At 61.3% G+C, this 42144-nt stretch carries 33 protein-coding genes and 1 riboswitch; of the genes, 22 read left to right on the top strand and 11 right to left on the bottom strand.

The features are described 5' to 3' along the window. Positions 1-149: 149 nt before the first annotated feature. Positions 150-1016 carry a DNA/RNA non-specific endonuclease gene (locus tag GOX01_RS09515; RefSeq protein WP_062268702.1) on the bottom strand — a complete coding sequence of 289 codons (867 nt, stop codon included), beginning with the start codon at positions 1014-1016 and terminating at the stop codon, positions 150-152. Between the two features lie 193 nt (positions 1017-1209). Between GOX01_RS09515 and GOX01_RS09510 the strand changes: the two genes are divergently transcribed. Further along, entirely contained in the window at positions 1210-2613 is a 1404-nt protein-coding gene (locus GOX01_RS09510) for a superinfection immunity protein (protein ID WP_165919967.1), read from the top strand. Between the two features lie 6 nt (positions 2614-2619). Here the strand turns inward: GOX01_RS09510 and GOX01_RS09505 are convergent, their stop codons facing one another. Beyond that, positions 2620-3960 carry a voltage-gated chloride channel family protein gene (locus tag GOX01_RS09505; RefSeq protein WP_011253658.1) on the bottom strand — a complete coding sequence of 447 codons (1341 nt, stop codon included), beginning with the start codon at positions 3958-3960 and terminating at the stop codon, positions 2620-2622. 35 nt (positions 3961-3995) lie between these two features. Beyond that, positions 3996-4074: riboswitch (Fluoride riboswitch) on the bottom strand. 156 nt (positions 4075-4230) lie between these two features. On the opposite strand from GOX01_RS09505, the gene GOX01_RS09500 reads away from it, so the two are divergent. The 4 genes from GOX01_RS09500 to GOX01_RS09485 all read left to right on the top strand — a co-directional run bounded on the left by GOX01_RS09500 (position 4231) and on the right by GOX01_RS09485 (position 12262). Continuing rightward, positions 4231-6867, top strand: a complete 2637-nt coding sequence (locus tag GOX01_RS09500; RefSeq protein ID WP_062269132.1) for a M1 family metallopeptidase — start codon at positions 4231-4233, stop codon at positions 6865-6867. Between the two features lie 108 nt (positions 6868-6975). After that, on the top strand, positions 6976-8616 hold the full coding sequence (locus GOX01_RS09495; RefSeq protein WP_011253656.1) for an ABC-F family ATP-binding cassette domain-containing protein: 1641 nt from the start codon (positions 6976-6978) through the stop codon (positions 8614-8616). 294 nt (positions 8617-8910) lie between these two features. Beyond that, positions 8911-10839: a hypothetical protein gene (locus GOX01_RS09490; protein ID WP_062269134.1), complete on the top strand. Its 1929-nt coding sequence runs from the start codon at positions 8911-8913 to the stop codon at positions 10837-10839. Positions 10840-10969: 130 nt separating this feature from the next. Further along, entirely contained in the window at positions 10970-12262 is a 1293-nt protein-coding gene (locus GOX01_RS09485; protein ID WP_024716957.1) for an MFS transporter, read from the top strand. Positions 12263-12323: 61 nt separating this feature from the next. Here the strand turns inward: GOX01_RS09485 and GOX01_RS09480 are convergent, their stop codons facing one another. Together GOX01_RS09480 and GOX01_RS09475 are read right to left on the bottom strand one after the other, a co-directional pair. After that, on the bottom strand, positions 12324-12935 hold the full coding sequence (locus GOX01_RS09480; protein WP_011253652.1) for a YceI family protein: 612 nt from the start codon (positions 12933-12935) through the stop codon (positions 12324-12326). Between the two features lie 33 nt (positions 12936-12968). Next, on the bottom strand, positions 12969-13784 hold the full coding sequence (locus GOX01_RS09475; RefSeq protein ID WP_062269136.1) for a DODA-type extradiol aromatic ring-opening family dioxygenase: 816 nt from the start codon (positions 13782-13784) through the stop codon (positions 12969-12971). Between the two features lie 105 nt (positions 13785-13889). Here GOX01_RS09475 and GOX01_RS09470 point away from each other — a divergent pair, with 105 nt between their 5' ends. Beyond that, positions 13890-14801 carry a LysR family transcriptional regulator gene (locus tag GOX01_RS09470; RefSeq protein ID WP_011253650.1) on the top strand — a complete coding sequence of 304 codons (912 nt, stop codon included), beginning with the start codon at positions 13890-13892 and terminating at the stop codon, positions 14799-14801. Between the two features lie 21 nt (positions 14802-14822). Here the strand turns inward: GOX01_RS09470 and GOX01_RS09465 are convergent, their stop codons facing one another. The 3 genes from GOX01_RS09465 to GOX01_RS09455 all read right to left on the bottom strand — a co-directional run bounded on the left by GOX01_RS09465 (position 14823) and on the right by GOX01_RS09455 (position 20287). Continuing rightward, a complete protein-coding gene (locus GOX01_RS09465) occupies positions 14823-16511 on the bottom strand; it encodes a M28 family metallopeptidase (RefSeq protein ID WP_011253649.1) in 1689 nt (562 codons plus the stop codon). A 15-nt stretch (positions 16512-16526) separates the two neighbouring features. After that, entirely contained in the window at positions 16527-18098 is a 1572-nt protein-coding gene (locus tag GOX01_RS13175; RefSeq protein WP_011253648.1) for a hypothetical protein, read from the bottom strand. 62 nt (positions 18099-18160) lie between these two features. Next, a complete protein-coding gene (locus tag GOX01_RS09455) occupies positions 18161-20287 on the bottom strand; it encodes a M3 family metallopeptidase (RefSeq protein WP_011253647.1) in 2127 nt (708 codons plus the stop codon). Positions 20288-20501: 214 nt separating this feature from the next. Between GOX01_RS09455 and GOX01_RS09450 the strand changes: the two genes are divergently transcribed. From GOX01_RS09450 to GOX01_RS09435, 4 genes are all read left to right on the top strand, one after another. After that, positions 20502-20837, top strand: a complete 336-nt coding sequence (locus GOX01_RS09450; protein WP_011253646.1) for a hypothetical protein — start codon at positions 20502-20504, stop codon at positions 20835-20837. Positions 20838-20950: 113 nt separating this feature from the next. Further along, positions 20951-21451: a hypothetical protein gene (locus GOX01_RS09445; protein WP_011253645.1), complete on the top strand. Its 501-nt coding sequence runs from the start codon at positions 20951-20953 to the stop codon at positions 21449-21451. 80 nt (positions 21452-21531) lie between these two features. After that, a complete protein-coding gene (locus GOX01_RS09440) occupies positions 21532-22281 on the top strand; it encodes a hypothetical protein (RefSeq protein ID WP_011253644.1) in 750 nt (249 codons plus the stop codon). Beyond that, positions 22278-22907 carry a hypothetical protein gene (locus tag GOX01_RS09435; protein WP_011253643.1) on the top strand — a complete coding sequence of 210 codons (630 nt, stop codon included), beginning with the start codon at positions 22278-22280 and terminating at the stop codon, positions 22905-22907. The genes GOX01_RS09440 and GOX01_RS09435 overlap by 4 nt, the downstream gene beginning before the upstream one ends. A gap of 20 nt (positions 22908-22927) precedes the next feature. On the opposite strand, the gene GOX01_RS09430 is transcribed toward GOX01_RS09435, so the two are convergent. After that, positions 22928-24112 (bottom strand): serine hydrolase domain-containing protein, encoded by a 1185-nt coding sequence (locus GOX01_RS09430; protein ID WP_062269189.1) that lies wholly within the window; start codon positions 24110-24112, stop codon positions 22928-22930. Between the two features lie 92 nt (positions 24113-24204). Beyond that, positions 24205-25131, bottom strand: a complete 927-nt coding sequence (locus GOX01_RS09425; protein ID WP_011253641.1) for a glycosyltransferase family 2 protein — start codon at positions 25129-25131, stop codon at positions 24205-24207. 301 nt (positions 25132-25432) lie between these two features. Between GOX01_RS09425 and GOX01_RS09420 the strand changes: the two genes are divergently transcribed. The 12 genes from GOX01_RS09420 (at position 25433) to GOX01_RS09365 (ending at position 39357) form a co-directional block, all read left to right on the top strand. Beyond that, positions 25433-26596 carry an MlaE family ABC transporter permease gene (locus GOX01_RS09420; protein WP_011253640.1) on the top strand — a complete coding sequence of 388 codons (1164 nt, stop codon included), beginning with the start codon at positions 25433-25435 and terminating at the stop codon, positions 26594-26596. 3 nt (positions 26597-26599) lie between these two features. After that, the gene (locus GOX01_RS09415; RefSeq protein ID WP_011253639.1) at positions 26600-27367 is read left to right on the top strand and encodes an ABC transporter ATP-binding protein; all 768 of its coding nucleotides are present in this window, start codon (positions 26600-26602) and stop codon (positions 27365-27367) included. Then, positions 27367-28326 (top strand): MlaD family protein, encoded by a 960-nt coding sequence (locus tag GOX01_RS09410; RefSeq protein ID WP_011253638.1) that lies wholly within the window; start codon positions 27367-27369, stop codon positions 28324-28326. Before GOX01_RS09415 ends, GOX01_RS09410 begins: the two co-directional genes overlap by 1 nt. 44 nt (positions 28327-28370) lie before the next feature. Then, positions 28371-28949 (top strand): PqiC family protein, encoded by a 579-nt coding sequence (locus tag GOX01_RS09405; protein WP_231139112.1) that lies wholly within the window; start codon positions 28371-28373, stop codon positions 28947-28949. 93 nt (positions 28950-29042) lie between these two features. Further along, positions 29043-30530 carry an ABC transporter substrate-binding protein gene (locus tag GOX01_RS09400; protein ID WP_231139114.1) on the top strand — a complete coding sequence of 496 codons (1488 nt, stop codon included), beginning with the start codon at positions 29043-29045 and terminating at the stop codon, positions 30528-30530. Positions 30531-30535: 5 nt separating this feature from the next. Further along, positions 30536-31480 (top strand): ABC transporter permease, encoded by a 945-nt coding sequence (locus tag GOX01_RS09395; protein WP_231901686.1) that lies wholly within the window; start codon positions 30536-30538, stop codon positions 31478-31480. Further along, positions 31477-32292, top strand: a complete 816-nt coding sequence (locus GOX01_RS09390) for an ABC transporter permease (protein WP_011253634.1) — start codon at positions 31477-31479, stop codon at positions 32290-32292. The genes GOX01_RS09395 and GOX01_RS09390 overlap by 4 nt, the downstream gene beginning before the upstream one ends. After that, complete coding sequence (locus GOX01_RS09385) at positions 32289-33107, top strand: ATP-binding cassette domain-containing protein (RefSeq protein ID WP_011253633.1); 819 nt, start codon at positions 32289-32291, stop codon at positions 33105-33107. Before GOX01_RS09390 ends, GOX01_RS09385 begins: the two co-directional genes overlap by 4 nt. Then, positions 33104-33868: an ABC transporter ATP-binding protein gene (locus tag GOX01_RS09380; protein WP_011253632.1), complete on the top strand. Its 765-nt coding sequence runs from the start codon at positions 33104-33106 to the stop codon at positions 33866-33868. The genes GOX01_RS09385 and GOX01_RS09380 overlap by 4 nt, the downstream gene beginning before the upstream one ends. Positions 33869-33881: 13 nt before the next feature. Then, on the top strand, positions 33882-34901 hold the full coding sequence (locus GOX01_RS09375) for a P1 family peptidase (RefSeq protein WP_011253631.1): 1020 nt from the start codon (positions 33882-33884) through the stop codon (positions 34899-34901). 83 nt (positions 34902-34984) lie between these two features. After that, complete coding sequence (gene putA / locus GOX01_RS09370) at positions 34985-38593, top strand: bifunctional proline dehydrogenase/L-glutamate gamma-semialdehyde dehydrogenase PutA (protein WP_131973880.1); 3609 nt, start codon at positions 34985-34987, stop codon at positions 38591-38593. Between the two features lie 71 nt (positions 38594-38664). Continuing rightward, positions 38665-39357: a GntR family transcriptional regulator gene (locus GOX01_RS09365; RefSeq protein WP_011253629.1), complete on the top strand. Its 693-nt coding sequence runs from the start codon at positions 38665-38667 to the stop codon at positions 39355-39357. 3 nt (positions 39358-39360) lie between these two features. Here the strand turns inward: GOX01_RS09365 and GOX01_RS09360 are convergent, their stop codons facing one another. Together GOX01_RS09360 and GOX01_RS09355 are read right to left on the bottom strand one after the other, a co-directional pair. Continuing rightward, the gene (locus GOX01_RS09360) at positions 39361-41532 is read right to left on the bottom strand and encodes an FUSC family protein (RefSeq protein ID WP_011253628.1); all 2172 of its coding nucleotides are present in this window, start codon (positions 41530-41532) and stop codon (positions 39361-39363) included. A gap of 15 nt (positions 41533-41547) precedes the next feature. After that, positions 41548-42030, bottom strand: a complete 483-nt coding sequence (locus tag GOX01_RS09355; protein WP_011253627.1) for a MarR family winged helix-turn-helix transcriptional regulator — start codon at positions 42028-42030, stop codon at positions 41548-41550. Positions 42031-42144: the final 114 nt, after the last annotated feature.

The following is a 42144-nucleotide window of genomic DNA, read 5'->3' as shown; positions in this document are numbered from 1 at the left end:
TCCATCAAACCCCGGGACCAAACACCTAGTCCATTTCAGGAATTTTTAGTTATGACGTTTTTGGTTTTCATAAAACATTCATACTCGTGACTTGAGAAACAAAAGTATACGAACATGCCGCGCCCTGTCTGCACTCCCGCACACAGCGTCTACTGCACGAGCGCTTTCAGAAGGGCCTTGAGAGCCTTCTGGGCCGCTTTCGATCCCCATTCCTGCAGCAGTTCCCGCGAGCGCGGCTGTCTCGAAAGGGCTTCCGGCGTTTCCCTGATCGGCGGCATGGCACTGACGTGATCCTTCAGCGATGCCGGAAGTGCGGGAAACGGATCGATCCCCACCAGCTCGGTCAGAAGCGCAACACTCGTAATCCGGCAGGTCGGACGGCGCGTGTTCAGACACACATACGCCCCCATCCCGTTAGCCGCCGGATCATAGATCGCTTTCCAGGTCACGGCAGGCACCGGAATACGCCCCGCCCCGATCGTCCGGGTCTGATCCGGATCGTAACCCGGTCCGGTCACGACAAAGATTTCCCCTTCCTGCCGGGCCCATCCCCGAACAGCGCTCTCCACCCCTTCCCATGGCCCCCGGTTCAGCTCCGCAGTCTGCGGGACGATGTTCGACAGCAGGAAGGACTGCTGCTGTGCCTGCACACCGGGCTCGTCTCCGCTGGGTGTCATGTGCCCGCGATCGAAACCCGAAGACGTGTAGTCCTCGAGGGCTGCCCGCATGCTTACAGGAAGACGCTCATCAGGGTAAAAACTCCCCTGCCGGCGCGTGCGGTCCGCGATTTCCAGATTTTCTTCCGTCAGATCCTCGGCCGACCATAGCGGTCCCTTCGTGCTTTCCGAAGCAAGCACCGCATAATCCGCATTACACAGCTGAACCGTCCCGATCCGGAGCGTTTCATTCAGCACCTGGGGTGCAACACCATCAGCGAACATATCCGGACAGGACGCAGCCTGCGCCGGAAGCACGACAAGAAGAGCACAGATCGGAAGATACGACAGGAAATTCAATAATACCTCGCATACCCGGTTCCGCAGTATCCATTCCGGGACTGCCCCGGTGTTAGTGGATCAGGGAACCCCGCACAACCGATTGATTTTCCAATTTCTTTCTTCAGAAGCCATCCCCCTTTCCGGGATGCTTCTCCTTACAGGAGATGAAAACTCCGCATCCTCCATTGGCGTTACAGAGGAAAGTCGGGATATGCCTGATGCTGCGGAGCACAGAGCCCGCATGACAGGAAAGCGGAGACAGACCATTCTCAAGATGAACGCCCTGATCGGCATCATGCTTCCGGCACTCCTTGCCACAGGCGTTCCGGCGCAGTCTGCCACACTCCATCCGCTCGCACCGATTGCCCAGGCGGAAATGGGAACCAGCACCCACGCCGCCCTGTCCGCACAGGGTGTTGTTGCCACTCTGGACGTCCGTCGGACCTCGCACTGTAACGTGCCCGTCGTCTGGGCCGACGCCGATACCAGCCCGGCTTCTCCGTGCAGCATGGCCTTCCTGACACTCAGCCAGCCCGGCAACACACACTCCCGCCCTGCCTCATTCCCCCTGACGCCTTACGGCACCGAGGATGACGGCATGGCGCAGCTGAAGATGTCTCTACGGCATCTGGACGCGTCATCGCCTTTCCCGCAGGTCATGGTCTCCGCCTATACAGGGGGCGCCCATTGCTGCTCGCTCACATCCATATTCGATCTGCGCCCCGATGGAAGCTCCGGCAGAAGCTGGCAGCATCTCGAACTTGGAGCGATGGACGGCGACGGGGAACCGGACGTCGTGGATATCGCCGGAAATGGGCAACAGGAAATCCTGACATCCGATCAGTCGTTCCTCTATGCCTTCGCATCGCATGCCGGGTCCGAAGCCCCTGTCGTCATCGCACGCTACCACGATGGCGTCCTTGAAAACGTCACGCGCGATCCGGCCTATCAGGACTATCTTGCGAAGGATCTGGCGGATAGGCGGCGCAACTGGATCAAGTCCGGACGTTTCGAGCCCAATGGATTCCTCGCCTATGAAGTCGCGACCATGGCCAATATGGGCCGGTTCGCGGAAGGCTGGCGCGACATGCTGGCCCATGCACAGTCCACGAAAGAGTCCGGCTTCGGCCTCTCGGCATGCGATCTCAAACCGCCCGCTGAAAAGCAGAACGGCCATGCCTGTTCCGCCAAAGAAAAAGAACTGCTCCCCTTCCCGCAGGCCCTGTCCCTTTTCCTCGTCCGCGCGGGATACATCACGCCCGAGCAGGTAGCCTCCGTGACGGACAGTCATGAGGCCGCTTCGGTGCCCCCGCCCGTTCCACCCGCGGCCACGCCGCACGAGGCCCCGAACCCGCCCTCATCCGCCGCAGCCCAACCACCCGAAAGGAACCAGGCCCTCTCCGCTTCGGCTGTTCCCGCAAAATCCAGGGGCATGTTCGCGGTTCTCGGCGCGCTGGGACTGGCGCTCTATCTTGTTCCGGTCCTGATCGCCTACCGCCGCAATACGATCCGTCAGCACCGGATCGCGATGATAACCGTACTTCTGGGCTGGACCATCATCGGGTGGGTTGCGGCGCTGATCATGGCGCTCAACGAACCCAGCCGGACACGGTAAGGTTCGTCAGTCCCTAGCAGGGATCTGCGGCATCCGCGCCTCGCGCAATGTCATGCCGCAGACCCGGTTCCAGGACGCGCTCTTGGGTGTCCCGATCCGCTGGGACAGATAAATGCCGGTATGGCCCGAACAGGCATAGGCCACGAAACATCCGGTCGCGAAATAGACGATATCCCCGGCCCCGAAGAGTTCGACACCCATCAGCGTACAAGCCAGCGGCGTGTTTGCCGCTCCGGCAAAGACCGACACGAACCCGACAGCCGCCAGAAGATCCACCGGAACATGCAGCAGGAAGGCGAGAATGTTCCCCGACGCGGCTCCCAGAAAGAAGAGTGGCGTGACTTCACCGCCTTTGAACCCGGTTGCCAGAACCGTGACCGTGAAAACCAGCTTCCAGAACCAGGACCACGGATAAATCGTCGGCCCGAAGAAACTGACGATCGACGCCCCACCCGGCTCAGCAGGCAGAACGCCCAGCCCCAGATAATCCCGGTTTCCGACGATCATCACCAGAAGAATGGTCAGAATGCCGCCGATCGCCGGACGCAGCCACGGTGTCTTGCAGAGCTTTTTCATGAACGCCGCCAGAAGGTGCACGCTCTCGGCGAACACCCGGCTCAGCAGCCCGAATGCCAGCGCGGCGATGGCAACGCGCACCACAAGCATGATGTCCACATGCGAGAGGGAGCCATCAGAATTCAGCGTCCCCTGAAACACCAGCGGATAGGACGCATGATGGATGCCCCAGGCGCGGCAGGCCCAGTCCGCAATGATCGATGACATCGCGGCGGGAAGAAGAAAACGGTAGTCCAGCCGCCCGAGCGTCAGGACTTCAAGGGCGAACACGGCGCCAGCGATGGGTGTCCCGAAAACGGCACCAAATCCCGCTGCAATGCCGCATGTCAGCAGAACACAGGTTTCCGGCGCCCGCAGCCTGAACAGTCTGGCCGTGGCACTCGCCAGACTTCCTCCGACCTGGATCGCGGTCCCTTCCCGTCCCACGGAAGCGCCGAACAGATGGCTCACTACCGTGGCAATCAGCACGAACGGCGCCATCCGCAGTTGAACGCCCGCGCCCGGTTCATGGATTTCATCCACGATCAGGTTCGCCCCGGCCTCAACGTCGCGGCCGAACCAGAAGTAACACAGACCGACCGCCACACCCGCCAACGGAAGCCCGAACAGCAGCACCGGATGCTCGATCCGCAGCGAAGTGGCGCGTTCCAGAAGCCACAGGAACAGGGCACAGGCACTCCCGATACAGACCGACAGCACAACAAGCACCGCGCTCAGACGCATAAGGCTGAAAATACCGGGAAAACGGGGCTGATTCTGAAGTTCACTCATAACGGACGCAGTTCTCCTGTCTTGTCCAAAGGGGACGAGGGACAGGAATCATCAGCTTCCGGATGAAGCGGTTCGACCGGGAACGGTCAGGCAGAATCCATTGCCTTCTGCCTCATGAAAAGCCGTGAAGGCCCCAACCTGTCAAGAGATGACAAGGTTTTTAGGGAGAGACACTTTTCCGCATGACCACGCTATGCCATCGTCTGCGTAACAAAAACGAACGGTCCGTTCCATTTCTCATCATTCAACCGTTTCAAGGAACTGCGTTTCATGCGCCGTCTTCTGGTTCTCACAACGCTGCTTGCAGGCCTGCCCCTTGCGCTCCCCGCCCATGCTGAAGGCACGTTTTCCTTCGCCACGACACCGGGTCAGCTTCCCAAGACCGTCGTGCCGACGGACTACATCATTGATCTGACGACCGACATGGAGCATCTGACGCTTCAGGGCGATGAAATCGTCCGCGTCGAGGTTAAGAGCCCGACCGCCGACGTCACGCTCAATCAGGCAGGCCTCAAACTGGCCAGCGCCCTTCTGGACAACTCGCAGAAAGCCGAGATCCGTCAGGATGATGCCGCCGAAACCGTCACCCTGCATTTTCCGGCACCCGTTCCGGCCGGCGTCCACACGCTGGCGATCAAGTATTCCGGCCCGATCCTGAAAACGCCGAACGGCATCTATATTGACGACTACACCGACCCGGCAGGCAAGCCGAAGCGGATGCTCGTCACGCAGTTCGAGGTTGCGGACGCACGCCGGATGTTCCCGGGCTGGGACGAACCCGCCTTCAAGGCAACCTACCAGCTGAACGTCACGCTGCCGTTCGAATACGCGGCTGTCAGCAACATGCCGATCATCGGCACGACGCAGCAGGACGCCAAGACGAAGCGCGTCTCTTTCAGCCCGACGCCCCGCATGTCGAGCTACCTGCTCGCACTGGTAGCCGGCGACATGGCCTCCGTGGACGGCAAGGCGGACGGCACCCCCATCCGCGTCTTCGCACCGAGCGGCCTTGAAAGCCAGGGCACTTACGCACTGAGCGCTGCCGAGAAGATCCTGCCCTATTACAACGACTATTTCGGCATCAAATATCCATTGCCGAAAATGGACATGCTGGCCATCCCCGGCAACTATCAGGCCGGCGCGATGGAGAACTGGGGCGCGCTGACCTATATCGATAACGTCCTGCTGTTCGATCCGAAGAACAGCACGCCACGCACCCGCGAACTGATCTATGAAGTCGTTGCGCATGAAATGGCGCATCAGTGGTCCGGCGATCTGGTAACCATGGGCTGGTGGGACAATATCTGGCTGAACGAAGGCTTTGCCTCCTGGATGGAGATCAAGGCGACGGACAAGATGAACCCGGACTGGGACATCTGGCCGCGTCAGCACGAGACCCGCGAAGCCACGATGGCAACGGACGCCCTGTCCACGACCCATCCGATCCAGCAGGTCATCCACAATGTCAGCGAAGCCAACTCCGCGTTTGACGACATCAGCTACGGCAAGGGCGAACTGGTCATCCGCATGATGGAAGGCTGGCTTGGCGAAGACCATTTCCGCGACGGGATGCGCGCCTATATGAAGGCCCATGCCTTCGGCAACGCGACCAGTCAGGACCTGTGGAACGCGCTCTCCGGCACATCGGGACAGGATGTCGGCAAGGTTGCCCGCAGCTTCACCGAACAGCCCGGGATTCCGCAGGTCAATGTCGCGGCAGTCTGCAGGAACGGCCAGACGACCTACACCCTGACGCAGAGCCGCTTTACGATCCACGACCCGAATGCGAAGGCCCTGACCTGGAACATTCCGGTTGTCGCAGGCGGCCCCGGCCTTGAGACGCGCAAGCTGGTGCTTGGTGCGGAACCCGCCACCTTTACCCTACCCCGCTGCAATGCGCCTCTCAAGCTCGATCTGGGCGAGAGCGGGTATTACCGCGTGCATTACGACGACGTGGCCTTCGCCCCGATCGCCGCATCGATTTCCAAATTTGCTCCCGTGGACCGCGCCAACATCCTTGGCGACCAGTTCGCGCAGTTCCGGGCCGGGCATGGCGCGCTGTCCTCCTATTTCGACCTCGTGGACCGGCTGACAGCCGAGCATGAGACCGATATCGCCACGCTTGAGGAAATCATCGGCAAGCTGGAAACGCTCGATTTCTACGAAATCGGCAGCCCGGACCGCCCTGCATTCCAGGCCTATGCCCGCAGCCGCCTTGCCCCGGTCCTGAAGCGTCTCGGCTGGGACCAGAAGCCGCATGAAAGCGTACTGGACACAATGCTGCGCCCGTCCGTCATCTCGGCGCTTGGCACCTTCAATGACCCGGCCGTGCTTGCCGAGGCCAAGCGCCGTTTCGCAATCTGGCTGAAGAACCCGGCCTCCCTGCGTCCTGATCTGGTCGGTACGGTCTCGGCCCTTGCGATGAAGCATACCGACGCCGCAACCTACGAAATCATGGCCAAGAAAGTCCGTGACACACAGGCGACCGAACTCAAGCTCCGCCTGTTCCAGGCCCTCGCCAACGCCTCCGACCCGGACCTGATCCGTCGCAACGTGGAACTGGCCTATAGCGGCGCCATTCCGAACGGCCGTATTTCTATGGCACTGTCACAGATCGCCTCTGCCAGCGAAAATCCGGACCTCGTCTGGAAGCTGGTCCGCCAGCACGAGGCCGAGATCCGCACGCATCTGGCCCCCTGGTCACAGGACGGGTTCCTGCCGGCCATCGCAGGACATTCCAACAATCCGGACATCCTGGCCGAGCTTCAGAAGGATCCGTCTTCCAGCAAGACGACCGGAGCCAAGATTGCCACGGCCCATGCCCTCAACACCGTTGCTGCCCGTCAGGAAGCGGTTCAGGCGACCCAGAGCCAGATCCACGACTGGCTTGCCGCTCGCACCCACTGACACAACACCCGGGCGAGGCGGAAAAGATCCGCCTCGTCCCTGTCCGGGGCGGTCAAACTGTTATAGGGATGGCGCTCCCGTTTTACCGCCACCGGACCATCCTGCCCCATGCTTCAGATCGAAAACCTTGTCTTCAACGCCTGGGGACGACAGTTCTTCAATCGTGCAAGCGCCAACCTGCCCAACCCGTCCAAGGTGTCTCTGGTCGGCCGGAATGGCGTCGGGAAATCCACACTTTTCAAACTGATCAAGGGCGAGCTTCAGCCGGATTCCGGTGAGATCGTTATCCCCCGCGCCGCTCGCGTGGCGACCGTGGATCAGGAACACCCCGCCACCCCCATCAGCCTGATCGACACGATCCTCGCGGCCGACACGGAACGCGCGGCCCTCATGGCCGAGCTGGAAACCGCCGATCCGGAGCGTATGGGCGATATCTGGATGCGCCTGATCGAAATCGACGCCGACAGCGCCCCTTCCCGCGCGGCGGAAATTCTCAACGGTCTGGGCTTCTCCACCGCCGATCTCGATCGCCCGATGGCCGAGTTTTCCGGCGGCTGGCGCATGCGTGTGGCACTCGCTGCCGCGCTGTTTGCAGAGCCTGACCTGCTGCTGCTCGATGAGCCGACAAACTATCTCGATCTCGAAGGCGCCCTGTGGCTGGAAGCGCGCCTCGCCCGCTATCCGCATTCCGCGCTCATCATCAGCCATGACCGCGAACTGCTGAACAATTCCGTCGATTTCACGCTGCATGTCACGGAAGGCAAGCTGGAACTTTACACCGGCGGTTACGACGATTTCGAGCGCCAGCGCGCGGAGAAAATCCGTCTGCAAAGCGCCACCCGCGCCAAACAGGAAGCAGAGCGCGCGCATCTCCAGTCCTTCGTGGATCGCTTCAAGGCCTCGGCCGCCAAAGCCGCCCAGGCCCAGAGCCGCGTCAAGCGCCTCGCCAAGCTGACGCCGATCGAAACCACAATCGAGGCTTCGGTCTCGCCGTTCCTGCTTCCCTCGCCCGCCCGCCCGCTGGCACCGCCGCTGATCCGGCTGGAAAATGTGGAAGTCGGCTATGGCGATGATCCCGCCATCCTGCGCGATCTGAACCTCAGGCTGGATGTGGACGACCGTATCGGCCTGCTTGGCGTCAACGGTGCCGGCAAGTCCACTTTTGCCAAAATGATCGCCGGCGCTCTCGAAGTCCGCTCCGGAGAGGTCTCGCGCTCCCCCCGCATAGAGGTCGGCTGGTTCCACCAGCACCAGATCGAGGCACTCGATCCCGAACAGACCCCGCTCGATATCATGCGCGAGGCCCGGCCGACGGACAGCGATCAGTCCCATCGCTCCCGTCTGGCGCAGTTCGGCATTCATTTCGAAAAGCAGGGCACCAAGGTCGAGGCGCTCTCGGGTGGTGAGCGCGCGCGCCTGCTGCTGAATATGATCGCCATGGCCGCCCCGCATCTGCTGATCCTCGATGAGCCGACCAACCATCTGGACATTGACAGCCGCCGCGCCCTGCTGGACGCCCTGAACAGTTACGAAGGCGCGGTCATCCTCATCACCCATGACCGCTCGCTCATGGAACTGGTCGCGGACCGGCTCTGGCTGGCCGCGGACAACCAGATCGTCCCCTTCGATGGCGATATGGATGATTACGCCAGGTTCGTCATCGAGCGTGCCAAAGGTGGAACATCCGCCCCGTCCCAGAGCGCCGCAAAGGAAAAGCGCTCCAAGGGCAAGAAAAAGAAGACTAAATAAGAAAATACAGGAATCATTATTGAGGAGGGCTGTATTTTAATAACCCCTCCTCGGTATCCTGTCTCCAATATGAAAATCGTCAAATACCCACGCCAGGATAGAGAATATACTTCCATGAAGCGTGGTAAGTTGTTATTCTGATCCATAAATAATGTGTAATTTTCGTTATTTTTGAGATATATCAATTTTCAAACTTCCGTGAACGCGTAAGTCTCTCCTGACGGGCAGTTCCCATCGGCATGGCGGTCGGGTAACTGATGGAATTCCTTGGACGGATTTTAGGAAGGGAAAAGTGTGTCTCCTCTCGGTGGCCTGAAGATCACGGGAAATTACCTGCCCAGACGGTACAGACTGCTCCTGGGTGCTGTCTTCTTCATTGGCTCCCCCCTTCCTGCCTTTGCCCAGAGCGCCGATGACCAGGAACTGGCCGCAATCAAGGCGGAGATGCGCATGCTCGAAGGCCGTCTTCAGGCCATCGAGCAACGCCGCCATGCAGGATCGCCCTCCCATGCGGCCCGTCCGAATACCCCGAAAACCTCCGTCGCGCGCAGGCTTCCGATAAAGGGCGAGACCCCCAAAATCGAAACCGCCCGCGCGGCAACATCGCCATCCTCTCCGGCCAGCAGCATTCCCCGCCCCAGCAGCGGGATCATGCCGGTTTCAACAGCAGGCTTCGCCCCGGACAGCGTCACGGCAGGATCCGCAACGGTCCCCTCAACCCCGATCGTTACACCGGCCCACCAGACACCGCCGCCGCTGTTCCAGTGGCTGGGCAACCAGCACAACGAAGCGCATCGGACATCCATCGACCTGACATCGTCCAGTCCGCTCGCCATTACCCAGACGGAAGTGGATCATCTTCCGCCGGTCTTCCAGATTGGCAATCTGACGGTCAGGCTGGGCGGGTTCATCGATTTCTCCAACATCTGGAGAAGTTCGAACATGACCAGTGGCCCTGCGACGGCGTGGAACAATTTCCCGTATGCCAACAGTCCCAATCACGGGCTGAGCGAGGAACGGTTTTCCGCACAGCTTTCGCGTTTCTCCACGCTTCTGGAAGCCAATCCGACCAAGTCCGTGCGTCTTCAGGCTTATGTTGAGAGCGATTTCGGCGGGTCTGGCGGGACGACCAACAGTGTGCAGATCAACGGTTATACCCCCCGTCTGCGGCAGGGATATTTCACGTTCACGCAGAAGGACTGGGGGCTGCATGTCCTCATGGGCCAGGCCTGGAGCCTGACGACCAATTACGCCAAGGGCGTCATTCCCCGTCAGGAACAGCTCCCGGCCGTGACGGATAACAACCAGATCCCGGGCATTACCTTTACGCGTGTCCCGCAGATCCGCATCGCCAAGGACTGGAACAAGAAATACTGGATCGCGCTGTCGATCGAGGATCCCCAGGCGACGGTCGGTTTCTCCGATACGCTCAGCTCCGGCGGGACCCTCCCGGCCAGCTACGGCCATCTGGCCGGGCCGCGGGTCTATTACGCCAATAGCGGTGGCGTCCTGCTGAACCCGAACACGCAGTACAGCTACAATCCGGCCCCCGACATCGTCCTGAAAACGGCGGTTGATACGTCCTTCGGGCATTATGAGGTCTTTGGCCTTGCCCGCTGGTTCCGTGGACTGGTTCAGCCGGCTGGCGAGAACCATACCCACAAAAGCACGCAGTTCGGCGGTGGCGTGGGCGCTGGTATGACCGTGCCGCTCGGGACGGACAAGCTTCAGCTGACCGGAAACGTGCTCGCCGGTCAGGGTGTCGGACGTTACGGGCCCAGCCTCATTCCCGATACGACCTTCGATAGCAACGGCAATCCCACTCCGATCCCGGAAATCATGGGTTCGCTCGGGCTGGTCGGACATCCGGCACGGTCCGTGCTGCTTTACACCTATGGCGGTGTGGAGAGCGCGGGACGCCGTACCTATCTGGGCGCCGACGGCATCCAGCATGGTTATGGCGCGACGGACCTGAACCTCTCCGGCTGTGAATACGAATTCGGAACGTGCTCCGCCCAGACGAGAACGCTGGCCTCCCTGACGACCGGCGGCTGGTGGCACTTCCTGGACGGCCATTACGGCAGTGTCATGGGCGGGCTTCAGTACACCTATATCCGGAAGTTCGCCTTCAAGGGCAATGACGGCGCGGATCATGCCGTCGATCCCACGACTTACGGACATACGGTGTATGTGACCTTCCGTTATTACCCCTTCCAGCAATAACATCTGGTGAAATATTCACATTACTTGACAAATCATTCCAACCGGCAAACACGCTTTTTTCAAGACTTTCGCGCCCTCACAGTCATGGTTTCCGGTCTGACAGGCCAGCCATGACACTCTGGAGAATTTCATGTCTGGCACAACAACTCAGGCGCCGCCCAAGCCCCTGAATCCGTCCCCGACGCAACCGCAGAAACTTCAGCCGCTTTATGTGCTGTCGTGGTTCCTGTGCGCGCTGTTCTACTTCTATCAGTATGCCATCCGTTCCGCTCCCGGCATCATGCAGGATGAGCTGACGCACGCCTGGGGCAACAGTCATCTCGGCCTGATGATTGCGTCCTATTACATCGTCTACGCGCTGATGGCCCTTGCCGTGGGCGTGCTGCTGGACCGCTACGGCGCCCATGCCATCATGCCGATGTTCATTGCCATCACGGGCGTGGGCTGTCTGATCTTCGGCCAGGGCAGCCTGGTTGCGGGTATCGGCGGTTACATCATCCAGGGTATTGGTGCGATCTGTGCCTTCGTCGGCGCGTCCTATGTTGCCGCACGCTATCTTCCGGCCCGGACGCTGGCGCTTTTCGTCGGTCTGACGCAGTGCATGGGTATGGCTGGTGCCGCCTTCGGCTCCAAGCCGACGCGCATCCTGATCGATCCGCATGGGTCGTTCCATATCCCCTGGCAGTCGGTCTGGCTGGGCTTTGGTGTTATCGGGCTCCTGCTGGCTGTGGCGGTCTTTTTCGTCATGCCACGCGATACGGGTGACAGCGCCCAGCACCATGGCGATTTTTCCATGGCCAACCTGCTACGTCCCTTCAAGATCATCTTCTCCAACCCGCAGAGCTGGATTGCCGGTCTTGCCGGTGGCCTGCTCTTCGTGCCGACCACGATCGGTGCTCTGGGCTGGGGTGCGCTGATGCTGAGCAAGGGCGAACACACGACGATGGGCTTTGCGGCCACGGATGTGTCGATGGTCCCCATCGGCTGGGTCATCGGCTGCCCGCTTCTGGGCTGGATTTCCGACAAGATCGGCCGTCGCAAGCCTGTCATGATCGGTGGCGCACTGGTGCTTCTGGCAGCGTCGCTCTGCGCACTTTACGTGCCGGTCGGCGTTATGCCGCACTACTCCGTGGCGCTGATCATGGGCATTGCGTCCGGGGCGGCTATGATCCCGTTCTCCTCGATGAAGGAAGTCAATCCGCCCGAGGTCAAGGGAACAGCCGCTGGCGTCATGAATTTCCTCGTGTTCGGCACGACCGGCATCATGTCGCCGCTCGTTTCCGCCCTGATGGGCAAGGACGCGCCGGAGACGATGGAACAGTTCCATACGGCTTTCCTGCCGCTGGTCATCGGTATCGGAATTGCCATTCTGCTCGGCTTCCTGCTCAAGGAAACCGGATGGAAAGTCCGCAAGACGTCCTGATTTTTCCGGACAGTCCGAAAAAGGAAACGGCCCACTTTCGTGGGCCGTTTTTTTATGCGCGTTATTTCGCGGCAGTCTTCTCAAACGCCCCGGCAATCGTCAGCGTCACGTCATCGCCGACATAGGGGACATATTTCTTCACGCCGAAATCGCTGCGATGGATCGTCGCTTCGGCCTGAAAACCGACCGTATAGGCCTTGTCCATCGGGTTGACGCCTGCGCCCACGAAATGGACGTGCAGGACTTCCGGGTGCGTGACGCCATGCAGCGTCAGGTTGCCGGTCACCAGGGCCTCATCCGTGCCCGTGCGACGAACCTGCGTCGAGACGAAGGTCGCATCCGGATATTTTGCGACATCAAACCATTCACCGTTCTTGAGTTCGCTGGTCAGAACCGTGCTGGTGGTTGAAATGCTCGAAACCGGGATGGTCACGTTCAGGTGCGAGGCCTCGGGGTGGGCCGTATCAAGCTGAAGCGCGCCGGTGACACCGGAGATCTGGCCGGAATAATAGGTGAAGCCGAAATGCAGCACGGAGAAGCCGATCTGCGTATGGCTGGTCTCGACCGTATAGGCGCCGGACTGCACATCCGCAGGGTTGGCGGCATAAGCCGTGGAAGACAGGAGTGTGAGAGCGAACGCTGCGCCTGCGCCCTTGAGGAAACGTGTTTTCATGATGTCATGATCTTTCTTGATGAAGTGAAGAAGTCAGCCAAACCGGAAGCCGGACAGGGCCTTCCCCATGACGATATCGTTGTAATCGCGATGACCTGCATCGGTTCCCGCGGCTCCGGCGGCGAACATCAACGGCAGGAGATGTTCCGGCTGAGGGTGGCACTCCCGCGCAAACGGGGCGTGCTCCCAGTCCAGCAGGCTCTGTGTGCGACGAGCAGGCGGAGCCTCGACCGCCTGCGGAAGCCAGGTGTCGAACGCGACGGATTGTGCATCCGACACGGCATCGGGTCGCATTAGATGGCGCATGTTGTGGTAAGTCATGCCCGTGCCCACGATCAGGATGTTTTCATCCCGCAGAGGCGCCAGCATTTCCCCGAGTTGCAGGACGCCTGCGGCATCCAGCGACCCTGGCAGGGAAATCTCCACAACCGGGATATCCGCATCAGGAAATGCGAGCATGAATGGAATGAAGACCCCGTGATCCAGTCCACGCGTGGCATTTTCCGTACAGGCCATACCCCTGTGACGCAGGAGATCGCGGATTTTCCCTGCCACGATCGGCGATCCGGGTACGGGATATTCAAGCTGATAGGTGTGAGGCGGAAAGCCGTAATAATCGTAGATCAGCGACGGATGAGCCGCTGATCCGACGACCATATCCGACGTCTCCCAATGACCGGACATGACCACAATGGCATCCGGACGACGTGCCAGGGAGGGCCCTACAAAACGGAGATAGGCAGCCATGTGGTCCCATGTCGTCCCCCACTCCATGAAGAAGCACGGGCCACTTCCATGCGGCAGGAAAAGAACGGGCTGCCGCGTCGTGTCCTGATCGTTCAGGGTCATGGTGAGTGCCTCCGTTCCGTACGATGGGACTGATCTTGCCACCCTCACCCGAAAAGAATAATTCCCTGATCCGGGATAGGATCTGACACCAGGAGTGTGAGGTGAATGCTTGATCGCTTCACGGGCATGCAGGTTTTTGCAAAGGTCGTGGCTCAGGGCAGCTTTTCAGGAGCCGCACGCTCGCTGGGTCTGTCGCAGACGATGGTCACGAAACATATTGCTGCGCTGGAAAGCCGGCTGGGGATCTCGCTGTTCCATCGCAGCACGCGCAAGCTGTCGCTCACGGAACCGGGGCGTCTCTTTTTCATCCGCAGTCAGAAAATCCTGACGGATCTGGAAGAGATGGAACAGGAAGTCTCGGCGGAAAATCAGGAGCCGCGCGGGCTGCTGCGCCTGAATGCGCCAGTCTCATTCGCCATCCGCCATGTCGGACCGATCCTGCCGGAGTTCAGCCGACGCCATCCCCTTGTCACGGTCGAACTGGGGCTGGATGACCGGAGGATTGATCCGATTACCGAAGGATGGGATCTGACGCTGCGCATCGGGCGGATGCCATCGAGCGCGTTGCGGTCGCGTCGGCTGGCACAGGTCGATTTCGTGGTCTGCGCGGCGCCGTCCTATCTGGAAGAGTATGGCACGCCCCGCAGCGTTGCCGACCTGCCGAACCACCGCTGTCTGGGCTATACGCTCGGTGACGAGATCAGCAGCGCGCGCTGGAGCTTTGGTCCGAACGGCGAGCGCACGGTCCCGGTGAGCGGTCCCATGCATGCCAATAACGGCGATATCCTGCGCGAGGCTGCCGTGGCCGGACAGGGCATCATCTATCAGCCGACATTCATCGTTTCGGATGAGCTGAAATCAGGTCGGCTGGTTCCGCTGCCGCTTGATGTACCCGTCATGACGGGGCCGGAACTGCATGCTGTCTATGCTCCGACGCCTCATGTCCCGCTCAAAATCCGGGCGATGATCGATTTTCTGGTTGAACGCTATGGTCCGGTTCCGCCCTGGACGATCTGACGAAACCGGGAAAAGCGTCCTTTACTGAACCGTAGCCGGAGCGGTCTTCTGGCGGATCGCGGCGAATTCCGAACCAGCCTTCCATTGTGGCCAGTCATGGGAGAACGCCACGTCATGCCCGACTTTCCACACGGCCCAGACGTCCTGCGCGGCACCCCGCACATCCCAGTCCGGGCTCCAGGCATCGCAGGCCTGATGGTAGCAGGCCATGTAGGCCGTCAGCCATTTGCCACCCGCTTCCGTTCCGCCCTTCAGAAGATCGAACTTGCCCGCCATGTCCATGACAGCAAGAACCGGGACCCCGGCACGCGCGAAGGGGAGATGATCCGCGCGATAGAATGCGCCACGCTCGGGCATGGCTTCCGGCTGTGCGGTGCGGCCCTGAAGAGCCACAGCGGCTGCGAACTGCTCCTGAAGTGTGTCCTGCCCTGCCCCGATGATGAAGGCGTTATGCGCAGGGCCAGCCATCTGGAGCACGTCCATCGTCAGATTGGCAGCCGTCTTGTCCAGCGGAGCCAGCGGATGGGCGACGTACCAGCCTGATCCCAGCAGACCGCGCTCCTCGCCTGTCCAGGCGGCGAAACGGATGGTACGGTCGGGCTTTGGTCCGGCCTTGAAGGCCCGGGCGATTTCGAACAGCGCAGCAATTCCCGAACCATCGTCGATCGCGCCACGACGGATGACAGTGTTCCCCTGCGCGTCGGTGCTCTTGCCGTAAGCATCCCAGTGGGCACCGAACATGACCGTCTCGTCCGGATATTTCGCGCCCGTGATCTTGGCGAGAACGTTCTGGCTATGCAGCCGATCGACCGTGACCGGCAGGTCGGCTGAGAGCGTCGTGTGCTTCAGCGTGACGGGACGGAAGCTTTCGGAACGGGCCTTGATGCGCAGGGCCTCAAGATCCAGACCAGCCTGCTGAAACAGTGCGGCCGCGGCCTTGCCTTCAAGCCAGCCCTGCACGGGAACGGGGCGGCTTTCGGTGGCAGCATGTTCCACGTCATAGGCCTCCCCGCCCGGTGCCACGACCGTGCTCCAAGGATAGGACGCGCCTGCCGTGTCGTGCACGATCAGGGCAGCGACAGCACCACGACGCGCTGCTTCCTCGTATTTGTAGGTCCAGCGGCCGTAATACGTCATTGTCTTGCCGCCGAAGCGACCAGCGACGGGTTCACCGGGAGCCGCATCGAAATCGGGATCGTTGACGAGGAAAACCGCGACCTTACCCTTCAGATCGACGCCCTTGAAATCATCCCAGTGACGCTCCGGCGCATGCACGCCATAGCCCACGAAAACCATCGGAGCATTTTTGACCTGCAGCCGGTCTTCCGGCAGTAGCGTCGAAAGATAGATGTCCTGAAGCTGGATCAGGGGAAGCGTCCTGCCGCTGGTCCGGGCCGTGATGGAACCGTTCGCGGCGGTTCTGGTGCGGATCATGGGGACAGTCTGCGTCCATCCGCCATTTTCACCAGCCGGCTCAAGTCCCAGAGCCTTGTACTGCTCGATCAGCCAGGGAACCGTGACCTTCTCCCCTTCCGTTCCGGGAGCACGGCCCTCGAACCGGTCGGAGGCCAGGATTTTCATCGTCTCCGACATGCGGGACGGGCTGATCTCGGCTGTCGGGTCGGCATGACCGGTGACCGGAGCGAGAAGAACCGCTGTCAGGACAGTGGCAAGAAACAGGCTGCGTCGGGGGAATGTCTTCTGTGTCATGGCAAGACCATATCTTCAGTTACGGTTCTGGGAAGAAGAAATCGGACCGGCGTCTTTCAGTGCCGCCGGGTCCACACGATCACGGCGGATATAGACGCTCTTTTCAACCGGATCGCGCTGATAATCCTGTGCGAGTACTTTCAGGACACAGGGCATGAAATCCGCAGGCGCCCACCTGCCCCACACATGGTAATCATCAAAATAGATGACGGGCGGAAGATCCTGCGGAAGGTCATGGCACAGGTCACGCTCATAGCCGCCCCAGGGGTGATGCGCGTAATCCGCCTCCCATGGCAGGTATTCATGGTATTTCTTCATGGAGAGGCGGCCCGCGTAAATATAGACATCCGGGTTATAGGGAATGACCAGAATGCGTTCGTCCGGGCGGGAATGGGTCTGAATGGCTTTGACGAAACCGACATCCCTGTTTTCGCGGATCGGGTGAAAGCCTGCCTGACGCAACTGCTGCCGTGTCATGCCATGCGGTGAGGAGACGGCGTGCCGGACCCCGATGACATAGAGGGCACAGAAGACGAGCGCGATGCAGTGTGCCGCACGGCCATAGGACTGCAACACGCGCATCATCATCAGAACGCAGAGGGTGAGCGCGCCCATGATGAATGTTCCGTCCTGAAACCCGAACGCGCCGCGCACCTGCATCATCAACACCCCGCCGATGAGCAGCAGGGCTGCCAGTCTGTGCCGGGATGTTGCGAGAACGAGAAGACTGCCGATCACGAAGCAGATGACGGCCAGGGACTGGATCGTGGTATCGGGCCGGAAGGATGGAACAAGGCTGAGAAACAGAGTGCCAAGGCCCACGTCGATATAGGGAGCATAGTAGAACTGGTTGGCGACGAAGTGATAGGCGATCATACCGCCCAGATCGCCGTAAACCGTCATCCAGAGGCCGCTGAGGGCGAGTGCCGCACCAGCGCCGAGCAGAACCTGCAGAATCCCGTTCCAGTAGGCCGGACGTCTTACGGCAATGACGACCAGCCCCAGCAGGACGGCCGTCGGACCGAAGGAATACGCCGTAAGCGGCAGAAGAGCGATGCAGGCCCCACCACATCGCGCCTGCCAGCAACCGACCTCCTCTCCCAGCAGAACCGGAAGAACCAGCAGCGTTATGGCGCCCGCGAGCAGATCACCGCCGATGGTCCAGTAACTGTCCATGTTGAACGCCTGGATCGTCCACTGGACACCCATTGCGACAAGCCATGCCGCAGTCGCAAGGCACCGAACCGATGGTTTCTTGAGCGCGGGGGACAGGAAGACGGCCACGGCGCTGGCCATCGTGCAGACAACCGGGATGAGCCGCATGAGATAGGCGTGGCGGAAATCCGTCACCAGGCCGACGAGCCAGGACAGGGCAAAAATCAGCGGGCCGTGCGCGTCGATATAGTCGCGATACAGGATATCGCCCCTGACGATGGCCAGTCCGCCGAGGATATGGCCGGATTCATCGCCAAAAGATGGGGCTCCGAGGCCGAAGAACGTCTTCAGGCCGAAATACAGCACGGCAAGCACCGCAAGGAATGGGCCGCAAAAAGGAAGGAAGCTCATTCTGCGCATGGGTGTCGGCATGTTTTTGTCCGGAAAGATTAAAGACCGGGAGAAAAGATCAGGTCTTTCCTCCCGGCTTGTAATTATTTGCCCTGTTCGGAAACAAGCCCACGATGCACCAGCATCGGGGTGATGTCCGGGTCGCGGCCGTAGAAGGCGCGGAACATCGGGCCGTAATCCATGGTGTGTCCCTTCGAGAGGATCATGTCACGGAAGCGCTGTCCGTTTTCACGTGTCAGACCACCATGCTCCTGGAACCAGGAGAACACGTCCTGATCCAGCATTTCCGTCCACAGATAGGCGTAATAGCCGGCGGAATATCCGTTGGACCAGATATGCAGGAAGTAGCTGGAACGATAACGCGGCGGAACGGCTGCGACGTCCAGCCCCGTGCTGTTCAGCGCATCGCTTTCAAACTTGTCCACGTCCTGCCGCGGTGCCGTCGCGGGCAGGCTGTGCCATTTCATGTCCAGCTCGGCTGCGGCCACGATCTCGCCCAGCGCATAGCCCTGATTGAAATGTGCGGCCTTGCGGATCTTCTCGACCAGAGCCTTGGGCATCGGAGCGCCGGTCTTGTAGTGCCGGGCGTAATGCGACAGCACCTTCGGATCCAGCGCCCAGTTCTCGTTGAACTGCGAGGGGAACTCCACGAAGTCACGCGCCACACTCGTGCCAGACAGCGACGGATAGGTCTGGTCCGCGAACAGCCCGTGCAGGGCATGGCCGAATTCGTGGAACATGGTCGTCACATCGTCAGACGTGATCAGCTGCGGCTGGCCGGGGGCTGCCTTGGTGAAGTTGGCGACGTTGTAGATGACGGGCTTCGTCCCAAGCAGCTTGGACTGCCCGACGAAATTGGACATCCACGCACCGCCGGACTTGTTGTCCCGCTTGAAGTAATCGAAATACATCAGGCCCAGCGGAGAGCCGTCCTTGTCGTGGACTTCAAAAACCATGACGTCAGGCTGATAGACGGGGATATCCGTCCGCTGCTGGAACGTGATCCCGTAAAGCTGGTTGGCGGCAAAGAACACGCCATCTGTCAGGACCGTTTTGAGCTCGAAATACGGCTTGATTTCATCCTGATCGAGATTGTACTTCGCGCGACGCACCTGATCGGAATAATGCTTCCAGTCCCAGGGCTTCAGATCGAACTTCCCGCCGTCCTTGCGGATGGCTTTCTGAAGAACCTCGGCTTCCCGCTTCTGTTCGGCAACCGTGGCCGGAACGAGCTGCTGCATGAAGTTTTCCGCAGCTTCCGGCGTCTTGGCCATCTGATCGTACAACGTATAGGCGGCGAAATTCGGATAGCCGAAGAGCGCGGCCTTCTGCGCGCGGAGTTCTGCCAGTTCGGCGATCGTGGCGCGGGTGTCGTTCTCGTCGCCCTTCTCGGCACGGGTCCAGCTCTGCTCGAACAGGGCCTGACGGGTCTCGCGGTCCGTCAGGGAAGAGAGGGCCGGCTGCTGCGTCGTGTTCTGAAGGGGGATGACCCATTTCCCGGTCAGTCCGCGCTCCTGCGCGGCCTTGGCAGCCGAGGCGATCGTGTTGTCATCCAGACCGGCCAGCGCCTTTTTGCTGTCCACGATGAGGGCGCCGTTCTTGGCGCTGGCAATCAGCTTCTGTTCGTACTGGGTTTCAAGATTGGAAAGGCGCGTGTTGATCGCACGCAGCTTCGTCTTGTCCGCTGCCGAGAGCTGGGCGCCGGCATGGACGAACTGCTGGTAATAGATGTCGAGGAGCTGCGCCTGTTCGGGCGTCAGGTTGAGCTTTTCGCGCCGGTCATAAAGGGACTTCACGCGGGCGAAGAGCTTTGCGTTCAGATAGACTTCATCTTCATGGGCGGTCAGCCGGGGCGCTTCCTGGCTCTGCACCTTGTCCAGCGTATCATCGGTGTTGGCCTGGTAGACACCATAGAACGTCATTTGCACGCGGTTGAGCGTCTGGCCCGCGCGTTCCATGGCGGCAATGGTGTTATCGAACGTCGGCGCTGCGCGGTTGTTGGCAATCGCCTTGATCTCGCGCAGATGCTCAGCCATTCCGCGCTCGAAGGCCGGAGCGTAGTCGCTGTCCGTGATCTGGTCGAAACGGGGGGCCTGATAGGGCAGCGTGCTTGCCGAAAAGAACGGGTTCGTAGAAGCGGCATGCGCCTCAACGGAAAGGGAAAATGCCGAAACCGCAAGAACTGCGGCAAGCCTGAAATTGAAAGCCATGAAATCGCCTGTAATACTCGTGATGATGCCGAACCGTATGGTGTTCAGGAAGGATCGTCAAACGGCTGATCGCGCTACCGAAAGCGTGCGGAAACGGCCAATTGCCGCTTGACGGCATTTTCTCCTTGGTGCGTGCGAAAACTCCTCCCTAGACCGGCAGTGTGTGTTGACACGCCCGCCTTTTCGGGGCGGTTTTTCATAGCCGGAGATGACAATGGACTGGACATCGCTGTTCCAGACAATCCTGCCCTATCTGCCCGCCAAATACGCTGGCGATATTGTTTCAATCATCACATTTCTCATTGCCGCGGCCGCGCTGGCCCTGCGCTTCTGGAAGCCGCCGGCCAGCACGTCGAAGCTGCTGCCGCTGTTCCGGATCGTGAGCATGATCGCGCAGGCGAAAGGCTGGAATACCAGCGCCTATCAGCCGGGGGCGAAAGCCATCATGGTGCCGGTTGGCTCCTCGCGTGCGAAAGACGCCGAAAAGCTGGGGCTGGATATGGTCTCGACACATCCGAAGGCCGGTGAGCCGCCCCGTCGCGTCAACTGATTTCAACATCGGTCATTTCACAGCCGGGCTGAACGCCTGCCCGGGACAATTTTCATTTTCACGATCCATAGCCGCCTCCTGAGGCGGCTTTTTTATTTCTGGAGCTTTTACTGATGCGTAACCGTCTGATCGCCCTGAGCCTTGGCGCTCTTCTTCTCGCGTCCACGAGCGCCTGCACCACCACTGGCAGCACAACCACGTTCAACACCCAGGCCCTGAGCAGTGACGCCGCTGCCATCGCCTATGCGGTTCAGGCCATCGAGAGCATTCCGGATCTGGAAAGTCATCTGTCCGCCACGGACAAGGCGACGTTTGACAACCTGATCGCCCAGATCAAGAGCGTGACCGCACAGGTTGCGGCCAACTCCAGCGGTTCCATCACGGTTACGACCGGCAAGGACTGGGCCAAGAGCCTTGGCACCGATCTGCAGACTCTGCTGGCCATCGCAACGCCGATCGTGAAGGTCTACTCGCCCTCCGCCGCCACTTACATGAGCACGGTGTCCGCGATGATCCCGCTGGTCGAAGCCCTCGCAGGCCTCACGGCCGCCCCTTTCGCAGCCACGACGCAGTCGCCGGAACTGATCCGCGCCCGGATCTATCAGGGCGTCTGACCCTCCGTCCGCTTTTTCGTCCCGAAGACAGGAGCGGTTCGCCTGAACCGCTCCCTTTTATGTTCCTGCCGGAGTTGCCCATGTCCCGATGCCTTGGCAAACGTGCGCCCAAGCATGATCTGCGAACCTACCGTCTGGCGCCCATGCTGGCCGCACACCTTCCCGCCGTTCCCGTGCAGAAGGACTGGTCCGAAGGGGTGCCCTATCAGATGTGGGGCAACGACCGGTATGGCTGCTGTGCGTTCGCGGCCCATGCGGCCCTGACGGCGACATGGACCCATGCCGCGCAGGGGCTGGTCGTGCTGTCCACGGATATGGTGCTGAACAACTACGGGGCCGTGACCGGGTTTGATCCGCAGACGGGGGCCCGGGACAACGGAACGGTCCTGCTGGACGAGCTGAACTTTTGGCTGCGTCAGGGTCTGCACCGTCCAGGACAGACCCTGGATTACCTGACGGCTTACGGCACGATCGATCCGCAGGACTGCGACGGGATCCGCCGCGGCATCTGTTATCTTGGGGGCGTTCTCGCAGGGGTTCAGGTGCCACAGGGCTTCATGGATCTTCCACTGGGCGCGACCTGGGACTGGAACGCCATTTCCGACCGCACGCCGGTGGGCGGTCATGCCATCGCCCTCGTGGGCTATAATCCTGAAGGGCTTTTCTTCAATACCTGGGGCACGCGGACATTCATGCCGTGGGACACCTTTACGAAAATTGCCGATGAAGCCTATGGCCTGCTGTCACGCCAGAACTGGATCGGCATTCCCGGTACATCGCCCAACGGAGAAGCCTTCGAAGCCCTTCTGGCGGAAGTGAGAGGCGTATGAGCGGCAGGATTTCCTCCGGCCGTTCTGCTCTGGGCCTGCTGGCACTCGCCCTCCTCGGCGGCTGTTCGGCGGGGTCTCCGTCCCCTGTCACGATCAGTGAGGCCATTGCCGGCGTCCAGATGGATCTGACGAAAACGGGGGTGGTCAGCACCTCGCATGTGCAGGACTGGACAGAGGAGCAGAAGACTGGGTTCGACCGGAACGTCCGCGCCCTGCAATGCAGCCAGCATGCTCCGGACCCGGTTGTCGCCATGATGTCCGGGCCGGTTACGCTGTCACTATCGGGGAGCTTTACGTCCTCGGGCAGCTTTTCGGTCAGCAGTTCCGGCACACTGCCCGTTTTCGGCCTTCAGGCGGACGCGAACCGCACGAAAGCCCAAACACTTGATCTTCCGGTCCAGTTCGTCCCGCTCTCCGCACTGCCGGATGCGGAAATGGCGCGGGAAGTCGGCTATGCCGGTGATCTCCTGTCACAGAGCGACACCGTGCGTCAGGCGGAAGGGGAAAGGATCAGAACCAGCCGCGATGCCCTGACGCGGCATGTTCTGGAGCTGATCGCCCTGTATCCCGGATCCTGTCCGAAGGATCCGGTTCACCCCTTCGTCGGTGTCCGGCGCGTTCCCTGACACGCAGCTGCGGAAAACTCCTAGACCGGCGCGGAAAGGCCGAGCGCCCTTCCCGCTGCCGTGGCGATATCATGCCTCAGCCGCACGACACTGTGGCCCCCTGAAGGATGGACCCGGTTGGTCAGGATCAGCACATAGCTGTCGCTGTCCGGGTCGATCCAGAGAGACGTACCGGTAAAGCCGGTATGTCCGAAGGAGCGGTGGGAAAACACGTCTCCCCTCGGGGACGAATAATGGGTGTCGATATCCCAGCCCAGTCCCCGAAGCTCCGTTTTTCCTGCCGGCTGCTGCGGCGTGGTCATGAGGATGAGCGTCTCTTGGCGCAGGGGGAAGCGGCTCGGACGTCCTTTCAGACGATCCAGAAGGGCCTGCGCATAAATTGTCATGTCCCGCGCATCCGAAAACAGCCCGGCGTGGCCGGCCACGCCCCCCATTCTCCGCGCCGTCGGATCATGCACCACGCCGCGCAGCATGTTGCCCTGCTCGTCATACTGGGTCGGGGCAATGAGGGAACGCAGACCGGTCGCCGGAAGATAGCCGGATTCCGTCATGCCCAGCGGTTCAAGAATATTGATCCGCGCATACTGGTCGAGCGGCAGGCTGCCCAGCTTTTCGACCAGAAGCCCCAGCATGATGTAATTGATGTCACTATAAACAAACTTCTCGCCCGGTGGATTGGCGAGCGGAGACGTCATGGCCCGTCTGACGCCCTCGGCCTTCCCGGTCCAGGGATCGTTCAGGGGAATGTCCGGCGGCAGGCCGGAATAATGGGTCATGAGCAGACGAACCGAAATGTCGCCCTTTCCATTGGATGCAAATTCCGGAAAATACTGGCTGACGCGGTCATCCAGATGCAGCTTCTGCTGCTCGACCAGCTGCATGACCGCCAGCGCCGTCATGGTCGGCTTGGTGAGGGACGCCATGTCAAAGCGCGTCTCCCAGTCCAGAGGTTCGGACACCGGAGCAAGCGCCCGCTTTCCATAGACGAACCGGTGCACGATCTTTTCATCATGACCGATCGCGACCACGGCGCCCGGAGCTTCACCTCTTCTGATGGCATCCCGGACAAGAACGTCCACTGAGCCAAACGAAGAACCCGGACGCGCGCAGGCGGCCATCTGACTGACACAGGCCGCCGCCCCTCCGAGCAGGACATGGCGCCGCTTCAGAAAACCGTACCTTTTTGTGGCGAGCCTCTCCGGCATGTTCCGTATCTCTCCTCTGCCCTGGTCCTTTATGGAAAAGAGTAGCGGTTTTTTACGATCACGCAACAGAATGCCTGACCGCATTCGATCCGTCAGTACGTGCGGCGCAACACGTAAATCGGGCGCTGCTTCGTCTCCATGTAGATACGGCCGATATATTCCCCCAACATGCCGATACTGATGATCTGCACACTGCTGAAAAAAATGATCGCCACGAACAGGGATGTATAACCCGGAACGGGATTGCCCCAGACGATCGTTCGCAACACGATGAAAAGCGCATAAAACATGGAGAGCAGCGCGCCCGCTGTTCCCAGATAGGTCCACAGCCGGATGGGCGCAGAGGAAAAGCTGGTGAAGCCTTCCAGGGCGAAATTCCACAGGGAATAGCCGGAAAACTTTGTCATGCCCGCCGCACGGGGCGCACGGACGTAATCGATGCTGACCGTCCGGAAGCCGACCCAAGCGAACAGGCCTTTCATGAACCGCTGACGTTCGGGCAGCCTTTTGAGCGCCTCGACCACGCATCGGTCCATCAGGCGGAAATCCCCCACATTTCCCGGAATCCGGATATGGGCAAGCCGGTTATGCAGCGCATAGAACCAGGACGCCGTCTTGCGCTTGAGCAGACTGTCACTGGACCGGTCGATCCGTTTGCCCAGCACGACCTCTGCCCCATCGCGCCAGGCCTGCACCATTTTCGGGATGATCTCAGGCGGGTCCTGGAGATCGGCGTCAATGATGATGACCGCATCTCCCGTCGCCGCATCGAGACCGGCCGTCAGCGCGGCTTCCTTGCCGAAATTGCGCGACAGTTCGAGCACCCTGAACCGCCGGTCGGTTTCGCAAAATCCGATCAGCTCCCGCAACGTGCCGTCACTGCTGCCGTCATCGACGCAGACGATTTCCCAGTCCGTGTCCGCAATCCCGTCAAGGACAGGCAGGATACTCCGCACGAAATGGCTGATGGCGGCTTCTTCGTTCCAGAACGGGACAATCAGGGAAAGCTGGCTGGCCATAGAGGGTTTTCAGGTTCCAAATCGTGACAGAATGATCATAACAGAAATATCCGCGTAACAGTCAGCCCTCCCGTCACGAAAAGAACAGCGTTCTTCGGGTACAGTCGATCCGTGTCAGAACCTTTCATGAGCATTGATCTTTTGCCTGCAGCCGATAAGGTGCCACGTCAGGACGGCGATCGGATTTCCACCCCGTCTCGCCCGTAACCGCCAGCCAGTTGTTTCTTCAAGTGTCACTTCCCGCCAGCCTTTCCGCTCTTTTGCAGCATCAGGGGATGTCAGGACCGGAAATGCAAAGTCCATGACAGACCTGACCACGACAGGGCCATCAGCCGCACAGCCGGCAGACAGAACGCCGCAGTGGCATCTGCAGGGCGAGCAGACCGCGCCGGTCATGGTTCTGAGCGGTACCTGGCAGGCGCGGGCCGGCAATATTCCCGTTTTTCCAAAAGACGGACTGAAAAAGGCGCCCGGCGCTCATCTGTCTTTCCAGACATCCGATCTCCAGGTCTGGGATACCGGGCTTGTGGCGTTCCTGTGGGATCTCAAGCGCGTTGCCCATGACGCAGGCATCAGTCTGGACATGCAGACGCTGCCCGGCCCGATGCGCCAGCTTCTCGAACTGCTGCCCGAAGTCCCCGACGAACCCGTCCATCACAAGACGGCCCGCACCCCTTTTCTGGAAACAGTCGGCAATCACGCCATCGCATCGATGACGGAAGTCGGCGTGGTCTCCGAACTGGGCGCGCTGACGGCAAAGGGCGCCGTCCTCACGCTTCTTGGCCGCAGCCGGATGCGCATGGTCGATCTGCTGGCCAATACGGCCGATGCCGGTCCGTACGCCCTGCTCATCGTGGGGATCGTCAACTTTCTGATCGGCGCGATCCTGGCCTTCGTGGGCGCCGTCGAGCTTCAGAAATTCGCCGCCGGCATCTATGTGGCCAGTCTGGTCGGCATCGCCATGGTGCGTGAGATGGCCGCCGTCATGACCGCCATCATCATGGCCGGTCGGACGGGTGGCGCCTATGCCGCACGGATTTCCACCATGCAGGGCAACGAAGAAATCGATGCCCTGAACGTCTTCGGCATTCCGACCTCAACCTATCTGATCCTGCCGGCCGTCCTCTCCCTCATCATCACGATGCCGTTCCTCTACCTGTATGGGTGCCTGATTGGCATGCTGGGCGGCTTCGTCGTGGCCATCTCGATGCTGGACATCACGGCGGCGGGATATTTCCATCAGACGGTCACGGCGTTCGGGATCGGCCAGTTCATCTTCGGTTTCACCAAGAGCCTCGTTTTCGGGGCCTTTATCGGTCTGACGAGCTGCCGGATCGGCCTGAAGGCCGGACGCTCGGCCGCGGATGTCGGCATTGCCGCCACGCGCGCCGTCGTCGTGGGGATCGTGGGCGTTATTGCGATCGACGCGATCTTCGCCGTCATCGCCGATGTTCTGGGGATCTGAGACATGCCTGACCAGACCGTCCTGTCCCTGCGCGATATCACGCTCTCCTTCGGCCCCAAGATCATCCAGAAAAACATCTCGCTCGACGTGCGCAAGGGAAGCATCTTCGCCGTCATGGGCGGCTCGGGCTGCGGCAAGAGCACGCTTCTCAAGAGCATGATCGGCCTGCTGCGCCCATCCGCCGGCGAATATCATGTCGGGGACGAGAACTACTGGGCCGGAGACGAAGCCCATCGCACGGATCTGAACCACCGCTTCGGCGTCCTGTTCCAGAGCGGCGCGCTGTGGAGTTCCATGACGGTCGGCGAGAACATCGCCCTGCCGCTCCAGATGTTCACGGATCTCAAACCCTCCGTGATCCGCAGGCTTGTGGAACTGAAGCTGGGTTTCGTCGGCATGTTACAGGCGATTGATCTCTACCCGTCGGAAATCAGTGGCGGCATGTGCAAACGTGCTGGTCTGGCGCGCGCCCTCGCCCTTGATCCGGATATCCTGTTTTTCGACGAGCCTTCCGCGGGCCTTGATCCGATCACCTCGGCCCGGCTCGATGACCTGATCCTGAACCTGCGGGACGGGCTTGGCGCGACGATCGTCATCGTCAGCCACGAACTGCCGAGCCTGTTTCATATCGCCGATGACGGCATCTTCCTGGACGCCAGGACAAAAACCCCGATCGCCCATGGCTCCCCCCGGGACCTGAGGGACAACTGTACCGATCCACAGGTGCATGCCTTCATGCACCGTGAACGCGACGAAGAAGGAAAAACGTGATGAACAGGCAGGCTCTTGTCGGTGCTTTCGTCCTTGGGGGGACGGGCCTGATTGTCGCGGCGTTCGTCCTGTTCGGCAATTTCCATCCCTTCACCCGGACGGAAAAAGCCGTTCTCGTGTTTCATGGCGCCTCGTCCGGGCTGTCTGTCGGATCTCCCGTCACGTTCCGTGGTGTCCAGGTCGGCGCGGTGGACCGTGTCGTCATCGAATACAATCCGGCTACGAAAGACGCCTATATTCCGGTCTTCGTCACCATACGCCCCGACAACATCGTCCTGACGAGCAGCACTCATCACCGCCCCGGCATGGAAGAACTCGTCCAGCAGGGTCTGCGCGGCGAGATGAACCTGAAGAGCTTCGTTACCGGCACGTCTGAAATCGATCTGGATTTCGCCCCCTCGACCCCGGCCGTGCTGCATCCCGATATCGCCCGCATCACCGAAATCCCGACCAAGCAGTCCACCATCGCGGCCATGACACAGAGCCTTCAGGACCTGCCGCTGAAGCAGATCGGCGAGAACGCCGATGCGACCCTGGCCTCGGTCCGGCAGCTTTCGGACCAGCTCGACAGGGAACTGCCGGCGCTTGTGCAGAGCATCCGTGACACCTCCGATCACAGCCGGGACATGGTCGATGCCGCCCGCAAGACGGTGACGGACCTTGAACCCGTCCTGACGCGGACGCTGCTCAGTGTGGACAGGCTGGCCAATGAGGGCGCCACCCAGCTCAATGCGCGCGGGCATGAACTCCATGCCGTACTGCAGAACAGCAATGACGCCGTCCAGCAGGCCTCGAAGAGTCTGGCCAATCTGGAGAGCATGACGTCCCCACGCTCTGCCGACCGCGCCAATCTCGAAGCAAGCCTGCGGGATATTGCCGCCGCCGCATCCGCCCTGCGCGGTTTTGCAACGGACGTGGAGCGTAATCCGCAGCTCCTCCTCACGGGACGCCGGCCATGAGCAGACAGTTCCGCCGCCCTTTGTTCCTTCCGGAGACCAAACCCGTGACACGGCTCATGACCCGATCCGCAGCCCTTCTGGCCTTCGCCCTGATGTCAGGATGTGCCGCGCCCCCCATGCAGTTCTATACGCTTGGGGCCCCCGCAATCGCGCAGAACAGCGGCACGCTGCCCGCATCGGCCCCGGTCCTGAACGTGTCGCATGTCACACTCCCGGATTATCTCGACAGTCAGGATATCCTCATACGTCAGGGCGACCAGCTTGACCGCAGCCCCAACGGGCGCTGGGGAAGCCGTCTGTCCCAGGGCGTGACCGACCTTCTTGCCGCCCATCTGGGACAGGACTGGCCAGGTTATGTCGTAACCACGCAGCCTTTGGCCGAAACTCCTGCCCTGCGTCTTGCGGTCAATATCAGCCGGCTGGATCTCGACAGCAGCGGTCAGGGTGCCCTGACTGCCGACTGGGCGCTGATCCCCTCGGACGAGCACCAGCCCATTCAGCGCAGCCGCGGCTCATTCACCGCACAGGGCACGGTGACGACCGACAGTGGCAAGGTCGCCCTGACCCGGACCCTCGTCGAACAGCTCGCTGCCCGGATCGCCAGCATGAGCCCGCGCCCCTGAACAGCAGCCCCTTTCGCTCAGGCGACGAAGGCCCTATTTTCCGTGATCCTGCGCCCTGAGGCTGCAAGTTCGCGGAGCGCCTGATTGAAAACCGTGTCCATTCTCCTGACCGTTCTGGCGGTCGGCTTTCCGGCGTCCCATGTCCCCGGGACGGCGCAGGCAGCCGAGACGCGCGATACGCTCTCGATCGGTCTGGCCATCGAACCGCCGGGTCTGGATCCGACGCGCGGCTCCAGCGAAGCCATCGGGATGGTGACGTACGGCAACATCTACGAAGGGCTGATGCGGCTGGACGAACAGGGCACCCTCAAACCCCTTCTGGCGCAGGACTGGCATATCTCGCCGGACAGTCTGACCTATGATTTCACGCTTCATGACGGCGTGCGTTTCCATGATGGCACGCCCCTGACCTGCGACAGCGTAAAGTTTTCCCTGCTCCGGGCAGGTGCAGCGGACAGCACCAACCCGCACAGGGCCATCTTCAGCCAGATCGCCGACATCTCATGCCCGGACAGCCTGCATGTCCGCATCCGGCTTCAGCATCCTTACGGCAGCTTCCTCTATCAGCTTGCCTGGAACGACGCCGCCATTCTCTCGCCGGCGTCCGCAGCGCAGAACATCAGCCATCCCGTCGGTACAGGTCCGTTCGTGTTCAGTGAATGGCGGCGTGGCGACCACCTGACCCTGACCCGCAATCCGGATTACTGGGGCGCCAGACCGACCCTGAGATCGGTGACGTTCCGCTTCATGCCCGATCCGCTGTCCGCCAGTAACGCGCTGCTGGCCGGGGAGCTGGATGCCTATCCGTCTTTCCCGTCCCGGGAAATCCTGAGCCGCTTTGCCGGAAATACGCAGTTGCAGGTCATCCGGGGCAGCTTTCCGTTCAAGGCCATTCTCGCGCTCAACAACGCCCGCCGCCCGTTCAGCGATTTCCGCGTCCGGCAGGCCATCGCACAGGCCATTGACCGCAAAGCCCTGATCCAGGCCGTGGCCGACGGAGACGGGACGCTCCTGCAATCTCACATGGCACCGGACGACCCCGATTACGTCGCCCTGCCCGACCGGTATCCCTACGATCCGGACCATGCCCGCGCCCTGCTGAAAGAGGCGGGCGTGGCATCCGGCACGCACCTGACCCTGACCTTCCCGCCCATCGGCTATGCACGCGACAGCAGCGAACTCATTGCCGCCTATCTGGAACAGGTCGGGCTGAATGTGACGCTTCAGCCCGTGGAATGGCCGACATGGCTCGGTCAGGTTTACGGACAGGGCCAGTTCGACATGACCGTCATCGCCCATACTGAACCCCATGACATCACGATCTATGACCGCACGCCCGTCTATTTCCACTATCACAGCCCGGTCTTTCACGGGCTCGTAGAACAGTACGAAGCGACGGCGGATATGACCCGGCGGCACCAGCTTTCCGTGCAGATGCAGGAACAGCTCGCACAGGACGAGCCCAATGTTTTCCTGTTCGCGATCCCCCGCGAAACCGTCATGAACCGGCACCTTAAGGGACTGTGGACCAACCAGCCCATCGCAGGCTGCCCGGTCGCCGGCGTTTCCTGGGCGCCATGACGGGCATGGCTGTTTTCCGTATCCTACTGGAACGGCTGGTTCTTCTTGTTGTCGCAAGCCTCGTTATTTTCGCGGCCATGAACCTGCTGCCCGGCGACCCCGCAGCGGTCATGCTCGGGCTGGATGCAAGCCCTGAAAGTCTGGCGGCCCTGCACCAGAAACTGGGACTGGAATCATCCCTGCCCGCGCGATACCTACACTGGATCAGCGCATTTATTCGCGGTGATCTGGGCCAGAGTTACATTTATGATGTTCCCGTCCGCAGCCTGATCGGCGAGCGCCTGCAAAGCAGTCTGCCCCTCATTCTGCTGGCCATGCTGCTGTCTCTGGGCGCAGGCATCCCGCTCGGCGTGATAGCGGCCGCCAAGCGCGGAACACTGCTTGATACGGGCCTGATGGGCTTCCTCCAGCTTTTCAAATCCATCCCGGATTTCTGGCTGGCGATGATGATGACATTCCTGTTTTCCCTGACCCTGCACTGGCTGCCCTCCAGCGGCTTTCCCGGCTGGCATGCTGGTGCCCTCCCGGCGCTCAGGGCCCTCACCCTTCCCGCCATCGCTCTCGCCATCCCGCAGGCCGCCATCACGGCGCGTTTCATGCGCTCGTCCCTGATCGAAACCCTGTCGCAGGATTTTATCCGCACGGCCCGGGCACAGGGCTACAGCAGACGCGGCGTTCTGTGGCGCATCGCACTGCCGAACGCATTGATCCCCGTCCTGACCCTGGCCGGGATCCAGCTTCCGGTCCTCGTGACCGGAACGATCATCGTCGAAAGCGTCTTCAGCCTGCCCGGCTGTGGAAAGCTCCTGCTGGAGGCCGTCAACCAGCGCGATATTCCCGTTGTACAGAACCTCGTCATGCTGATCGTCGCGTCTGTGATGGTCCTCAATGTGCTGATGACGATCTTCGTTCGCTGGCTTGATCCGCGCCTTGAGGCCGACCCATCATGATAGAGCGTCCCAACCGGACGCTCCGGGCGGGGAGCATTCTGCTCGGAATTGTCCTCCTCCCCGCGACCGTCATAACCCTGCTCGATGGCGGTCACGCGCCGCCCATCGATGTTCTGCACCGTTATGCACCGCCATCCCTGCTGCATCCGCTCGGAACCGATCCTTTCGGTCGCGACCTCATGGTCCATGTTTTGACCGGAGCCTTCAACAGCGTGACGATCGCCGCGATCGCCGTCTGCCTCGCCACGATTGTAGGAACGGCCCTCGGCCTGATCGCGGCGGTCCGACCCGCAAGAGCCATCATGGGACTAACCGATCTGGGCCTGGCCTTCCCGCCTGTCCTGATCGCAGCGTTGCTCGTCACAGCTCTTGGAGCCTCCGCCACGGGTGAAATCCTCGCCATTGCCCTGTTCGGCCTCCCGGCCCAGATCCGCATCACACGGCAGGCTGCACGCTCCATCCTCATTCAGGACTATATCGCCGCATCCCGACTGGCCGGACGTGGCCCGGTTTACATCATGCGCCGCCACGTCCTGCCCAACATCCTGCCGCTCCTGACGGTCCAGGCGACCTCCTCGCTGGCCCTCGCGATCCTGTCCGATGCCGGGCTGTCCTATCTCGGTCTGGGCGCCCCTCCGCCCCGACCGGATCTGGGACGCGCCCTAGCGTCGTATCAGATCCATATCTTCGATCATCCACTGCTGGTCGCCATCCCGGGAGTAACGATCATGCTGCTCGTGTTGGGCTTCAATATGTTCGGGGATGGCCTGCGGGATGCTCTGGATGCCGCCCATGAGGAGCACACCCCATGAGCCCTCTGCTCCATGTCCGGAATCTGAGCGTCCAGAGCCCGGAGCGGCCGATCCTGCATGAGGTATCCTTCACGCTTGAACCGGGCCAGATCCTCGCTGTCACCGGGGAATCCGGTTCAGGGAAATCCACGCTCGCACTAAGCCTGATGGGGCTGCTGCCCCCCGGTTTTCAGGCTCACGGCAGCATCCGGCTTGAAGAGACGGAGCTTTCCACACTCTCCCAACAGGACTGGTGCCGGCTCCGGGGAAAAAGACTGGGCATGGTCTTTCAGGAACCCATGACGGCCCTGAATCCCACGCGCCGTATCGGAACACAGATCGGGGATACATTCCGCCTTCATACGACGCTCTCCCCTCGCGAGATCGACACGGAAACGCGCACGCTTATGGAACAGGTCGGCCTGTCTGAAGCTGGCGTAAACGAACGCGCCTATCCGCATCAGCTTTCCGGTGGCCAAAGACAGCGTGTCCTTCTGGCAATGGCGCTGGCCTGCCAGCCCGAACTCCTGATCGCGGACGAGTTCACCACCGCACTCGATGCCCGGACCCAGGCCGTCATGATGGCGCTCGTGACCCGCCGTTGCGAAACGCAGGGCATGGCCGTTCTCATGATCTCCCATGACCTCGGGCTGGTGCGTCATTATGCCGATCATGTTCTGGTCATGAAAGACGGCACCTGCGTGGAACAGGGCCCGACCCCATCCGTGTTTGACGCCCCACACCATCCCTACACGCAGGCGCTCCTTGCCATGTCCTTGCACGGCGCGGCCCGCACGCCGCTTACGCCCCTTTCCGTCTTTACGGCGCCGTCATGACCCCGATCCTTCAAGCCCGGAATGTGACGTATGGGAGGACAGGCCGGCAGGGTTTCTCCTTCACGCGATCTGCACGCCCACCCATTCTGAAAAATATCAGCCTTGATCTGCAGGCAGGCCAGACGCTCGGGATCGTCGGGGCCTCGGGAAGCGGAAAATCCACCCTGTGCCGTATCCTCAGCGGCCTGATCGCGCCCGATGAAGGGCAGATCCTGTATCAGGGGCAGGATTTCGTGACCGCATCAGAAGCCGCGCGGAAGAAAATCCGTCCCGCGATCCAGATGATCTTTCAGGACCCGGCTGGCGCGCTCGATCCACGTCAGACGGTCGGTGATATTGTGGGGGAAGCGCTGGGTCCCGTCCCGGATCGGGACGCCCGCATCCGCACAGCCCTCCAGAACGTCGGACTTTCCGACGATATCACCAGCCGCTACCCGAGAGCCTTTTCCGGCGGCCAGAAGCAGCGGATCGCCATCGCCCGCGCCCTGATTACACGCCCTTCCGTCATCATCGCCGATGAAGCCGTCTCGGCGCTGGATGTGTCCACACAGGCCATCGTCCTGAACCTGCTGCTCGATCTTCAGAAGCAGCATGGACTGTCTTATGTTTTCGTCAGTCACGATCTGGCCGTCATCCGCCATCTGTCGCATCATATCGCCGTTCTGGATCAGGGTCGGATCGTGGAATCCGGCCCGGCATCCGATATTCTGGATACGCCCACCCAGCCCGCCACGAAGGCGCTTCTTGAAAACACCTACTGACCCGCGAGGCGTCATGACCAGCCTGAACCTCCTTACCGACATTCCCGGCATCCGCGTCGGCCATAGCCAGGATCTAACCCTGCGCACGGGCGTGACAGCGATCCTGTTCGATCGCCCCGTCATCGCCTCCGGCAGTTTCCCGGGCGGCGCACCGGCCCTGCGGGAAACCGCGCTGCTGGAACCGGAAAACATGGTCGGGCATATCCATGCGGTCCTCCTGTCAGGCGGCTCGACCTATGGGCTGGACGCGACAACCGGGGTTCAGGCCTGGCTGCGCAAGCAGTTCGGCAACGCACCTTTGCCGCCGGGCACCATCCGCGTCCCCATCGTAGTGCAGGCCAGTCTTTACGACCTTCCTGCGGGCGGACAGACGACATGGGGCCGCTATTCGCCCTATGCCGAAATGGGCCATCAGGCCGCGACCAGCGCCCGAAGCGGAGCTTTCACACTGGGCACGGCTGGCGCAGGAACAGGCGCGACAACCGCCATACTGCGCGGGGGGCTGGGTTCAGCGAGCGCGATCACACCCGCCGGGCACCGAGTGGCCGCACTGGTCGCCGTCAATGCCGTCGGAACGGCCACAATCGGCGACGGGCCGCATTTCTGGAGCGCGCCTTTCGAGCAGGGAGACGAATTCGGCGGTCTGGGTATGCCGGCGCATCTCAGCACTGAGGATTTACGCCTGCGTTCCAAATGGGCCTCCGTCACCGGCACCACGATCGGCCTTATCGCCACGGACGCCACCCTCACCAAAACACAGGCCAAACGTCTCGCCATTCTGGCGCAGGACGGCGTGGCACGCGGCGTGTTTCCAGCCCACCTGCCGCTGGATGGAGACGCCATGATCGGGGTCTCGACCTGCGAAAAGCCAGCTCCCCTGGGTCAGGAATGGACCGAAATCCTCCATGCCGCCACGCAGGTCACAGCCCGCGCCATCGCCCGGGGCGTGTATGAGGCGTCCCCTCTTCCCGGTGGTAGCGCCCTCCCGACATGGCACGAACGTTTCGGATGCAAAGATACGCCACAAAAATGATCTGACCATCATTTCATATATTTTACTCAGGATCGTATATGATTATAGGACTCAGACCGAGTGTCGTGTCCGAGGCTGAGTCCATGTCAACTTTTGTGCCGTCCTATCCTGTCCGCTCCTCCCTTCGTCAGGCCATCGCCGCAGACATGCGCAGGCCCGAAGCGGAATGCATCCTTCCCCTGATCGAACAGGCCACGCTGACCGAAACGGAACAGCAGAACACGTTTGACGTCGCCCGCCATCTGACCCGTACGCTGCGGACGCAGCGTCGTCCGGGCGGCGTCGAAGCACTCGTGCAGGAATTCTCGCTATCCTCCGCCGAGGGCGTCTCCCTGATGTGTCTGGCCGAGGCACTCCTGCGTATTCCGGATGCCGCAACACGCGACGCCCTGATCCGCGACCGGATCGGCACGGGGGACTGGCTGTCCCATGTCGGCGGCAAAAAATCCGTTTTCGTGAATGCGGCCTCGTGGGGGCTGATGCTGACGGGCAAGCTGACCAACGACACGGATGAAGGACTGGCTGCCGCGCTGTTCCGCCTCGTCGGACGTGGCGGGCAGCCGCTGGTCCGCCGTGCGCTCGACATCGCCATGCGCATGATGGGCGAGCAGTTCGTCATCGGCGAAACCATCGAGGAAGCCCGCAAGGTCAGCACGGAACCCGAAGAGCGCGGCTTCAAATATTCCTACGACATGCTCGGCGAAGCGGCGATGACGGAAGCGGACGCCCTGCGCTACCGCCGTGACTACGAGCGCGCGATCGACGTGATCGGCCAGACCGCGCGCGGTGCGAATGTCTATGAAAAAGCCGGGATTTCCATCAAGCTCTCGGCCCTGCACCCGCGCTATGCCTTCGCCCAGCGCGAGCGTGTGCTGAAAGAACTCGGCCAAACGCTGAAGGACCTGGTCATTCAGGCCCGCCGCTATGACATCGGCATCAATATCGACGCCGAAGAGAGCGAACGTCTGGACCTCTCGCTCGATCTGATCGAAGATTTGTGCCACTGCCCGGAACTGGACGGCTGGAACGGCATCGGCATCGTCGTGCAGGCTTATGGACGCCGTGCACCCAAGGTTCTGGACTATCTGATCGACCTCGGCCGCCGCAGCGGACATCGCCTCATGATCCGTCTGGTGAAGGGCGCGTACTGGGACAGCGAAATCAAGAAAGCGCAGGTCGAAGGCCAGACGGATTTCCCGGTCTACACGCGCAAATGCTACACGGATGTCAGCTATATCGCCTGCGCGAAAAAACTCCTCGCGGCGCGCGATGTCGTCTTCCCACAGTTCGCGACCCATAACGCCCGCACGCTGGCCACGATCTACACGCTGGCGGGTCTGAACTTCCAGATCGGCGACTACGAGTTCCAGTGCCTGCACGGCATGGGCGAGACGCTCTACAACGAAGTTGTCGGCCCGCAGAAGCTCAACCGCCCGTGCCGGGTCTACGCCCCGGTCGGCTCGCATGAGACGCTGCTGGCCTATCTGGTGCGCCGCCTGCTGGAAAACGGCGCCAATTCGTCGTTCGTCAACCAGATCGGCGATGAGAGCCTTCCCATCGAGACCCTGATCGCCGATCCGGTCGCGCTCGCAAAAGCCGTCCAGCCTCCGGGCGCCTCGCATCCGGCCATTGCCCTGCCGAAGGACCTGTTCGTGCCCGAACGCACCAATTCCCGCGGTCTGGATCTGACCGACGAACACACCGTCACGGCCCTGGCCGAAGCCGTCTGCGCCTCCGAAAAACAGACGCTGGAGGACCTGTCCTGCTCGGGTGAGACGCAGGAAATCCGCAATCCGGCCAACCATTTGGACAGGATCGGCAGTGTCCGTTTCGGAACCGAAGAGGATGTCCGCAAGGCCATTGATGCCGCCGAAAGCGAAGGCGCAGCATGGGCGGCTCTTTCCGCCGACGCACGAAGCACCAAGCTCGATCGCGCAGCGGATCTGCTGGAAGAGCATCAGAGCGAACTGATGGCCCTTCTGGTTCGCGAAGCGGGCAAGTCCTATGCCAATGCGCTCTCTGAAGTTCGCGAAGCCGTTGATTTCCTGCGGTATTACGCCGTTCAGGCCCGCGAAACGGCCCAGGCCGGTAGCAGCGCGCCGCTCGGCGTTGTCGCCTGTATCAGCCCGTGGAACTTCCCCCTCGCCATTTTCCTGGGACAGATTTCGGTCGCACTGGCGGCTGGCAATACGGTCGTCGCAAAACCGGCCGAGGAAACACCGTTCATCGCCCTGCGCGCCGTCGCCCTTCTGCGCGAAGCGGGCGTGCCGGAAAACGCCCTCCGGCTTGTGCCAGGTGCGGGCGAAACCGGCGCGGCCCTTGTGGCCGATCCGCGGATTTCTGGCGTGATGTTCACCGGCTCCACCGCCGTGGCCGGCCTGATCGCCAGCACTCTGACCAGCCGGACCGGCGCAGACGGGCAACCCGTTCCGTTCGTAGCCGAGACCGGCGGCCAGAACGCCATGATCGTGGACAGCTCCGCCCTGACCGAACAGGTGGTCGCGGATGTTCTGGTCTCGGCCTTCGACAGTGCCGGCCAGCGCTGCTCCGCCCTGCGCGTCCTGTGCGTCCAGGAAGACTGCGCCGATCGCGTCCTGACCATGCTCCGTGGTGCGGTCGAAGAACTGCGCGTGGGCAATCCGGCCGAACTGCACACGGATGTCGGCCCGGTCATTTCCGCTGAAGCCCAATCCGGCATCCAGACCTATATCGACGCATCCCGCGCGCAGAACCGTGCTGTCTGGTCCCTTCCCCTTCCGGACACCACATCGAACGGCACATTCATCGCCCCGACGATCATCGAGATCGACAGTCTGGCGGACCTCAAGGGCGAAGTCTTCGGGCCGGTCCTGCATGTCCTGCGCTTTGAGGCCAGCGGCTTCGAGGCCCTGATCAACGCGATCAACCAGTCCGGCTACGGCCTGACTTTCGGTCTGCACACAAGGATCGAAAGCCGCATGGCGCATGTCACCTCGCGCATCGAGGCCGGGAACCTCTACGTCAACCGCAACATGGTCGGCGCGGTTGTGGGTAGTCAGCCTTTTGGCGGCGAAAAGCTGTCGGGTACGGGGCCAAAAGCCGGTGGTCCGCTGATCCTGCGTCGCCTGATGAGCACCGCCCCGGCCCATACGGACTGGGAAAACCAGGAACTGCCAGAGCCCGCACGGCTCTTCCTGTCCTGGCTGATGCGGACAAGCTTCCCGCTCTATCAGACAATCGTGGACGCCATGCAGCACGGCATGTGCGGCACCACGCGCGAACTGCCCGGCCCGGTCGGCGAGACCAACCTGTATCAGCTTCTGCCGCGTGGCGCCGTCCTGTGCGTCGCCAGCGACCGCGAGACCATGCTTCGCGCCGTGGGCCTTGCCCTGAGCGGTGGAAACACGGCCTTCGTTCAGGGACCGAATGTGGCTTCGGACTGGGTTTCCGACCTTCCCGATGCGCTTGCGCTGCATATCCGCCGCACGCAGGGTGGGCGTGTTGCAGGATGCCGGACGATCCTTGCATCTCCGGAAGAAAAGCAGATGGCGGAACAGGCCCGTGCAGCCCTGTCGCGTTCGGGCATGATCGTCCAGCTTTACATGCTTGACGCGAAAAGCCCGATCCGGCCTGAATGGGTGCTTCAGGAAAAGGTCGTCAGCACGAACACAACGGCCGCGGGCGGCAATGCCAGCCTGATGACCATCGGATAACGGTCCTGTCCGGCATGGCCGTTCGCGCCGGCCATGCTAAGAGGACTGCCCCCCAACTGACGGACGACCCCATGCGCGCTGCCGAGCCGAAGTTTACACCTGTTGATACGAAAAGCGGCTCGGCCTCGCTCGAAATTGCGGACGCCCTGCGCCGTGCCATCACAGAGGGTATCCTGACTGACGGTCAGCCGATGCGACAGTCGGAGCTTGCCCGCAATTTCGGCGTCTCCACCATCCCGGTCCGCGAGGCTCTCAAACAGCTTGAGGCGGAAGGGTTGATCGCTTTCCTGCCCCATCGCGGCGCCGTGGTCACAGGGCTGAGCGAGGCGGACATTCTGGAATATTCGGACATTCGCGCCTCGTTGGAAAGCATGGCAGCGGGGTTGGTCATGACATCCCTCACCCGTGTCGATCTGGCGCGGATCGAGGACGCCTATGAGGCCTTTGTCAGCGGAACAGGCGGCGCCCAGGGGATGGAGCAGTCCGGACGTCTGAACTGGGAATTTCACGGTGCCATCTATGCCGCAGCGCAGCGCCCGAGGCTGTACGGCATGATCCACGACCTGCATTCCCGGCTCGACCGTTACATCCGCGCCCATCTGGAACTGCCGGGGCGGAAAGCCGCCACCGACGCCGAACATTTCCAGATCCTTCAGGCCTGCCGCGCTCGCGACGGCGAGGAACTCGGCCGCCTGACGAAGCAGCATATTCTCGAAGCCGCGTCCCTGTCGCTGGACGTCATCCGCGAGCGGACAACGCCCTGATCCTCACCGCGCAGGATTGACCGCAACCAGCGTCGCAGGTCCCCGCTCGGCATACCAGAGATGCAACGGGCCATCCGCATGGAAAAAACCCGGAATGCTGTCAATGATATGAGCACTCTGCTCCAGACACGACACCAGACGGACACGGTACAGTCCCTCCATCCCGGAAGCCTCGCCCGCCCCGATCAACCCCGCGGCCGCCATAAGAGACGCAGCCGTCCCGACCGGATCCCGCCGCAGGGTCCTGAAGGACGCAAGCGCCACATCCAGAGCCTCCCTTTCACGAGCATTCAGCCCCGCCGGTTCCACGGCCTGCCGCAGCCGGATCAGCAGACGCCCGAGGGACAGGGCGGCAAACGCACCATCGACATAGCCCTGACGGTCGATGGGAGACGCCACCAGAGACAACCGCATGAGCAGGATGGAAACCTTCTGAATCTGCGTCCCTTCCCACACCATCCAGGATGGCACCTTCGCCGCAGGCCGGGCCGAAAGGCTCTGCAAACTGCGCCCAAGGGAAATGACGAGCCGTGAGGCATAAAGCCGCTGATCGGCCGGCATGATCACCCGGAACACCAGAACCAGAAGCGCACAGCCCATCAGAATGGCGAGCCAGGTGTTGATGAGCGTGATGTCATCGGGAACCATGCTGTTCGTTATCATCAGTTGCATGGCCAGAAAGACCGTGTAGCCGAACGCCCCCACGCCGTAACGCGGATGAAACTGGAGCCACACGCCCGGCAGCATGCAGGCACAGACCGACAGCCAGAGCATTGGATAGCCGTCCACGCGTGGAATTGCGGCGATATGGCACAGCCAGCAGGCCGGAACCGACAGCGCCGTCCCGATCGCCATTGGAAGACTGGCCCGTGCCGCCGAGGGCGCCGTGGACAGCAGGCTCGATGCCGCCACGACATACATGATCATCATCGGCCCTGTCGGGAAATAGGTGATGTACCAGATCATGCAGGCCAGAAAGGCGATCAGCATCCCGCGCAGCCCGTTATAGATCGCCGACATCCATTCCAGATAAGGCAGCACCCGGACGCGGACATGCGGGCCGCGCGGGCTGGACAGGTCCAGAACCGTCTCACGAAGCTGAAGAAGAATGTCGCGGACATTATCGACAGATGCCTGAACCGCAGGCGAAGTCGCCGCTTCCTCCAGAACCTCAAGCCGCCCGAGCGCCTCTTCCAGACAGGCCAGCACGCCCTGCGGCCGCTCGATCCATCCAGCACTTTCCGTCAGGGCGAGGAGCTGAATCAGCGTGTCGCGGATCTCACGATGAACAGGCGCAGAGAGCGGATTTGCTACTCCCAGATTGCGCCAGTACGGATGATAGGACGCGACAAGCCCCGTCATGCGGCTGACGGCGAGCCGGTATCCCCGCACCCCGGCATGAATATCGGGGTTGTCCGTCGCGGCGTATTCAATGGCAGGTCCGAGCCGTGCCAGTTGCCCCAGAAGACGCTGCCGCCCGTCATAGATTGTCTGCGGAAGGCTCCGGAAAGCCCCTTCAGTTCCCACAGGTTCCGAACCCGGAACATCCTGCGCATCGGAGCGGTTCATCAGTCCTTCATGAAACACCAGGGCATGGCGGATCGTCTCGCGGAACGCCCCCGAAAGCGCGTCCATCGTGCCCTGACGCCGACGCGGCGATGTCACCATGAACACCGCCGCCGTCACCACGATCCCAAGTGCTACGTCCGACACGCGCATCATGGCGGACATGAAAATATTCTCGGGATGCGCAAACGCGGGAACGGCCACGATGATGATCGTGTAACCTGCCAGAACCGCCGCATAGGCCCGGAAATAGCGCAGGCAGGTTGCCGTCATGCAGGCCAGGCCCACAAAGGCCGACAGCACCATGAAATACAGGACGGCGGACTGTACGAACATGGCCATGACAGCCGTGCTCAGGGCCGCGCCGATCACCGTCCCGGTCATGCGCCAAACGCTTTTGGAGACCAGAGCACCCACGGTCGGGTTCGCGACGATCAGGACGGTCGTGACCGTACTCATCGGCGATTCCAGCTGGATCATGAACGCGAGAAAGAGCGCAATACCGATGGACAGGAAAACCCTGGCCGTAAAAGCCGCCGTTGAGACGAAATTCCGCCACCGCACGCTGTTGCGGTCGAAAGAAAGAAGCTGGCGAAAAGGATTGCGCATGAAAGGTCCGGAAAATCAGGGGGAAGAAAAACCGGAGAGGGAAAATTTCCCTTCCATCATGCCAAGCTGGCTGCGAATCATCGCCACGGCATCCGAAGGCAGTCCCTCGGTCAGACGGGCTTCCAGATCCGCCGCGATGCGGTGGAACTGACGGCACCGCTCGCACCCGGCTTGCGTGAGAACCAGAAGGTTGGAGCGACGGTCCTGCGGATCGGGCTTCCGCGAGATTAGCCCTTCCCGCCCCAGATGATCGAGAACCCGCACGAGCGCCGAACTGTCTACGCCCATGACGGACGCCAGATCGCTCTGCTTCATCCCGTTTCCCATCACCATCAGGTACGCCATGGGCCGCATGGTCGCGAGCGTCATGCCCTCGGGCAGCAGGAGACGGCCCAGCTGCGCCCGCCACAGACTCGACAGTCGCAGGACATGAAAGGTCAGCCCCATGTCATGAAAACTGCTGTCCCGAAGAATGGACGGATCGTACTGAACAGCCATTTCTGCTGACACCTCATCTGTTGACATGGCAATAGATTATATGACACCATCACAATTGAAAACAGATCCTGTTGACATTTTCGTCAGGAGGTTCAGTTTTTGATCCATATCACT

Origin of the sequence: Gluconobacter oxydans (assembly GCF_006539685.1) — a bacterium.
Lineage (GTDB): Bacteria > Pseudomonadota > Alphaproteobacteria > Acetobacterales > Acetobacteraceae > Gluconobacter > Gluconobacter oxydans.
This window is presented reverse-complemented; position numbering and strand designations above follow the sequence as displayed.

Coding starts and splice junctions, on each gene's coding strand:
- GOX01_RS09425 (WP_011253641.1), bottom strand. CDS start 25,131: ATGGCCAGCCAGCTTTCCCTGATTGTCCCGTTCTGGAACGAAGAAGCC.
- GOX01_RS09445 (WP_011253645.1), top strand. CDS start 20,951: ATGCGTAACCGTCTGATCGCCCTGAGCCTTGGCGCTCTTCTTCTCGCG.
- GOX01_RS09360 (WP_011253628.1), bottom strand. CDS start 41,532: ATGCGCAATCCTTTTCGCCAGCTTCTTTCTTTCGACCGCAACAGCGTG.
- GOX01_RS09410 (WP_011253638.1), top strand. CDS start 27,367: ATGAACAGGCAGGCTCTTGTCGGTGCTTTCGTCCTTGGGGGGACGGGC.
- GOX01_RS09450 (WP_011253646.1), top strand. CDS start 20,502: ATGGACTGGACATCGCTGTTCCAGACAATCCTGCCCTATCTGCCCGCC.
- GOX01_RS09440 (WP_011253644.1), top strand. CDS start 21,532: ATGTCCCGATGCCTTGGCAAACGTGCGCCCAAGCATGATCTGCGAACC.
- GOX01_RS09390 (WP_011253634.1), top strand. CDS start 31,477: ATGATAGAGCGTCCCAACCGGACGCTCCGGGCGGGGAGCATTCTGCTC.
- GOX01_RS09420 (WP_011253640.1), top strand. CDS start 25,433: ATGACAGACCTGACCACGACAGGGCCATCAGCCGCACAGCCGGCAGAC.
- GOX01_RS09375 (WP_011253631.1), top strand. CDS start 33,882: ATGACCAGCCTGAACCTCCTTACCGACATTCCCGGCATCCGCGTCGGC.
- GOX01_RS09475 (WP_062269136.1), bottom strand. CDS start 13,784: ATGACCCTGAACGATCAGGACACGACGCGGCAGCCCGTTCTTTTCCTG.
- GOX01_RS09415 (WP_011253639.1), top strand. CDS start 26,600: ATGCCTGACCAGACCGTCCTGTCCCTGCGCGATATCACGCTCTCCTTC.
- GOX01_RS13175 (WP_011253648.1), bottom strand. CDS start 18,098: ATGCCGACACCCATGCGCAGAATGAGCTTCCTTCCTTTTTGCGGCCCA.
- GOX01_RS09505 (WP_011253658.1), bottom strand. CDS start 3,960: ATGAGTGAACTTCAGAATCAGCCCCGTTTTCCCGGTATTTTCAGCCTT.
- GOX01_RS09380 (WP_011253632.1), top strand. CDS start 33,104: ATGACCCCGATCCTTCAAGCCCGGAATGTGACGTATGGGAGGACAGGC.
- GOX01_RS09470 (WP_011253650.1), top strand. CDS start 13,890: ATGCTTGATCGCTTCACGGGCATGCAGGTTTTTGCAAAGGTCGTGGCT.
- GOX01_RS09455 (WP_011253647.1), bottom strand. CDS start 20,287: ATGGCTTTCAATTTCAGGCTTGCCGCAGTTCTTGCGGTTTCGGCATTT.
- GOX01_RS09510 (WP_165919967.1), top strand. CDS start 1,210: ATGCCTGATGCTGCGGAGCACAGAGCCCGCATGACAGGAAAGCGGAGA.
- GOX01_RS09395 (WP_231901686.1), top strand. CDS start 30,536: ATGGCTGTTTTCCGTATCCTACTGGAACGGCTGGTTCTTCTTGTTGTC.
- GOX01_RS09465 (WP_011253649.1), bottom strand. CDS start 16,511: ATGACACAGAAGACATTCCCCCGACGCAGCCTGTTTCTTGCCACTGTC.
- GOX01_RS09435 (WP_011253643.1), top strand. CDS start 22,278: ATGAGCGGCAGGATTTCCTCCGGCCGTTCTGCTCTGGGCCTGCTGGCA.
- GOX01_RS09355 (WP_011253627.1), bottom strand. CDS start 42,030: ATGGCTGTTCAGTACGATCCGTCCATTCTTCGGGACAGCAGTTTTCAT.
- GOX01_RS09480 (WP_011253652.1), bottom strand. CDS start 12,935: ATGAAAACACGTTTCCTCAAGGGCGCAGGCGCAGCGTTCGCTCTCACA.
- GOX01_RS09485 (WP_024716957.1), top strand. CDS start 10,970: ATGTCTGGCACAACAACTCAGGCGCCGCCCAAGCCCCTGAATCCGTCC.
- GOX01_RS09495 (WP_011253656.1), top strand. CDS start 6,976: ATGCTTCAGATCGAAAACCTTGTCTTCAACGCCTGGGGACGACAGTTC.
- GOX01_RS09430 (WP_062269189.1), bottom strand. CDS start 24,112: ATGCCGGAGAGGCTCGCCACAAAAAGGTACGGTTTTCTGAAGCGGCGC.
- GOX01_RS09385 (WP_011253633.1), top strand. CDS start 32,289: ATGAGCCCTCTGCTCCATGTCCGGAATCTGAGCGTCCAGAGCCCGGAG.
- GOX01_RS09500 (WP_062269132.1), top strand. CDS start 4,231: ATGCGCCGTCTTCTGGTTCTCACAACGCTGCTTGCAGGCCTGCCCCTT.
- putA (WP_131973880.1), top strand. CDS start 34,985: ATGTCAACTTTTGTGCCGTCCTATCCTGTCCGCTCCTCCCTTCGTCAG.
- GOX01_RS09365 (WP_011253629.1), top strand. CDS start 38,665: ATGCGCGCTGCCGAGCCGAAGTTTACACCTGTTGATACGAAAAGCGGC.